General features: G+C 57.9%; 49 protein-coding genes (1 of these 49 running past the window's edge). 23 read left to right on the top strand and 26 right to left on the bottom strand.

Annotated features, from left to right (window positions below; all coding sequences use genetic code 11):
* From VGK48_01350 to VGK48_01325, 6 genes are all read right to left on the bottom strand, one after another.
* A protein-coding gene (locus VGK48_01350) for a c-type cytochrome (GenBank protein HEY2379802.1) crosses the window boundary here: on the bottom strand, positions 1-2,033 show its 5' portion. Its footprint begins 955 nt before the window's first position; 2,033 of the gene's 2,988 nt are visible here — the first part of the coding sequence; its start codon is at positions 2,031-2,033; its stop codon lies off the left edge, out of view.
* 11 nt (positions 2,034-2,044) lie between these two features.
* Positions 2,045-3,124, bottom strand: a complete 1,080-nt coding sequence (locus tag VGK48_01345) for a hypothetical protein (protein HEY2379801.1) — start codon at positions 3,122-3,124, stop codon at positions 2,045-2,047.
* A 55-nt stretch (positions 3,125-3,179) separates the two neighbouring features.
* Positions 3,180-4,004 carry a cytochrome b N-terminal domain-containing protein gene (locus tag VGK48_01340; GenBank protein HEY2379800.1) on the bottom strand — a complete coding sequence of 275 codons (825 nt, stop codon included), beginning with the start codon at positions 4,002-4,004 and terminating at the stop codon, positions 3,180-3,182.
* A 4-nt stretch (positions 4,005-4,008) separates the two neighbouring features.
* Entirely contained in the window at positions 4,009-4,602 is a 594-nt protein-coding gene (locus VGK48_01335; protein HEY2379799.1) for a ubiquinol-cytochrome c reductase iron-sulfur subunit, read from the bottom strand.
* Positions 4,603-4,625: 23 nt separating this feature from the next.
* On the bottom strand, positions 4,626-5,504 hold the full coding sequence (locus VGK48_01330; protein HEY2379798.1) for a HEAT repeat domain-containing protein: 879 nt from the start codon (positions 5,502-5,504) through the stop codon (positions 4,626-4,628).
* Between the two features lie 80 nt (positions 5,505-5,584).
* Positions 5,585-6,781, bottom strand: coding sequence for a CoA transferase (locus VGK48_01325; protein ID HEY2379797.1), 1,197 nt, complete (start codon positions 6,779-6,781; stop codon positions 5,585-5,587).
* 309 nt (positions 6,782-7,090) lie between these two features.
* On the opposite strand from VGK48_01325, the gene VGK48_01320 reads away from it, so the two are divergent.
* Positions 7,091-8,080, top strand: a complete 990-nt coding sequence (locus tag VGK48_01320) for a hypothetical protein (protein HEY2379796.1) — start codon at positions 7,091-7,093, stop codon at positions 8,078-8,080.
* Here the strand turns inward: VGK48_01320 and dtd are convergent.
* Genes dtd through VGK48_01305 form a run of 3 tightly spaced genes read right to left on the bottom strand, consistent with a single transcriptional unit; the run spans position 8,035 to position 10,904 of the window.
* Positions 8,035-8,484 (bottom strand): D-aminoacyl-tRNA deacylase, encoded by a 450-nt coding sequence (gene dtd, locus VGK48_01315; GenBank protein HEY2379795.1) that lies wholly within the window; start codon positions 8,482-8,484, stop codon positions 8,035-8,037. The two genes, VGK48_01320 and dtd, sit on opposite strands and share 46 nt — an antisense overlap.
* Positions 8,481-9,770, bottom strand: a complete 1,290-nt coding sequence (locus VGK48_01310; protein HEY2379794.1) for a DHH family phosphoesterase — start codon at positions 9,768-9,770, stop codon at positions 8,481-8,483. The genes dtd and VGK48_01310 overlap by 4 nt, the downstream gene beginning before the upstream one ends.
* Positions 9,771-9,794: 24 nt before the next feature.
* Entirely contained in the window at positions 9,795-10,904 is a 1,110-nt protein-coding gene (locus tag VGK48_01305) for a M20 family metallopeptidase (GenBank protein ID HEY2379793.1), read from the bottom strand.
* 332 nt (positions 10,905-11,236) lie between these two features.
* On the opposite strand from VGK48_01305, the gene VGK48_01300 reads away from it, so the two are divergent.
* The 4 genes from VGK48_01300 to VGK48_01285 are packed head-to-tail and all read left to right on the top strand — an operon-like array spanning position 11,237 to position 14,992.
* A complete protein-coding gene (locus VGK48_01300) occupies positions 11,237-12,331 on the top strand; it encodes a DUF1972 domain-containing protein (GenBank protein HEY2379792.1) in 1,095 nt (364 codons plus the stop codon).
* Positions 12,332-12,363: 32 nt separating this feature from the next.
* Positions 12,364-13,230: a class I SAM-dependent methyltransferase gene (locus VGK48_01295; protein ID HEY2379791.1), complete on the top strand. Its 867-nt coding sequence runs from the start codon at positions 12,364-12,366 to the stop codon at positions 13,228-13,230.
* Complete coding sequence (locus tag VGK48_01290; protein ID HEY2379790.1) at positions 13,227-14,063, top strand: glycosyltransferase family 2 protein; 837 nt, start codon at positions 13,227-13,229, stop codon at positions 14,061-14,063. The genes VGK48_01295 and VGK48_01290 overlap by 4 nt, the downstream gene beginning before the upstream one ends.
* Entirely contained in the window at positions 14,057-14,992 is a 936-nt protein-coding gene (locus tag VGK48_01285; GenBank protein HEY2379789.1) for a glycosyltransferase family 2 protein, read from the top strand. The genes VGK48_01290 and VGK48_01285 overlap by 7 nt, the downstream gene beginning before the upstream one ends.
* 179 nt (positions 14,993-15,171) lie before the next feature.
* Here VGK48_01285 and VGK48_01280 read toward each other — a convergent pair whose 3' ends face one another.
* The 3 genes from VGK48_01280 to VGK48_01270 all read right to left on the bottom strand — a co-directional run bounded on the left by VGK48_01280 (position 15,172) and on the right by VGK48_01270 (position 21,089).
* Positions 15,172-15,813, bottom strand: a complete 642-nt coding sequence (locus VGK48_01280; protein ID HEY2379788.1) for a fibronectin type III domain-containing protein — start codon at positions 15,811-15,813, stop codon at positions 15,172-15,174.
* A 704-nt stretch (positions 15,814-16,517) separates the two neighbouring features.
* Positions 16,518-16,850 (bottom strand): hypothetical protein, encoded by a 333-nt coding sequence (locus VGK48_01275; GenBank protein HEY2379787.1) that lies wholly within the window; start codon positions 16,848-16,850, stop codon positions 16,518-16,520.
* A 198-nt stretch (positions 16,851-17,048) separates the two neighbouring features.
* The gene (locus VGK48_01270) at positions 17,049-21,089 is read right to left on the bottom strand and encodes a carboxypeptidase regulatory-like domain-containing protein (protein HEY2379786.1); all 4,041 of its coding nucleotides are present in this window, start codon (positions 21,087-21,089) and stop codon (positions 17,049-17,051) included.
* Between the two features lie 292 nt (positions 21,090-21,381).
* Between VGK48_01270 and VGK48_01265 the strand changes: the two genes are divergently transcribed.
* From VGK48_01265 to VGK48_01250, 4 genes are read left to right on the top strand one after another with little or no spacing between them, the layout of a single operon-like run.
* Positions 21,382-22,683, top strand: coding sequence for a DUF1552 domain-containing protein (locus VGK48_01265; GenBank protein HEY2379785.1), 1,302 nt, complete (start codon positions 21,382-21,384; stop codon positions 22,681-22,683).
* 26 nt (positions 22,684-22,709) lie between these two features.
* On the top strand, positions 22,710-23,543 hold the full coding sequence (locus tag VGK48_01260) for a formylglycine-generating enzyme family protein (protein HEY2379784.1): 834 nt from the start codon (positions 22,710-22,712) through the stop codon (positions 23,541-23,543).
* Between the two features lie 5 nt (positions 23,544-23,548).
* Entirely contained in the window at positions 23,549-24,001 is a 453-nt protein-coding gene (locus VGK48_01255; protein ID HEY2379783.1) for a hypothetical protein, read from the top strand.
* The gene (locus VGK48_01250) at positions 23,998-24,693 is read left to right on the top strand and encodes a hypothetical protein (GenBank protein HEY2379782.1); all 696 of its coding nucleotides are present in this window, start codon (positions 23,998-24,000) and stop codon (positions 24,691-24,693) included. Before VGK48_01255 ends, VGK48_01250 begins: the two co-directional genes overlap by 4 nt.
* 9 nt (positions 24,694-24,702) lie before the next feature.
* Here VGK48_01250 and VGK48_01245 read toward each other — a convergent pair whose 3' ends face one another.
* The 4 genes from VGK48_01245 to VGK48_01230 form a co-directional block, all read right to left on the bottom strand.
* Positions 24,703-25,635 (bottom strand): glycosyltransferase family 4 protein, encoded by a 933-nt coding sequence (locus tag VGK48_01245; protein HEY2379781.1) that lies wholly within the window; start codon positions 25,633-25,635, stop codon positions 24,703-24,705.
* On the bottom strand, positions 25,616-26,608 hold the full coding sequence (gene rfaE1 / locus VGK48_01240) for a D-glycero-beta-D-manno-heptose-7-phosphate kinase (GenBank protein ID HEY2379780.1): 993 nt from the start codon (positions 26,606-26,608) through the stop codon (positions 25,616-25,618). Before rfaE1 ends, VGK48_01245 begins: the two co-directional genes overlap by 20 nt.
* 81 nt (positions 26,609-26,689) lie before the next feature.
* Complete coding sequence (locus VGK48_01235; protein ID HEY2379779.1) at positions 26,690-27,691, bottom strand: glycosyltransferase family 9 protein; 1,002 nt, start codon at positions 27,689-27,691, stop codon at positions 26,690-26,692.
* Positions 27,681-27,851: a Trm112 family protein gene (locus tag VGK48_01230; protein HEY2379778.1), complete on the bottom strand. Its 171-nt coding sequence runs from the start codon at positions 27,849-27,851 to the stop codon at positions 27,681-27,683. The genes VGK48_01235 and VGK48_01230 overlap by 11 nt, the downstream gene beginning before the upstream one ends.
* A 139-nt stretch (positions 27,852-27,990) precedes the next feature.
* Between VGK48_01230 and VGK48_01225 the strand changes: the two genes are divergently transcribed.
* Together VGK48_01225 and VGK48_01220 are read left to right on the top strand one after the other, a co-directional pair.
* Positions 27,991-28,491, top strand: a complete 501-nt coding sequence (locus VGK48_01225; protein ID HEY2379777.1) for a hypothetical protein — start codon at positions 27,991-27,993, stop codon at positions 28,489-28,491.
* Position 28,492: 1 nt separating this feature from the next.
* On the top strand, positions 28,493-32,470 hold the full coding sequence (locus VGK48_01220) for an IPT/TIG domain-containing protein (protein ID HEY2379776.1): 3,978 nt from the start codon (positions 28,493-28,495) through the stop codon (positions 32,468-32,470).
* A 3-nt stretch (positions 32,471-32,473) separates the two neighbouring features.
* Here the strand turns inward: VGK48_01220 and fusA are convergent, their stop codons facing one another.
* The gene (gene fusA / locus VGK48_01215) at positions 32,474-34,573 is read right to left on the bottom strand and encodes an elongation factor G (GenBank protein HEY2379775.1); all 2,100 of its coding nucleotides are present in this window, start codon (positions 34,571-34,573) and stop codon (positions 32,474-32,476) included.
* A gap of 86 nt (positions 34,574-34,659) precedes the next feature.
* On the opposite strand from fusA, the gene VGK48_01210 reads away from it, so the two are divergent.
* The 4 genes from VGK48_01210 (at position 34,660) to VGK48_01195 (ending at position 41,205) form a co-directional block, all read left to right on the top strand.
* Positions 34,660-36,480: a hypothetical protein gene (locus VGK48_01210; protein ID HEY2379774.1), complete on the top strand. Its 1,821-nt coding sequence runs from the start codon at positions 34,660-34,662 to the stop codon at positions 36,478-36,480.
* Between the two features lie 6 nt (positions 36,481-36,486).
* Positions 36,487-38,454 (top strand): hydantoinase/oxoprolinase family protein, encoded by a 1,968-nt coding sequence (locus VGK48_01205; GenBank protein HEY2379773.1) that lies wholly within the window; start codon positions 36,487-36,489, stop codon positions 38,452-38,454.
* Positions 38,455-38,459: 5 nt separating this feature from the next.
* Positions 38,460-40,028, top strand: a complete 1,569-nt coding sequence (locus VGK48_01200; protein ID HEY2379772.1) for a hydantoinase B/oxoprolinase family protein — start codon at positions 38,460-38,462, stop codon at positions 40,026-40,028.
* A 70-nt stretch (positions 40,029-40,098) separates the two neighbouring features.
* Positions 40,099-41,205, top strand: a complete 1,107-nt coding sequence (locus VGK48_01195) for a M48 family metallopeptidase (protein ID HEY2379771.1) — start codon at positions 40,099-40,101, stop codon at positions 41,203-41,205.
* A 91-nt stretch (positions 41,206-41,296) separates the two neighbouring features.
* On the opposite strand, the gene VGK48_01190 is transcribed toward VGK48_01195, so the two are convergent.
* A complete protein-coding gene (locus VGK48_01190) occupies positions 41,297-41,731 on the bottom strand; it encodes a CBS domain-containing protein (protein ID HEY2379770.1) in 435 nt (144 codons plus the stop codon).
* Positions 41,732-41,812: 81 nt separating this feature from the next.
* On the opposite strand from VGK48_01190, the gene VGK48_01185 reads away from it, so the two are divergent.
* On the top strand, positions 41,813-42,487 hold the full coding sequence (locus VGK48_01185) for an SUMF1/EgtB/PvdO family nonheme iron enzyme (protein ID HEY2379769.1): 675 nt from the start codon (positions 41,813-41,815) through the stop codon (positions 42,485-42,487).
* Between the two features lie 10 nt (positions 42,488-42,497).
* Here VGK48_01185 and VGK48_01180 read toward each other — a convergent pair whose 3' ends face one another.
* Complete coding sequence (locus VGK48_01180) at positions 42,498-43,460, bottom strand: VWA domain-containing protein (protein ID HEY2379768.1); 963 nt, start codon at positions 43,458-43,460, stop codon at positions 42,498-42,500.
* 66 nt (positions 43,461-43,526) lie between these two features.
* Between VGK48_01180 and VGK48_01175 the strand changes: the two genes are divergently transcribed.
* On the top strand, positions 43,527-43,970 hold the full coding sequence (locus VGK48_01175; GenBank protein ID HEY2379767.1) for a flavin reductase family protein: 444 nt from the start codon (positions 43,527-43,529) through the stop codon (positions 43,968-43,970).
* Between the two features lie 14 nt (positions 43,971-43,984).
* Here the strand turns inward: VGK48_01175 and alr are convergent, their stop codons facing one another.
* A complete protein-coding gene (gene alr / locus VGK48_01170; GenBank protein HEY2379766.1) occupies positions 43,985-45,112 on the bottom strand; it encodes an alanine racemase in 1,128 nt (375 codons plus the stop codon).
* Between the two features lie 120 nt (positions 45,113-45,232).
* Here alr and VGK48_01165 point away from each other — a divergent pair, with 120 nt between their 5' ends.
* Both VGK48_01165 and VGK48_01160 read left to right on the top strand, forming a co-directional pair.
* Positions 45,233-45,964, top strand: coding sequence for an ATP-binding cassette domain-containing protein (locus VGK48_01165; protein ID HEY2379765.1), 732 nt, complete (start codon positions 45,233-45,235; stop codon positions 45,962-45,964).
* Positions 45,961-47,442: a glycine betaine ABC transporter substrate-binding protein gene (locus VGK48_01160; protein ID HEY2379764.1), complete on the top strand. Its 1,482-nt coding sequence runs from the start codon at positions 45,961-45,963 to the stop codon at positions 47,440-47,442. Before VGK48_01165 ends, VGK48_01160 begins: the two co-directional genes overlap by 4 nt.
* On the opposite strand, the gene VGK48_01155 is transcribed toward VGK48_01160, so the two are convergent.
* From VGK48_01155 to VGK48_01130, 6 genes are read right to left on the bottom strand one after another with little or no spacing between them, the layout of a single operon-like run.
* A complete protein-coding gene (locus VGK48_01155; protein ID HEY2379763.1) occupies positions 47,439-47,927 on the bottom strand; it encodes a GNAT family N-acetyltransferase in 489 nt (162 codons plus the stop codon). The genes VGK48_01160 and VGK48_01155 overlap by 4 nt on opposite strands.
* Entirely contained in the window at positions 47,924-48,244 is a 321-nt protein-coding gene (locus VGK48_01150; protein HEY2379762.1) for a DMT family protein, read from the bottom strand. The genes VGK48_01155 and VGK48_01150 overlap by 4 nt, the downstream gene beginning before the upstream one ends.
* Before the next feature lie 50 nt (positions 48,245-48,294).
* On the bottom strand, positions 48,295-49,824 hold the full coding sequence (locus VGK48_01145) for a pilus assembly PilX N-terminal domain-containing protein (GenBank protein ID HEY2379761.1): 1,530 nt from the start codon (positions 49,822-49,824) through the stop codon (positions 48,295-48,297).
* 16 nt (positions 49,825-49,840) lie between these two features.
* Positions 49,841-50,761, bottom strand: a complete 921-nt coding sequence (locus VGK48_01140; protein HEY2379760.1) for a type II secretion system protein — start codon at positions 50,759-50,761, stop codon at positions 49,841-49,843.
* Between the two features lie 6 nt (positions 50,762-50,767).
* Complete coding sequence (locus tag VGK48_01135) at positions 50,768-51,364, bottom strand: hypothetical protein (GenBank protein ID HEY2379759.1); 597 nt, start codon at positions 51,362-51,364, stop codon at positions 50,768-50,770.
* A gap of 10 nt (positions 51,365-51,374) precedes the next feature.
* Positions 51,375-52,019 carry a hypothetical protein gene (locus VGK48_01130; GenBank protein ID HEY2379758.1) on the bottom strand — a complete coding sequence of 215 codons (645 nt, stop codon included), beginning with the start codon at positions 52,017-52,019 and terminating at the stop codon, positions 51,375-51,377.
* 257 nt (positions 52,020-52,276) lie between these two features.
* Here VGK48_01130 and VGK48_01125 point away from each other — a divergent pair, with 257 nt between their 5' ends.
* From VGK48_01125 to VGK48_01110, 4 genes are all read left to right on the top strand, one after another.
* The gene (locus tag VGK48_01125; protein ID HEY2379757.1) at positions 52,277-54,973 is read left to right on the top strand and encodes an AMP-binding protein; all 2,697 of its coding nucleotides are present in this window, start codon (positions 52,277-52,279) and stop codon (positions 54,971-54,973) included.
* Between the two features lie 76 nt (positions 54,974-55,049).
* Entirely contained in the window at positions 55,050-55,532 is a 483-nt protein-coding gene (locus VGK48_01120) for a hypothetical protein (protein ID HEY2379756.1), read from the top strand.
* 27 nt (positions 55,533-55,559) lie between these two features.
* Complete coding sequence (locus tag VGK48_01115; GenBank protein HEY2379755.1) at positions 55,560-57,089, top strand: NYN domain-containing protein; 1,530 nt, start codon at positions 55,560-55,562, stop codon at positions 57,087-57,089.
* Between the two features lie 157 nt (positions 57,090-57,246).
* The coding region (locus tag VGK48_01110; GenBank protein ID HEY2379754.1) for a hypothetical protein at positions 57,247-57,671 on the top strand (425 nt) is incomplete at its 3' end.

Raw genomic sequence — 57,671 nt, 5'->3', positions numbered from 1 at the left:
CTCTCGGTGATCTTGCTGCCGGCTTCGGTCAGCTCGGTGCCGATGGGCTGCGCGTTTTCGAATTTGGGAATGTTATGGCATCCGAAACATCCATACCGGCTGATGAGGCCTTGCCCGGCATAGAGGTTCTTCTGATCCAGAGTCATGTCCTTCAACTTCGCGCGCGCTTCGATATCGGTCGAATTGGTCCGCAACAACTCGAGTGCGACGTCGTCGAGAGCCGCCGGGTCGACTTGAGGAAGAGGTTTCTGTTCCCAATCCGGGGTCTTCAGCGAGGTCAGGTAAGCGGCGACATCGGCCGCTTCCTCATCGCTCAGCCGCAGGCTGGGCATCTTGGTTTCCGGCCAGACCTGCGCCGGATCTTTTACCCAGTTGTAAAGCCACGACTGGCTGACCTTGCTGCCTTCGTTTTCCAGGTTGTAGCCGTGGCGCCGCCGGATCTGGCTCTGATTGGCCACTTCCTGGATTGCGCCGATCGCGTGGCAGCCGAAGCATCCGACCGTTTCAACGATCTGCTTTCCAGCCGCCGCGTTCCCGTTTGTCTTGCCCGCAGGCAGCTCCTTGGGCTTGGAATTTGCGAAGAGATACTCCGTAATCGCGTTCATCTCCGCTGCATTCCGTTTGTCCCAATCGACTCCATTCGTTTTGCCGCTGTTGTTGTCGTTTCCCCAGAACTGCGGCATCCGGGCCTGCGATTTGAATTCCTTTGGATTTGCGAGCCATTTGCGAACCCAGTCCTTCGTCAGTTTGCCGGAGACGGTCGAGAGATCCGGCCCGATTTTGCGAACACCCTCGTAGCCGGGGAGCTTATGGCATCCGAAGCATCCGTAGATCCGGATCAGGTCACGGCCGGAGTTGAGGGCCGCGGCTTTCGGGACTTCCGTGCTGGCGCTGTGGCATTTGTAACAGCCGGCTTCGATGTTGTTCATCGGCAGCATCGGCGTTTCGATATCGGGGTCGACACGCCAGTTGTATTTCTTTTCCCACGCTACTCGCTGTTCCTCGCTGCGCGGCATGTGCGCCGCGTTCTGGAAGCTGGTAGCACGATCGAGTCCGGCGTGGCAGCTGGTGCAGCCGAAGTTTTCCATCGGATGGGGCGAACCCGAGCTGATGTACATGTCGAGATTCGGATGCGTCTTGAACGGCTGCGGCGCGTCCGCAAAGGCTTTGTTGTCGATGCCCAGATGGCACGTGGTGCAACGGTCGACGCGCGGGATCGCCTTGAAAGGCTGATCGTTATAAAGATTGCTCAGAATGATCTGTTGGATCCGCTCCGAAGGATTCATGAAATCGAACACCGGCGCATTGCGGAACGACACGATGACAGCTCCGGGATTCAGCGTATTCAGCCGCCCGTTCAACCGCGTGTAATCCGCCGTCATCTGTTCCCGGGCCTTCTGCAGGTCAGCCCGCTTGCCTATGTACTTGTTCAGATCGTCAGTCGCGCCGCGCAAGTCGAGAGTGGTCTGGTCCAACGCGGCTTTGTAGTCATCCATCTTCTTCCGTTGCGTTGCCAGCTTGTCGCCGAGCTTTTGCGCATTGGATGCGTTATGGGCGACTCCATCTTCGTAGTCGTACTTGATGCTGTCGTACTCCGCTTTCGCGAAACGGTAATTCTCATCGATCCCATACTGTTTCGCGTTGAGGTCGTTGATCTGCTTTTGAAGTTTGTCGATCTGTGCCTCATTCTGCTGCTCGGAGGCCTGCGTCTGCTTCAACTGCTGATCGAGTTGCCCCAGCTTCGTCCGGTCCAGACCCTGCAGGAACTGCTGCTCGTCTTTCTGCGTACGCTGGACCTGCAGATGAACAAACTCTCGCTGGTATTTCTTCCATTCGCGCGAATAGTCCACGAGCACCATGAAGATGGTGATGACGAAAAGCAGAATGCTCGAGATCGCAAACCACTTATGAAGGGAATCCCCTCCATACAGACGGTCGCCGCGCTTTTCGATGTTCAAAGCCGGAATTTTTTTCGCGGGCGTAGGTATGGGCGGCTTTTTGTGTCCGCCCTCGTTGGGAGTTTCGCTGCTCACTTATGTCTCCGCTAAATATTGAAGAAGTATTCAGGAATTCCGATGATGTACTTCAAATTAAACAGCCACCGCAGCACCATCTTGATCGGAAGCGACGCCATCGCCAGGAGAAGAAATGTCATCACGTGAAACCGGATCGGTCCCAGCGTCTGATAGAAACCCTTGAACCACTTCCTGGCAAGCAGCGGCGGAATCAACAGGAAATATCCGAGTACGATGATGAATCCGAACATCTCGCGAATGAGCGGGTTTTTCGGCAGGCCCGTACCCAGGCCTTTCACCCAGATATACTCCGACAGGTTCACATTCACCAGGGCTTCGAGTTTGTGTATATCCCAGAACTCATATGGCCCGAAGAAATTCCAGTTTGGACCTCTCAAAAACGTCCCGAGGATGACGAGCAGTATCCATAGAATCAGAAATCCAAAGAGAAACGTCGTGATTTCCCAGCGGCGCTCCTTCAGCGTGTAATAGCCGTTGCCTTTCGGATTCGTGTCGATATATGGAATCGCCATCAGCCCGACGATGATGAGGCCGGGAAACACCACGCCCGCAAGCCAGGGGTCGAAATAGACAAGCATTTCCTGGAGGCCAAGGAAGTACCAGGGCGCTTTCGACGGATTTGGCGAACTGGATGGATTTGCCGGCGCCTCGAGAGGGGCCTGCAACGACATGGACCACCCGATGAGGACTACGGTCAGGATGACCATGCAGATGAGTTCGGTATAAACCAGGTCGGGCCACGTCAGAACCTTTTCCGCCGTCTCTTCCTGTTCGATGAGAGGTTTGCCCTCTTCGATGCGCTTATCGTTGCGAACGGCCTCGCGCATTGAGAACCACGTGAAGAACGGCACGAGGAAAAGCATGCCGACGATCGGCACATTGTCCGGCTTGGTCACGACCTTCCGGAAGTTCTCATCGAGAATCGCGCTCAAGATCAGGAAAAGGAACATGGCCGGAAAGAGAATCTTCGCAACTCTGTTGCTGTAAAACTTTGCCGGATACTTGAGTGAAAGCAGCAGCAGGATCGCAGCTGCGGTAATGAGGTAGTACGGCGCAGCGAATGCATTGATGACTTCTTTTATGAACATGTATTCCTCTTTGGAAGCGGGGAAATTGGTGATGCCCCCAGTTTCCCCCTCCTGTCTACAGTGGACCCGATATGCCGCCGTCGCGACGGATACGCCAGAAGTGGATCGCCATCAGGAAACCCGCCACCAGGGGCAATCCGACGCAGTGGAGCACGTAGAACCGGAGCAGGGCGCTTTCTCCGACAAACCTTCCGCCGAGCAGCGCGAACCGCGCGTCGCTCTGATTGTTGATCAGAGGTATATCGCCGAGCTTGAGCAGGGCGGCCCCCGGTCCCTCATTTCCCGCGAAAGGTGTGGCCCTCGCCATATTACTGCCTACGGTGATAGCCCAGATTGCCAGCTGGTCCCAGGGCAGCAGATAACCCGTGAAGCTCAGGAGCAGCGTCAGCACGAGAAGAATGACGCCGACGTTCCAGTTGAACTCTCGAGGCGGTTTATAGGAGCCGGTCATGAACACGCGATACATATGCAGCCACACCGCGATGACCATCGCGTGCGCGCCCCAGCGATGTATTTCGCGCATGATGCCCAGCGGCACCTGTTCGCGCAGATCGCGAATGTCGACGTAGGCATATTCCAGCGTCGGCCGGTAATAGAACATCAGCAGCAGGCCCGTGAACGTCAGCACCAGAAAGAGGAAGAATGTGATTCCGCCCATGCACCAGGTGTAGCGCATGCGAATGCCGGATTTCCGGACCTTCACAGGATGCAGATGAAGAAACACGCTGCCGAGCATGACCAGCATGCGTTTCCGGTCCGAATCGGGAACGCCGACGCGGAAAACGGATCGATAAATCTGGCTGTCCTGGATGTACTCGCCGATCTTGTCCGGCGAGAGAGCCTTGAAGAACTCTTTCAGTCGATCAGTTAGGTTGGCCATATTATTAGAGTTTTAAAAACGCAGCGGGATTGATCCATTCGCCTTTTTCTTCCTGGAACTTCCTGCTCTTATCCACAAGAATCTGCCCATCGTCAGCGAGACTGATGGCGTACCGCTCCAGAGGCCGGGGCGTCGGGCCTTCGAAGTTCACGCCAGTGATGTAGTAACCGCTGCCGTGGCAGGGGCATTTGAATTTCTGTTCGGCCTGCAGCCAGTTCGGCGTGCAGCCCAGGTGCGTACAGACCGTCGAAAGCGCGTAAATACCGCTGGAATTCGCCCACTTGTCGTACGCGGTGCGAACGAGCCAGACGGCGAATTTCTGCTTGAAGCGCTCGTCGACCTGTCCGACCTGATATTCATTAGGGAAGCCGGCTTTGAAGGTTGGAGGTGGTTCGAAGAGTACGTTCGGAAACATGAAGCGGCCGGTTGCAGTAGCTGCAGCGAGCATCGACGCGGTGAACGCGGTCCACGCCAACGTCATCCAGGAAAGGAAGGATCGGCGCGGCATCGAAGCTTTAGCTGCGGGTCCTGCCGGCTTAACGGTTGGTGCCGGTTTTGGCGCCGGCTTCGAGGGAGCGGGTGAGTCTTCTTTACTCATTGGAGCCTCCCGTTAGTTAATAATTACGAAAATTGTTTCAGCGCTTCCAATGAAGCGTTCCTTACAGCCAGGTCAGGATCGCTCTGGCTAAGCGCCAGTATTCTATCCTTTGCAGGCTCAAATTTCAGTATCCCCAGACATTTAACGGCATTAATTAATAATTGGCTTCGCTGGTCCGGCGTGTAGCCGTCCAGCTTGTCTACATAGCCATGGTCGATCAGCTTCATCAAGACATCGGTTCCCGACGCGTCGTTGACCTGAGCCAGCGCGATCGCCGCATACCACCGCACTTCGTCGTTCGTATCGTTGAGCGCCACCTTCAGATTACCTGCCGCTGCCGGATCCTTCAGCGCCGTCAGAACAAACGCCGCCATCTTCCGGATCGCGGGATCATTGCTCGCCAGCCGTTGAACCACCGCCGGCGTTGCCGACTTGTCGCCGATCAAACCGAGAGCCAGCAGTGTGTTCATCTGATTGTCGGTGTCCGCGTCATTGAGTCCTTCTATCAGAGCAGGAACCGCCCGGGGATCGCCCAGATGGCCCATGGTCAATGCCAAGTAGCGGTGAACGCGAGGATCGTCGTCGTGTGCTTTGTAGACCTTGATCAGATCGTTGACAAAATCGGTATTTCGAAGCTTGTCTTTCTGAGTGGAAATGACGTTCGACAGTTCATAAGCCGACTGCCATCGCAGCGTCGAACCGGTCCGGACGTCACTGAGATATTCCTGCGCCGTTTCCTGCTGATACGTGAGATAGCCGAAAAGAAGAAAAATTCCGATGCAAATCGCGATGATGATGAGCGGGAATAAGAAGAATTGAGCGATCAGTAGTGAAGTGGGCTTTTTAACCTCGATCAGTTCGTCGGAATCGGGAATCGGCACACTGGTGCTTTTTGTTTCCATACACAGAACCCTGAAGAATAATTCAGAAAGCGCGCGGGGCACAAGAGGAGACATCGCGGGGAATCTCCAATACGTTTTCCTTATGTGCCTCTTGTGGCTATTCCCTCTTTTTCAAGCTTCTCAATCTCGGAGTCGCTGTATCCCAATCCGCGAAGCACCTGAAGGTTATGTTCCCCGAATTTCGGCGGCGCCTTTTCGGCGGCCCCCGGCGTATCGGACAGCTTGATCGGAATGCCAAGCATCTTCAGGGGACCGTATTCCGGATGGGTCAACTCCACGACCATTTCGCGGGCGCGGATATGCGGATCTTCGAGGATTTCAGCCACCGTATTGATCGGGCCTGCAGGAATGCCGACTTTCGACATGGCTTCCATCACCTCGCTCCGCGTCATCTTCGATACGACGCGATTGATCATCGGCCGCAATTCGCCGTAATTGGCGAGCCGCGCTTTCATCGATTCGAATCGGGCGTCATGGGCCATTTCCGGAAAACCGAGCACTTCGCAGAAGTTTTCCCACTGCTTCTGGTTCGTAACGGCGATATTCACGAAGCCGTCTGTCACCTTGAAGGACTCGTACGGGACGATTGAAGGATGCCGCGTGCCCGCCCGCCTGGGAGAGCGTCCGGTCGACAGGTAAATCAGGGCATGATAGGCAAGGGTGGATACCATACCGTCAAGTAAACTGACATCAACGCGCTGTCCCTTGCCGGTTTTATGACGCGCGAGCAGCGCCAGGCAGATCCCATTAAATGCATACAGGCCTGCGACGATATCGGCCAGCGATGCGCCAAGTTTGGCCGGCGGGCCGTCCGGAAATCCCGTAAGGTCCATCATTCCAGACTCACCCTGGGCGATCACGTCATAGCCCGGCCGCTCGCGATACGGTCCGGTCTGGCCGAAGCCTGAAATCGAACAATAAACGGTCCTGGGGTTGGCCTTCGCGACGGCCTCGTATCCGAAACCCAGCTTGTCGAGGACGCCGGGCCGGAAATTCTCGACGATGACGTCGGCCCGCTCGATGAGTTTCCATAAAATTCGCCGGCCGGCTTCCGCCTTCAGGTTCAGGCCCAGACTCTTCTTATTCCGATTAACTGCTAGAAAATACGTGCTGATACCGCCGATGAACGGCGGTCCCCACTGGCGGCTGTCGTCGCCCAGAGGCGGCGGCTCTATCTTTATTACTTCAGCGCCCATATCGGCCATGAGCATCGTGCACACCGGACCCGACAGGATTCGCGACAGGTCTACAACAAAGAGGTCTTCGAGAGGTTTCATCCTGCGCCAGCCTATCAACTTTCTAGACCGTCCACAGCGGCGTTTTGCGAAATGCGGTACCGGCTTGCCGAAAGCGTTACGAAAAGTTTCGTTTCCGGGGAAGCCTTCGCCAGAATGCCCGTCATTCCTCGAAATTCGGCGTTGGCCGATGAATTGCTCAACACTGGCGCGGGATTTATGCTAATAGGCGGCTACAAACAAGATCAGGCCTGGAAAACGACGTCGTACCCCGTTCCAGTGCCCACCAGGAGCGGGTTCCGTTGGAGGGCCTCCGCGCTTCGCGGACTCCACCGATGGTCCAGCCGCCCATTGGCCGGACATCCTGCCACCGTCGTGGTTCCGGCTCTCTATAATCTCATGCCCGCCGAGAACCTGGCCCTGGGCTGGCTCAACGAAATCGATGCTCTTGCGACGATCCGGCAGCGGATGATCTGCGCCGCCAAAATCACCGGCTGGGATGTTTTCACGTTCCACACGCTGCACAACGCCGATCACTACTTCGACACAACGATCGGCGCGGTCCGCGACACGTGGATAAAGGAAGGCAACCTTTCGCCTGCAGCGCATTACGAAACCAAACGGCGGTTTGGAAAGCCGTACGACTATCACCGGATTCATGCGCGCCTGATCGAGAATCTCGTTTTTCAGTCCGCGTTGCTGGATTGGGTCGGCCACCGTGCTGCAAAAGTGCCCCTGCGTTTTCACGTGATCGGAACCGCGCTGTTGTCCGCGCTCGTGTCGGCTGGTTCGATTTCGTTCGCGAGCGCCGTGAATTCCGCTCTGAAATTCGGCGCGCGCTGGGACGAAACACTCCGGAATTCCGGAAGCGCGCGAACGGAAGATGAAGCCGGATGGGCAGGGTTCCAGCAGATTCGCCAGCTGATCGAAGGCCATTCGTCGTTGTCGCTTGCGGCCGCCCGGGAAGACCTGCCGTCGCCGGATGCTCCATCGCGTCCGTTCTCGTATTCCGCGACAGCAACGGACGAACCTGTATTGATCAGCACCGCGGCCGACGCCGCGGCGGCTCTCCGGACGTTGAATCTGTCGTCGTGGGCGTTTACTTCGAAACCGGCCCAGACTGCGAACGAAAGGGCCCGGGGCTGGCTCATCAGTCCGCTGCATCCGATGGCGGCGCAGTGCAAGTGGAGCGTTTCGAATTATCTTCTGGCCACGCCTGCATCCGTCGAGTTGTTTCTCGACCACGTCGCGCCGATCGGGGTGGCGCCTGCGCTGCAGCTCTCAGTCGAGCCGATTCAAAAGCGTTTCCGGCTGTCGAGAATGAAGGTTACCGGTCCCTGATTGGTCAGCTCGATTTCCATCATTGCCTGAAACACTCCTGTCGCCACCGGGATCCCAGACGTCTCAACTTCTTTCACGAACAGCTCGTATAGCGGCTTAGCCATGTCCGGCGGCGCCGCCGGATCAAATGACGGCCGCCGCCCGCGCCGGCAATCGCCGAGCAACGTGAATTGGGATACAGCGAGAATCTGCCCGCCCGTTTCGGCGATCGACCGATTCATCTTTCCCGCCTCGTCCTCGAAAATCCTCAACTCCACAATCCGCCGCGCCAGCGCCGTGGCGTCTTCCGCCGTGTCTTCCTTCTCGACGCCGAGCAGGACAAGAATGCCCGCGTCGATGCGAGAGTGCTCCGCACCGCCAATCACGACCCTGGCGTTCGATACGCGTTGAATGACAGCTCTCATTTCCCCGCGTGCAGCGCTTTCAGGAATCTATCCTGGACCATTCGATCCATCTGACGGATCGGCTTCGAACCCAGCGGGATAATGGCTTTGGCCATCGATGCGTGTCCGCCGGCAGAGCCGATTCCCCCGAACGCTTCCTTCAGGACGCGCCCCGCCGACCGGACATACCCGACGTTGCGAACGGAGATGATGTAGTTCGAGTCGAACACGCCGCTGACGAACGCCCACTCGATGCCTTCGAACGACAGACTGAAATCCGCCATCTGCGGAATCAGGTCGTCGCGCTCGACGCGGCCGAGATTCACAAATGCCACGCGATCAATCACGCGGCGGTTTTTCAACGCCACACTCAAGGCATCGAGCGCAGCCGGCGGCAGCTCGGGCCGCTCGATGCGCCGCATCAGATTTTGATTGGCAAGCTGGTACAAATATGAAAACGCGAGCACATCCCATTCGTTGACTTCGCGCGAGAGGGCGAAGGTGTCGCTCTTGATCCCGTACAGCATCGCGGTGCCGAGCCGGGTTCCGATGCTGCTGTTCGAGCAGAGAAGATATTCGAGCAGAATGGTCGACGTCGCCCCGTAATTCGGCCGGATGTCCTTCAAATGGCTCTGATAGTTGAACTGTTCGGGATGATGATCGATCACCAGATCGATCTCGTCGGGAGGGTTCGAAAGATGCGGCGGCTGAAGGTCCACCACCGCGATATGGTTGAAGTCCTTGATCGTATCCTTCGTGATTTTCTCGATCTCGATCTCGAGCAGCTTCACCATGGCGATGTTTTCGGGCCGCGTTACGCGGCCGAATGAGCCGAGCGGCGCGGTCTGCTTGTTGCGGCCGAGCACCTGCCGGAGCGCGAGACCGCTGGCTATGGCATCGGGATCCGGATCGTCCTGAAGCAGAATCAGGACGGATTCGGCGCCTTCGAACTGTGCCTTGACCTCCTCCACAATGCGCGTCGTGCGGGCCAGCCGGATGTGCCACCGGAAATTCGATTCGAGCAGCTCGGGCACCCCCACAAAATGCGCAAAACTTTTGTATTTTTCGGGGATACGCTCAGGTTGGGATGTGATGACAAGGGTAGGGACTTTTCGCGGTTCGCGGCCGACAGCTTCCAGGATTCTCGTAAGCGTTTCAGCATCTTCGGACTGCGCCACAACAAAATCGGCAGAATCCGTGTCGATGTGATCCGGCTTTAGAAAGACTGCGCTGTTACCCGTCCCGTTAAAATACTGCTTAAAAAGAGTCGCGACAAACTCGTCCTCGACGTAAAAGACCGATTTCAAGGGAGGCTACCCCAAGAAATGATTCTACATTAGTTCGCCTATCAATCCCGCGACGATCGCTGCCCGGGCCGGCAGCGACTCGATCTCCACCCACTCATCGGCAGCGTGCGCCCCGCCGCCAATCGCGCCCAGGCCGTCGAGTGTTGGAATGCCCAGCGCGGCCGTGAAATTCCCGTCCGAAGCCCCGCCTGTGGAGTCTTCTTTCAAATCGATTCCGATCTGCGCGGCAAGCGTCCGCGCCAGGTTGAACAGCTTCGCGGTGTCGGTGGTGCGCTCCATCGGCGGCCGGTTCATCGCGCCGTGGATTTCCAGCCGCGCTTCCGGCAGGTGCGGTGTGAGACTCCTGATCGCTGCGACGAGCCTTTCCGCTTCCTCCATCGATGTCACGCGCACATCGATTTCGGCGGCCGCTTCAGCCGGTACGACATTGGATCGGGTTCCGCCCTGCACGACACCGACGGTCACCGTGGTACCGCACCGAATGTCGGTCATCTTCTGCAGCTTCAGGATCTGATGCGAAAGCTCCTCGATCGCGTTCACGCCTTTCTGCGGATCGATGCCGGCGTGCGCCGCCCGTCCGATGGCTTTAAGCGTGAATCTTCCGGAACCCTTGCGCGCCGTCTTCAACGCGCCGCCCGGAAGCGCCGGCTCGAGCACCAGCACGGCCGCGCACTGGATGGCCTCGCTTTCGATCAACGCGCGCGACGATGGACTGCCGGCTTCCTCGTCGCTTGTAAGCAGAATGGTCACGGGGCTGTCTTTCAATACGGCAAGCGCCATTCGCATCAGAACAATCCCCGATTTCATATCGAACACCCCGGGGCCGAGAGCCTGCCCACCTTCGATCTTGAACGGCCGTCTGGCCAGTTCTCCCGCGGGCCAGACGGTATCGGTGTGTCCGAGCAGGAGCACCCGATTTCGGGACGCACCCGGAAATTTCAGGCGCAGGTGATTGCCGAATTTTTCTGCCGGGATGATGGTGACGTCGCCTCCGGTAAATTGTTCACTGACAAATTGAACAAATTTATCGGTGAGTGCTTTGTCGAGACTCGGCGATTCCATCGAAACCATCCGCTCAAGCAGAAGCACGGCTTCCGGGAGCTGCTGGCGGCATCTGGCGAGGAGGTCTTGCATAGGAAAAGAATAGCTGCTTTCCGATTAAAAAGAGCGCTGCGCGAGCATCTATGAAGTTCGCGACGCTTCCATTCCCCTCCTTTTCAAGGAAGGGTGGCGCAAAGCGCCGGGGTGGTTAGTTACGAACCGCGAAGCGCACCTTGTTTGTTGATGGAAGTTACCAACCACCCCGTCTGCGCCTGCCAAAGAACGGACCATTTTATTGACGGCGCAGCCACCCCGCCTTGGAAGGGCGGGGAATGTTGCGCTCCTCCCATAGCTCACTTCCTAAAAGTGGCGCAGCCACCTTACAGATTTCCGCGCAGCGCTCCGAATGGTATCGTTCCAATGCAATGAGACTGGCCATCCTGGGAACCCGCGGCATCCCGGCCAATTACGGCGGGTTCGAAACCTTCGCCGAAGAACTCGCCACCCGTCTGGCCGCTCGTGGCCACGACGTGACGGTCTACTGCCGCTCGAACAACATCCGCTATCCGGACAAGACCTATAAAGGCGTACGCCTCACCATTCTTCCCACGATCGGCACAAAACACCTCGACACCGTCGCGCATACCTTCCTCTCCGTGCTTCACGCGCTGCCCCGGCGGTTCGATTGCATTCTCATGTGCAATGCGGCGAACGCGATCTTTTGCGTCATTTCGCGGCTCGGCGGAACATCCGTGGCATTGAATGTCGACGGTATCGAACGGCTTCGAAAAAAGTGGGGTCCGGCCGGCCGCGCCTATTACCGCCTCTCGGAGCGGCTGGCGACGCTGATTCCGAATGTCGTCGTCACCGATGCCAACGTCATTCGCGATTATTATCTGAAAGAGTACCGCACGCCGTCCGTCATGATCGCGTATGGAGCGCAGTGCGAGCGAGTTGAAACCACGGCTGTGCTCGACCGCCTGGGCGTGAAGCCCCGCGAATACTTCCTCTATGTCAGCCGCCTCGAGCCGGAGAACAACGCGCACATCGTGACCGAAACATTCGAGAATGTTCGGACGAACATGCCGCTTCTCATCGTCGGCGACGCGCCATACGCGCACGACTATATCGAGCGCCTGAAAAGCACACGCGATCCACGCATCCTGTTTCCGGGCGCGATTTATGGAACGGGATACCGCGAGCTCCAGTCGCACGCTTACGCGTATATTCAAGCGACCGAAGTGGGCGGCACGCACCCCGCGTTGATCGAAGCCATGGGCGCCGGCAATTGCGTCATCGCCAAAGACACTCCTGAAAATAACGAAGTGCTCGGCGACGCCGGGCTGTTCTTCGATGATGCCGCCACGCTTCGCCCGCAACTTGAACTGACTTTGTCTGACCCGGCGCTCGTGGAGAGGCTGCGCGCGGCCGCCCGGTCCCGCGCCAAAGCTCGCTATTCCTGGGACGCCGTGACGGACGCGTACGAAAACTTATTCAGAGAGCTTGTCGTTTCTGGTTAAATTGACCGCATATCAGATAACAATAGTGCTGTATGCCCGCAAATTCTGAGGAACAGGCGGCGGATTGCGATCTCTGCGGCACCAAGAACCCGCGCTTCGTCCTGAACTCGCCGGGCCTCGACGGGCCGCTCGTCGAGTGCGTGAGCTGCGGTTTCCGCTACGTCGGATTGCGGCGGTCTAATCTTGTATTCGGAGCCGATTCCGGTTCCGTAACCACGCAAAGAGTTATCCAGGCTAATGAAAGTTTCCGGCAGTTGTCCGGAACTGAGGAGCACCGGCTCGGACGTTTGAACGCGCAGTGGCGGCTCGACCTCATGCAGCAGTTCAAGTCCGGCGGCAAACTGCTGGAGGTCGGCTGCGCGCGGGGCGATTTCCTGGACGTCGCGAGCAAGTCATTCAATGTTTTCGGCGTCGAGCCGAATCCGGATCTGGCGGCGGATTCGCGCCGCATTGCGCCGCTCTTTGAAGGCGTGATCGAACGCGTCCCGTGGAAGGACTTCGACGTGGCTGCCAGCTTTCATGTCATCGAACACGTCGATTCGCCGCGCCGTTTCATCCAGGCGATGGCGGAACGGCTGAAACCGGGCGGCCTGCTCGTGATCGAAACACCGAACATCGCGTCGCTTCCATTCACGCTCCTGAAGTCGCGCTGGCGCCAGTTCATTCCCGAGCACTATTTCTTCTTCGATCCGAAAACCATTTCGCGGCTTTTTAAAGATCATGGCCTTGAAGTGCGCCGCGTGAAAAACATCGGGAAGCACGCCAGCGCCGGGCTGGTCCTCAACCGGCTGTCGCGATATTGCCGTTGGCTTCCACAGACAAACGGCTCCTCAAGTCTGACATTCCGCATCAATCCAATGGACATCATGCTGGTTTTTGCGACGAAGAAGCCCGCATGAAGACGACGGCTGGTATTGTGAACTGGAATTCCGGACGCCACCTCCAGGCCTGCGTAGAATCGCTGCTCGGCGAGCCGGATCTGAAGATTCTCGTTTTTGATAACGCGTCGCAAGACGATTCGCTGGATTTTGCCGGCCGGGAATCCAGCAGGGCTCAGGTTGTCCGCAGCAGCGAAAATCGCGGGTTTGCCGGCGGCGTCAATGAGATCCTCCAGCGGGCAGAAACGCCATATGTCCTCATTTTGAATCCAGACGTGCAGGCCGCCCCAGGTTCGATTCGGTTGATGGAACAGTTCATGGACACTCATCCCCGCGCTGCGGCCATCGGCGGCTATGCCGGAGAGAAATATCTTCCCCGTCTTCTCCCCACGATGTGGACTCTCCTCCGTGAAAATCTCGGCCTGCCTGTAGGCGCGGTCTATGACCGCGCAGGGGATTTCATTCAAGTCGAGCAGGTCGCGGCCGCCGCCATTATGATCCGGCGCGAGATCTCCAAAGGAACTCTAATATTCGATCCCGGCTTCTATCCCGCCTGGTACGAAGACGTGGACTTCTGCCGCCGTCTCCAGCGCGACAACTGGGAAGTCTACTTCGCGCCGGAGGCCAGGTTCGCCCACGCCGGCGGCTACAGCGCGAAGGCGATGGGGAGCGGCCGGTTTGTGGATGCGTACTACCGGAACCAGGTCCGGTATGCGCAGAAATGGTTCAGATGGCATGAAGTCCTTGCTGTCCGGGCATCTGTTGCTGCCGGTGTGATCGGCCGGATGATCGCGCGGCCTTCGAATCTTCCCGGCTATAGCAAGGTTCTGTTCGGAGCGCTGATCGGATGGTGAAGGTCGCCGTCAACATCGTCACGTTCAACAGCGCCGGCGATATCGCCGCTTGCCTCGAGAGCCTGCGCTTGCAAACGTTCACGGACGTCGCCGTTCACATTTTCGATAATGCCTCCAGCGACGACACGCTGAAGACCGTTGAGCCGTTCGACGTTCAATATCTCATGCGCTCGCCCGTCAATACGGGTTTCTGCAAGGCGCACAACGAACTGATCGGGCGCTTTGAGTCCGAATACGTTTTGATTCTCAACCCCGACACCGTCCTGGCCCCATCATTCATCGAGGAACTGGTACGCGCCCTGGATGTGCGGCCCGATGCCGCGTCGGCGAGCGGCAAGCTGCTGCGCATGGATGGAAAGATGATCGATTCCACCGGCATCATCATGTTCCGCGAGCAGCGGCATCTCGATCGCGGCGCCGATCAGCCGGATTCGGGGCAGTTCGATCAACCCGAAGACATCTTCGGCCCGAGTGGCGCCGCGGCCATGTACCGGAGGGCTGCACTCGATGCGGTTGTGATATCCGGCCAGTATTTCGACGAAGACTTTTTTGCCTATCGTGAAGATGCCGACCTGGCCTGGCGTTGCCGCCTTCTCGGCTGGACTTCGATTTATGTTCCGTCCGCCGCCGCCCGGCATCGCCGCCGCGTCACCCCGGAACGCCGCAGCCAATTACCGAAACTGATCAACTACCACTCAGTTAAAAACCGGTTTCTGCTGCGCTTGAATAACATCAGCGGCCGCCTGTACCGGCGCGATTTCTGGCCGATCACGAAGCGCGATCTCGCCGTCATCGGCTTTGTGTTTTTAAGGGAGTGGTCCTCGATCCCCGCATTCTTCTACCTCCTTCGCCATCTCCCACGCCTGCTCCAAAAGCGGAAATCTATTCAGCGGCGTGTGAAGGCCGATCCTTCGGAATGGTTTCGATAAGGCATTGCATGAAAACCGGCTGAGATGGACATACCGTCCCTGCTTCCGATATTTTGATCGCCGCTTGTGCGCAGTTTCACGGAGCAAACTCTACGAGAAGTAGCCGCAGATGACGCGGATGACACAGATGGGCGCCCATCCGTGCCATTCGCGTCACCTGCGGCCCAGCGGTTATCCGGTTATGTGCACATGAATGTCACCGGATCACTCCAGTCGGTGTAGCCACCGGCTTTCGCCAGCGACCGCGTCTGGAATGCGTACGCCGTTCCCGGTGTCAGACCACTGAGCGTGACGGGCGTTCTCACACCCGTCAACGTCAATGTCGTCCATGCCGGAGCGGCGCCGTTGTTGCTTTCAGCGGCATAATGCAATTCGTAGCTGACGGCTTTGGGAACCGCCACCAGTCGAATGACAATCTGCCCGCTGTGGGCGCCGTGATTGATGCTGCGGATGTACTGAGTCAGTGCCGGCGATTTCGTCCTGCTCGTTGACGCAGGCCGGAAACCGCTGGACTGGAAAATCGCCATATCGTCTTTACATGTCACTTCGACATAGCGTCCCAGCAGCCGCAACTCTTTCACAACAACTTCCCGCTGTTTGGCTTTCTCGGCGATGACCTTCTTACTTCCATCTCGAGCTTCGGCCATAAGCGCCGATAGCGTCGCGATATCCGTCTTCAGGGTCGCCAAGTCGACCGGCAGATTCGAGTAATTCGAATTCCCGGTCAAAGCGGTCTGAACGGCCGTGGCAGTCGTGACGATGGTACCGTCCGGCTCCGTGCCGTACGCTTCGTACGGTTTGATCGTTTTGGTTTGCGACATAGGCTCTCACCCCCCTTCGTTGTCAAAATTTGAGGCCGGATTATTTGGCCCCATACTATGTAAATCGCCGGCAAACGCAAAAAGTACTAAACTGCCTGGCATCTTTTTACGCATCGGCCGCGGAATTTTACAAATGCCCGCGGAAAGCGAACGTGATGGAGGGTCTAAGCCTGAATCTGGATTTCGAAGCCTGCATCCGTCGCATGCAGACCTGAATCTGAAATTCCAAGCCTGTATCCGTCGTATTCAGGCCTGAATCTGAAATTCCAAGCCTGCATCCGCCGTATTCAGGCCTGAATCCGGAATTCCAAGCCTGCATCCGTCGCATCCAGGCCTGAATCTGGAATTCCAAGCCTGTATCCGTCGCATTCAGGCTCGAATCTGAAATTCCAGGCCTGTATCCGTCGTATTCAGACCTGAATCTGAAATTCCAAGCCTGTATCCGTCGCATTCAGGCTTGAATCTGAAATTCCAGGCCTGCATCCGTCGCATTCAGGCCTGAATCCGGAATTCGAAGCCTGCATGCGCCGCATTCAAGCCTGAATCTGGAAATCCAAGCCTGCATGCGTCGCATCCAAGCTTGAATCTGGAAATTCAAGCCTGGATGTGCCACATGCAGGCCTGGATTTCAAAGTCCAAGCTTGCATCTCGCAGATCCATGCTTGGAGTCGAAAATCGAAGGCTGGATGCGTCCGCACCTTTATTTAGTGTTCTGCGGGCGGAAGCTTGTCAAGAATGCGGTTCAGCAGGCGCAGCGCTTCTTTCTGGAAGGCTCTGGCGTCCTGATGCAGTTGGTCGCGTTCATCGAGCCGCCGCGACTCGATCGCGAATACATCGGCGGCCCAGGACTGAAATTGGGCGGTCGACTTCGTTACTTCCATCAAGAATTCGTGATCGCGCTCCTGGCGTCTGGCAAAGTCCTGCTGCCGGTTGCCCAATTCTTCCAGCCGCAGCCTCAATTCCTCCATATGGACGGAAAAATTAGCGGAATGCTGAATGAGGAATTCAATCGTGTTGTGGATTTCTTCAGGTGTCATTCGTGTCTCCCGGAGCCGCGGGGCAGTGACAATATAGCGCGGCCGACAGGAATGGCCCAGGTGAAAAAAATCGGAAGTTTGCTTTGCTCGGTGAATCGGAGCCAAGGGTGTCGGAAGAGTGCGGGAAATAAAAAAATCCCCTGCGGTTGCCCGCAGGGGATTGAGGTTCGAGCGGCGGGCCGCAGCCCGCTGCCATTGTTAGAAGTTGAAACGTGTGTTCAGAATGAAGCTTCGCATGCCACCGTTGCCGCCGGTGTTCAAGCCGCTGCGTAGCGACGTGATGTTGCCGAAGCTGGTGGATTCGATGCTCGCCGTCGGATCGGAGAAGTTCGGATGGTTCAGAACGTTCACGATGTCGACGCGAAGTTCGATGTTTTTGCTTTCAGCAACCCGGATGCTCTTCTTCATGTTCATATCGAGGTAAAGCGCGCCCGGTCCACGGAGGCTATTCTGCTGGACGTTCCCTTTTGTTCCAGGAGCAGGGTTGACCATCAAAACGTTTCCGTTTGGATCGACCACAGCCCTGTTGCTTAACCCGGCGACCAGGCCATTGCAAGCTGTTGTGGCTACGCAGCCGGGTGTAACCTGAGCGAAGGTCGGGTCCGGAATCGTCGAATAGCCGTTGAAGTATGTCACGCCTGAAGCGATCTTCTTGAGACTGCCAGCCGGGTTGGCACCGACGAGAACCGGGCGGCCCGCCTCATTGCTGCTGAAGGGGTCCACCGAAGTCGTGAATGACACGGGGCCGCCGGTGACATAGTTGCCAATGCCGCCGACTTGCCAATCGCTGACAATTCTCTGCGCCCAGCCGGGAGCGTTGCCCAAAAGGGCTTTGCCCGTGCCGAAAGGCAGTATGTAGGTTCCGCTGCTGCTCAGCTGGCCCGCGTGGTCAACAGTCTGCAGGGTCTTCCAGTCCGAGCGTTGCGCGGGATCCACAAAATTGCCTGCGCCCATCGCTTTACTCCAGATGAACGAGGTTGTATTGGTGAAACCCTGAGTCAGGCGGCGGGTAACCTGCAGGTTCAGGGAGTGATAGGTTGAGTTCTGATCATTCTCCTGGAAATTCACCGACGAGTATTGCGGGTTTGGCACCAGATAGTTGTCCGGGAAACCGGCATGGCGGAGGATCTGTCCGGAACTGGTTGTGCCGCTTCCTGTATACGCCAGACTGGTGTTGATCGAATTGATCAAAGCACCGTAGCTGCCATTCGCAAGGAACGGCCGGGTCGTCGTATTGGTCCGAAGAATCTGTGCGCCCGTGCACGTCGTTCCATTTACGACGCACGTGCCGGTGAGGCCGACGCCATTGAACAACTGATTCAAGAGCGGCGAATCGCCGCCGGCGCGCGCTGCGTCAAAGGCGCTGAACAGACCAAAAGCATTGGCTCTCTCATACAGCGCGTAGTCGTTGTTGTTCACCGTGGCCCAAAGCTTCGTGCCTTTGGTTCCTACGTAGCGAATTTCAACGGTTGTGTTTTTCGCAACTTCGCGCTGGACTTCAATGTTCCAGTTTTGAGTGTACGGATTGGTGTAGTTGTAGGTTGTGATTCCCAGGGTTCGTGCCGTCGGCGTCACCGGGAACGGAGATGTGGTCGGCGTGCCGGCCGGGAACGGAATCGGCAGCTGAAGGTTGGCGAGCGTCGTGTTCGGAGTGCCCGCACCCGCCGCAGGAGCGTTCCAGGTTATTCCGGAGCCGCCGTTGATGAGGTTGATGCCGGGAACGGTATTGATAACGCCGTCCACCGTGATGAAGTTGCGGAGAGCGCCTTCATACGCAATGGCATATCCGGCCCGCAGAACCGTCTTGCCTTTCCCGAACCACGGCAGGTCATACGCAAAACCTAAGGCCGGTGCAAAGCTGTGGTAATCATTTCCCTTGAGATTCACGCCGACGTCGGGATGTGTCGAGTTCTTTCCGACAAACTGCACCTGAGCCAGATTGGTGCAGCTTGTGTCGCCCGGTCCGGGAGCCGGAATATCAGCGATCGGAGTGCCGGGGGTGCTGGCGCAGTTCACGTTGAAGAACGCGTTCTGATCGCCGACGACGCGCGCCGCGAGGCCGTTATGCTCGTAGGGCTGGCCGTAATATTCCCAGTGAACGCCCAGGTTGACGGTCAGAGCCGGACGCAATTTCCAGTCGTCCTTGAAATACGCGCTCATTTCGTTCTGATAATTCCAGTGGCGGTTGTTGGGAACAATCGGCGTCGGCTGAAGCGCTGTGTTGGTTGCGCTGAGGATGCCGAAAGCTTCATTGATGGTATTGATCTGGCCGGCCGTGTCATAGATAAAATTTTTGGCCAGAGTCGCGTTGTTGGTCGAGAGTCCGGTGAATCCGCCGCCCGCAGCCGAACTGTCCAGGGTGAGCGGGTTGTTGCCGCCGCCCAGGGCTGCGACAGGAGTGATGTTGGGGTCGTTGAATCCGTTCGATTCCGTGCGGCGCCATTCCATACCGCCCTTGAACGCGTGCTTTCCTCTGGTCCAGCTCAGATCATCTCCAATGGACCATCGGGGGTTGATACCTTCACGCCATCGGCCGAATCCGCCCTTGCTGGCAAAAGGCGAAATACCAGTGGCGAACATCGCATTATCACCACCGATCGGGATGCCGTTCGCGTAGTAAAGCAACGACCGGACCTGCGCGCCGAGCGGTGTGCTCTGGTCCGCGGCGCCCCACTGCCAATTGTCGGACCCGCTTTTGCCGAGGCGGAGTTGGTTCAACATGGTCGACGAAAGCGTCGAACTCATCTGAATCGTGTAGACCACCGGCCGCTTCACCGCCAGGCCGCTGAATGCCAGAGGCCAGGCGCTCAATCCTGCCTGAGAAGCCGTGCCCCAGGTGTGTTCGTTGGTGGCGATCAAACTCAACTTGTGGTTCGAATTGAAGTTGTGATCGATGCGCGCATTGTACTGATCGCGGTTCACCTCGTCGCTGTTTCCGTTCGTCTGATCGAAACCATCTTGACGGCGAACGAAGTTGATAATAGCGGTGTTGAGACCGTCACCTGTCAGGGTTCCAGCCGAAGTGAACTGGTTGGGGGACGGCATGCGGCTGAATTCCTGTTGCATGAACGCAACTGTCGATGGAGTGAGCGGATTGCTGTACGGTTTGCAGTTCGCTACGGGTGCCCCGTTAAAATTGCAGGAACCAAACAGGCCGATTGCCGCGAGCGGGCCCGTGGCGCCGCCAGGCATGATTGGGTTTCCGGAAATATCAACACCTGGCTTGGCGTTCGACGCATTGGTGTTATCAACGCCGGGCCAATACCGGAAAATCCCGGCCTTTGCCATATCGGTCCATGTCAGACCGGTCGCCGCGACTTTTTTAAAGTCGCGCTGACCATCGAACAAGAGGAAGAAGAACGTCTTATTCTTGAAGATGGGACCAGCGAGGCGAGCCGTATAAAGGTTGCGGTTGTCATAGCCCTTGGCAACGCCGTTGCGGTTGTTGAACCAATCGTTGGCGTCGAGCGACGAATTGTGGTTGCTCCAGGAGAGGCTGCCTCTGTATGCATTTGTTCCGGAGCGCGTGATCATCTGCACCTGGCCGTTACCGCGCGACGTTTCAGCGTCCACAGGCGCCACGACAACCTTGACTTCTTCAACGAGATCGGGACTCGTATACACCGTGGACCAGGCGCCGTTTTCATAGCGGCCATCGTTCACGTTGACGCCGTTCAGTGTGGCGTTGACGTCGCCGAGACGTCCGCCCGCCATATATCCGAACGTGCCGCCCGAATCGCGTTGTACGCCGGGAACGTTCTCAACCACGTTGAGCACGTTGCCGGTCAGAGCAGGTAGTTCTTTGAGTTTGTAGTCCGGAAGGACGGTGCCGATCGAGTTTGACGTGGTGGCCATAACCGTGTCCGCGGCTACCGTCACTTCGACCTGCTGTCCAGCCGCGGCAGCGACCTGCAGTGTGAAATTGAGCGTAATCTGTTGCGCTCCACCGAGTGTGACGCCGGTGAACGTCTGGGTTTGGAACCCGGGGAGTTCCGCGCTGACCTTGTAAGTTCCCGGCTGCAATGCAGGGAACTGATATGCCCCGGACTCATTGGTTACCGTCGTTGATGCAATACCGGTTCCCGTATTCGTTGCAGTAACTGTCACGCCGGGAATCAATGCTTTCGACGCGTCGGACACGGAGCCGCCTACTACGGCATTAATACCTTGTCCGAACGTGTATGCAGAAAGCACGCACAGCACAAACGTGGCTAGTGCGTACGTAAACTTTTTCGACATCTACCATCCCTCCATTTGCTTCTTGCTGGAGCCGCGAACCTATATATGTGCCAAACCGGTGGGTCAAAGAAATCGAGGCCCTGAATTGTCTCCAGCTTGTCATTTTTTTTTAAAGCCTGTTCACACTTTTGAAACACTCAAAAGTGTGAAAACTCTATACCAGCGATATTCGATCGTCAAGCCTGAGAGCCACGACTGACGTGGATTCCAGGCGATCGTTCCTTATGTTTTATTTACGCTACCGTATTGCATTTATAATTACGGATTGAGTAAGCTGGTCACGCATTAAGCCATGTTCGTCACGAAGAAATACCTTTCCCGCCGCACCTTCCTGCGGGCTACCGGCGCCGCTTTGGGTCTGCCTTTCCTGGACTGCATGGTCCCGGCACTGACCGCTCAGGATAAGACCGCGCTGAACGCCGCTCCACGAATGTCGTTCGTCTACATGCCCCATGGCGCGATCATGGACCAATGGACGCCGAAGAAGGAGGGCGCGTCCTTTGAATTGACGCCTATTCTTCAACCGCTCAAAGCCTTCCGGGATCGGATGATCGTCGTTTCAGGCCTCGCGCATGCCGCGGCCGACACCTCGGCGGTCCATTCCTTGAGCCCGACAACCTGGCTGAGCGGAGTGCGGCCGAAACCGACGCAGGGAACCGACGCCCTGGCCGGCGTCACCGCCGATCAAATCCTCGCCCGGCGCATTGGAAACTCGACCCTGCTGCCGTCCGTCGAGCTCGGGACCGAAGACCGCTCCGGGATGGTGGGTTCCTGCGATCGCGATTACGGCTGCATCTATATGAACGCAATGTCGTGGCGCACCCCGACGACGCCGCTTCCCATTGAGATCAATCCGCGGCGGGCGTTCGACCGGATGTTCGGACAAACCGGACGCAGCAAGGAAGACAGCAGCATCCTCGACGCGTTCAAGGACCAGGTGGCCGACCTTCAGAAGAACGTCGGGGCCAGGGACCGGGCCGCCGTCGGCGACTATCTCGACAGCGTGCGGGAGATCGAACGGCGGATACAGAAAGTCGGGACCGAACAGGCTGTGATCGCCGATCCGGCTTTGTCCGCGCCTCCGGCCGGCATTCCTTACTCCTACGAAGAACACGTGAAGACCATGTATGACCTGCTGGTCCTGGCCTATCGCGCCAACGTCACCCGCGTTTCGACCTACATGGTCGCGCGTGAAACCAGCAACCGCGCGCTTCCGCAGATCGGTGTCCCGGATGCCTGGCACGAGATATCGCATCATGACGACCTGCCCGAGGCGATCAAGAAGAACGTCAAGATCCAGATCTACCAGGCCGGGTTGTTCGCGCAGTTCCTCGAAAAGTTGCGGTCCACTCCCGACGGCGACGGTTCACTGCTCGACCATACAATCGTTCTGTTCGGCAGCAACATGAGCAACAGCAATGTCCATGATCACTTCCCGCTGCCGAACCTGGTCTTCGGCGGCGGTTTCAAGGGCGGCCGGCATATCAAATTCCCCGATCGTACGCCGATGACGAACCTGCTCCTGACTTTGATGGACAAGGCCGGGGCTACTATAGATAAGCTTGGTGACAGTAGCGGCCAATTGGAACTTTAATACTATTGGAGATTGGAGATTGGAGATTGGAAATTGGAAATTGGAAATCCGATCGCCAATCTCGAATTTCGAATCTCCAATTTCCGATAGGTCTTCTCCTATCTTTCTTCCTCGCAGGCTCCCTGTTCGCCGCGCCGCCCGAGACCCGCAAGAATTCCAAGGATCACCAGACCTACGTTCACATTCCTGCCGGCGCGTTCCGGATGGGCTGCTCCGACGGCGATAAAGAATGCTACGAAGATGAAAAGCCGCCGCACATGGTTCAAATCAGCCATGACTTCTGGATCGGCCAGACCGAAGTGACGGTCGCCGCTTTCCAGATTTTCGGGAGCACGAACGCCGTCCGGCTGGCCGGCGAGCAGACGAATCCGAAATTCCCGGCGATGTCGATGACCTGGGAAGAGGCCGACCGATATTGCAAGTGGGCTGGCGGCCGCCTGCCCACTGAAGCGGAATGGGAATACGCCGCCCGCGGCGGCACGGCCACTGTTCGTTACGGCGAACTGGACGCGATCGCCTGGACCAGCGTCAACAGCATGCACGCCGTGCACGAATCCGCGCAGAAGAAGCCCAACGCCTACGGCCTCTACGACATGCTCGGCAACGTCTGGGAATGGACCAACGACTGGTACGGATCCAAATACTACGAGAACAGCCCGGCGGTCGATCCCATGGGGCCGCCGGCAGGCGACACACTCGCCTTTCAAGGCCAGACTCTGCCCACCAGAGTTCTGCGCGGCGGCGCCTGGATCGGGAAACCGGGTGTGGCCCGGGCGTCGTATCGCTATTGGTTTATTCCAACCTTTCGGGTGGCGAATATCGGGTTCAGATGCGTGTTGGAGAATTCGCGGCTAGAATAGATCCTATGGCCGAGAAGATCATCGGTAGCCTTCTCTACGACAACCACCCGATCCCCAAAAAATCGCGGGCTCTGAAGGAACGGCTGAAGGTTCCTTTCTGGATCGCACTGGTTTTGATATTCATCAGCGGCATGCTTTACAAGTTCGCCAACTTTCGGGAGGAGCGCGCGGTGCGCCAGTTCATGGCACAGGTCGAGGGCGGAAACCTCGACGGCGCGTATCAGTTGTGGGACGCCAGTGGCCGTTACTCCATGAAAGACTTTGATCAGGATTGGGGCAAGGACGGTTACTACACGAAAGGGATGCACGACGCGCGCGTGGTGGACTCGAACAGCAAGGGCACTTCGGTGGTAGTGTATCTCGGGATCGACTCGCTGAAGAGTCCGCTCGCGTTGCTCGTCGATAAAGACACACTTAAAATTTCGTTTTCACCTGTCAGCAAATATCCGTCGCCATGATCGTTCTGTCGCTCGCTCTATTTTTGCTGCTGGGGAATGTCGACGTTGATGTGGTGACGATGCCGCTAACCAATGACGTCAAGGTGGTGCTGGCGCCTTCAGGCCGGGTCGAACTGAAACGCGAAGGAACCGTGTCGCATGTCCGCGTGGACATCGATCGCGTCGGCCCGCCCGCCAACGCGGCTCCTGCGATGAACACATACGTGGTGTGGGCTGTATCTCCGGAAGGAGCCTTCGACAACCTCGGCGAGCTGGATGCGGGCGGAGGGAAAGGCCAGTTCAGCGGAACGACGCGGCTGACCGAATTCGGCCTGCTGATTACCGCCGAACCTCATTACATGGTCGATCGTCCGAGCGCGACCGTCGTCTTCCGCACTCAGAATTCCCTGGATCCCCGCCGCAAGACCACCTCGATTCCTGTCGGCGCTTATGATTACTCCATGCTGAAACCGATCAGCGGAGCCGGTGTCCACGCCTCGGTGACCCAGGCCCGCACCGCGTTCCAGATTGCGCAGCTCCTGGGAGCCGATCAACTCGCGCCCCAGGAATTCCGGAACGCTCAGGTCGCCATGGGTTCGCTGCAGGAACTCCTGATGCGCGCAGCGCCGCTCGACATTATCTGGCCGACGGCGAACGAAGCGATTCGATGGTCGGAGAAGGCGGCGGAAGTCGCGAGGGGGAAGAAAAATTAGGGCCAATAGTTATCTGCTCCTGATTATTCCCGCATAAAACTCCTCAATCTTCGGAATAACTTTCCGGACATCGAAATTTCGCTCCACATGCTCGCGTGCTTCCGCGTCCAACTTGCACGTCCGAATCGCATGCGCGAGTGCATGGGAATTGCGCGGCGGGATGAACGTTCCCCTTAACACATCCGCCGGTCCCGTCCCTACCACCGGCACACCGGCCGACATCGCTTCGAGCGTTACAATACCGAACGGCTCCTGCCATGACGGAACGATCAGGATATCGATCGCGGCGAAATAATCCGGCAGCGTGACGAATCCCGCAAAGGCGACAGGCAGGCCGCTCGATTGGCGTTTGAGCTTCTTGATGTAAGAGGCCTCGCCTTCCCCGGCAATGATCAGCTGAAACTCACCGCCGAGTTCGCGCATGGCTTCGACGGCGTCGTCGTGTCCCTTGTGCGGCGAGATCTGTCCGATGAGCCCGATCCTCACGGGCTTGTGAGACGGGTGCGGCCGGTAAGCGAACTTCTGAGTGTCGACCCAGTTGGGAATGACCACCGAACGCTTCGGCTTCAACGGTTTCAGGGTTTCGAGAATTTCGGCTGTCGGCGCGATCCAGCCGTCGACGCGCTTGTACAGAATGCTGCGCCGCACCGGGTACAACAGATGACGCGTGAAGATAACCTTCACGCCCCGGATCCCCAGGGCGGCTGCCGCGACCAGCGGATAATCTCGCGCGGCATGAGCATGGACGATGTCGATGTCTTCGTGCTTGAGGATTGAACGGAGTTTCAGCGGCGTCAGCGGAATGTCCGGATTCAGCGGGCCGCCGCGGCGTCCAGCCAGAAAAACTTCGTGACCACGGCCGCGGAGCGCGCGCGTCAATTGGAGGACATGGGTTTCTCCGCCGCCGAGGCTTCGCGCCGAATTAACCTGCAAAATGCGCATCGCGGGCTTCGAAGTCCGACACGAGTTCGGCGCGAGTGACCGTCGCCGTGCCGACTTTTCCAACAACGATGCCGGCGGCATGATTGGCGAGAATTGCGGCTTCTTCCATCGCCGCGCCGCCGGCTCGAGCGAGAGCCAGGGCGGCAATGACGGTGTCGCCCGCACCCGTCACATCGAACACTTCGCGGGCGAATGTCGGCAGGTGATGCGAGCTTGCATTGCTGAAAAGCGACATGCCTTCCTCGCCCCGCGTAATCAGCGCATATTCGCAAGCGAATTTCTGCAGGAGTTTGCGTCCGGCCTCTTCGAGGCGCGGCTCGCTGTCGATCGCCATGCCGGTGAGAAGCTCCGCTTCGCGATGGTTCGGTGTGATCAGCGTAATCGGGCGATAGTAATCGGCGTGATGGACTTTCGGATCGAGAAAGACGGGGATTCCCTCGCTGCGGGCCATCGGCAAAATTGCGGCCATCAGATCCGGATTGACGACGCCTTTGTCATAGTCCGAAACGATGACGGCGGCGGCTTCCGGCAGAAATTGCGTGAACAGCATTGCCAGGTCGGCATTCAATTCGGCGGAAAGAGGTTTCCTGCTTTCCCGATCGGCCCGGACAACCTGCTGGCTGTGAGCCAGGATGCGCGTCTTCAGCGTCGTCGGCCGGTCGGCGCGGACCAGCCCATGGGTTTCGATCCCGGCTTTTTCGAGCAGCTCGCCAATGCGATCTGAGGCGGCATCGCGGCCCACGATTCCGATAGGAATAGCCTTTCCATCGAGCTCCTGAATGTTCGCGGCGACGTTGCCCGATCCGCCCAGGCGATATGTTTCATCCACCACCTCGACGACTGGCACCGGCGCTTCCGGCGAAATACGGCGCACCTTGCCCCAGATGAATTCGTCCAGCATGACGTCTCCGACGATCAGGATGGTCTGACCGGAGAAGCGATTCAGGATTTCTTCAACGCGGGTGCGATTCATATCAGTTCTTAGCCGCAGATGACGCGGATGACACAGATGGGAGCGTTAAAATTTAATGCGCTCCCCTCTGCGTCATCCGCGTCATCTGCGGCTCATCAATTCCTCTGCAGCTTCAGTCACCTGCTCGGCGGTCACCGATTCGATGCACAGCGGCGACTCCGCAACCAGGCAACGATAGCCCGGACACGGATTGCACTCAAAGGGATTCTGGACCACGCGATGATCCACGGCCCATGGGCGCCAGCGGCGGGAATCCGAAGAGCCCCACGGCACGACGACGGGCGTGCCCACCGCTGCAGCGAGATGCATCGGGCCGGAATCGTTTCCCACATACAGCTTTGCGCTGCGGATCAGTTCGCCAAGTTGGGGAATGGAGAGGCTCAATAGAATCACGCTGCCATCGATCTGCCGCGCAACTTCGCTGGCGAAAGACTCCTCGCCCGGTCCGGCAGTGACGACGATCGTCAGGCCGCGGGTCATCAATGTGCGTGCCACGGCGGCAAAGCGTCCTGGATCCCAGCGTTTGGTGGCCATCACACTGCCGGGATGAATGACGGCGTACGGGCGGCCTCGCAACGTTTTTTCGATTTGGCCGGCTTCGCCTTCGTGTTTTTCAAATCGCAGAGCCGGCGCGGTCTCCTGTTTCACTCCAAGCCAGCGGAACCCCGCCATTGTGGTCTCGACGGTGTGGGCGGAGGAATCGGGAGGCGGCAGCAGGCCGTGGTAGAGAAACGAAAGGCGATAATGCTCGACGCCCACGCGTTTGCCGTGCGCGAGAAGAGAGTATGTCAGGCTCGTCGGGCCGCCATGCAGATTGACGATCACATGGAATCGCCGGAAGAACAGCCGCACGGCCGTGCGGTACTTTCCCTTCGCAATGAGGACCTCGTGGAAATCGGGATTGCCGGAGAAACATGCAGCGAACCGTTTTTCCACAAGCACGGAAATACGGAGGCCGGGGAATTCCTCTTTGAGAGCACGGACGGGTCCCGTCAGCAGGAGGCAATCGCCCATCGAGCGGAGCCGGATTAGAAGAATGCGGGCGTTTTCTGGAAGACGATGGAGGAGATCTTTAGTCTTCAACTTTCGCTTCGCTGATCAGCATCACCGGGATGTCGTCGCGAATCGGATATACGCGGCGGCACTGGCTGCACTTCAGTCCTTGCCCATTCTCGGTCAGCTGGACCGGAGCTTTGCACAGTGGACATACCAGAATCTTCAGGAGCTCAGGATTGACGGCCATTTCGAAATAATATTCTATTGGACCATTGCATCATTAGAGGTTTCTGCATTTCAAATCTGAAATGCAGAAACCTCTAATGATGCAATGGTCCAATAGATCCTCCCCCTTCCGCATTCTGCCCCCATGATAGACTCGCCTGATGCGGGCCCGGATTTTTTTCGCAATCCTGCTTTTTACCGGTTCGCTGTATGCCACGACAGTCCAGCGTCTCAGCCTGGAAGACCTTGTCAGACGGGCACATACGATCGTTGCCGGCCGAGTCGTGAATTCACGGACCTATTGGAGCACGAACCGAAGACTCATCTACACGAACTACACCATCCAGGTGGACGAAACCATCAAGGGGCAGTCGTCCCGCAGCATCGAAGTGACAACGATTGGCGGAAAGATCGGTGATGTCGAATTGCATGTCGCCGGGATGCCGTCTTTTCAGAGCGGGGAGACCGCCGTCGTTTTCGTCGAGCAGAGTGCCGGGTTTCAAACGGTGCTGGGCCTTGGCCAGGGCAAGTTCACGGTGACGAATGGCGAAGTGACCAACAGCGTCGGCGATCTTTCATTCCCGGACGGTCGTCCCGGCGCCCTCACCAGGATGCCGGTTCAGAATTTCAAAGACCAGATTCGAAAGCTCCTTAGCCGTTAGTATGCGGTTCGTCTGCATCTTCGCGGCAATCGGGCTTCTCTGTGCGAGCGCGGCCGCGTACACGCGCCTGACCGATTCATTGGGCGAGATGGCGAAGTGGCAAACGATGCCGGTCTCCTATGCGATCAGTGCGTCAGGTTCACCCCAGATCTCGAATGGCAGCGACTTCGCCGCGATTCGCGCGGCGTTCCAGACCTGGCAGAGCATTCCCGCCACGAATATCCAGTTCACTGATACAGGAACGACGCCTGTCAGCCATGTCGGCTTTGACGGGATTAATCTCGTGACATTTACGGACTCGTCTGCACCGCTGGGGTCGGCGACGATTGCAGCGACGTTCTTGTTTTACGGCAGTGTGCCCGGCAGCGGCGGTACGACCGGGTACGGCACGGAGGAAGCGGATATCGCCTTCAACCCCGGGCTCCTTTTTTCGACCAGCGGGGAGCCGGCCAGGTACGACATTCAAAACATCGCCACCCACGAGATCGGGCACTTCCTCGGTCTCGATCATGCCGCGATGATTTCGTCCGTGATGTCGCCGTACTTTTTGCCCGGTCAACTGGATCAGCGGACCCTGTCTTACGACGATATTGCGGGCGTCATGGAGATTTATCCGAAGAATCTTCCGGCGACTGGAAAAATCCAGGGAACGATCGCGTCCGCTACAGGCCCGATTTTCGGCGCGAACGTCGTCGCCGTTGATTCGACTGGAACCTCGATCGTTTCGACGCTCTCCCAACCCGACGGAACGTACACTCTTCGATTCGTCCCGCCTGGAACGTATCGAGTCTATGCGGAACCGCTCGACAACCCGGTTACAGCGGCCAATATTGCAGCTTTTTACCAGGCGGCTCAGACAAACTTCGGAACCACCTTCTTCGGCAACGTTGCAACATTAATAGGAGCGCGGACGGTCACCGTTGCCGCGAACGCGGTGGCAACAGCCAACATTCAGACCTTGCCTCAAAGCGCAACAGGTTTGAACCTGACGCGGCCCGCTACCGGAGTGCGTCTTGGACGCGGAATCAGTGGAATCCTGACTCTGGGCGGATACGACATCACCGCCGGTGTTCTGTTCAACTCTTCGGCTCCGGAAATCGCCCTCGGTGTGCCTGCGGGCGGCTGCGGCATCAGCGTCATGACAAACTGTTTCGGCGGACAGATCTCGGTCGTGGGACCGACAAGTGCAAAGATGAATGTTGCGATCGACCCGTCCACGACGCTGGGTCCGAAGTTTATCGAGGTGAGCCGCAACAGCGATACCTCCATACTTTCGGGCGCGCTTGTCATTACGGATCCCGCCCCGGCCTGTGTCGCCATCACTCCGGCTTCGGGTTCGGTGATTGGCGGAACCCTGGTTACGATAACAGGCTCGAATTTCCGCAGCGGCGCGCAGGTGTATTTCGGCGGTCTCGCCGCGCTATCGGTCACGGTTGTCGATTCCGGGACGATCCAGGCCATGACCCCTTCGAATATGCCGGGTTTTACGAATATCGTTGTCATGAATGCGGACGGCACCTGGGGCGTTGCGGGACTTTTCGGCTTTGTTCTGGCGCCTCCGGTGATCGACTCCGCGTCGCCACTTTCCGGTCCGCCGGGAACGGTGGTGACGATTCAAGGCAACAATTTCGGCGCCATCCCGCAGAACCTTCAGGTCACGATCGGTGGCGCCGCCGCGCGCGTTATTTCTCTAACCAACAACGCGATTCAGACGGTCGTTCCGAACGGAGCCGTTTCCGGTCCTGTGACCATTACGGTGGTCGGCCAGTCCGCAACCGGCCCGGCGTTCACCGTCACGAGTGTCGCGCCGAGTACCAACGTGGCGTCGAATGTGTACAGCTTCCAGGACGCATCGGTCAGCGCGGGCGGTACGCCCGTCGCATTCCCCACTTCGGACGATGCTGTTGCATCCGTATCGATACCGTTCACGTTCAGTCTCTTCAATGACATTTTTCCCGCTGGCGGGGCCATATCCATTTCGACGAATGGCTGGATCAGCCTGGCGGGAGCAACGGATCCGGCCTCTCAAAATTCAACGCTGCCTGCCGCGACGGTAACTCTGCCTTCAGGCGGCACAGGCGTCGTTCCGCCGTCATTGATTGCGCCGTTCTGGAGCTATCTGATTCTCCCGCCGGAAATCAGCAGCGCAGGCGTTCGTGTGACAGGCAGTGCGCCGAACCGGCAATTCATCGTGGAATGGTCGAACGCAAGCATCATCGGCGCCTCGGGAGCGAACCCGCAGACCAGCGTCACGTTTGAAATTGTTTTGTACGAGGGCAGCAACGACATTCAGTTCGTTTACGGCGACATGAGCGGTCCCGGCTCCGCCGGTTCGAGTGCGACCGTCGGCATGCAGGACCTGAGCCGAACCACTGCAGTGCTGACGGGTTTCGATCAGCCGGTTGTGAACAGCCAGTCGTTGATCACCTACCATTATCAAAACGGCAGCTATACCACTGTCGCCGGCTCGATGGATATGACGCCGCCTGGAAAGCCTGTCGTCAGCGATGAAGGCAAGTTGACGGCGAACCAGATGCAACTTGCCGCATCGTGGACTGCGGCGGCGCCGCCCTCGGGAATTGCCTCATTCCAGTACGGCATTGGTACGACGCCGGGCGGTACCGACGTGTTGGCCTTCACGCCGGCCACGCAAAATTCTGCTGTCGTGAGCGGGCTGCATCTTCAGGCGAACGCCACGTACTATTTCGTGGTGAAAGCGATCAGCGGCGGCGGTGTCGTGAGCGATGCCGGCGTCTCCGGCGGTGTTCGTTATGATCCGTCGTTTCAGCCGCAGGTGAGAATCATTCCGTGGAGCCCGCAGAGCAGCACCGGGTTCAGCGGTATTGCATTGCTTGCGCCGCAAGGAAGTGCGGAAAGTGTTGTGTTGCGCGCGTTCGATTCAAGTGGGGCCTATATTCTGGGGCCGGGGATTCTCAATCCGATCACGGTTTCGCTGACTGCGGGTCAGCAGTCCGCAAAGCTTATTTCGGAGTTGTTCGGTTTGCAGACGTTTGATGGATGGATACAGGTCGAAGCGTCCGTCCCCGGACTCGGCGTGTTCACAGCGACCGGCGCGTCCGATTTGTCGGCCATGGACGGAAGCAATGCTCAGGATACGTCGGCGGACTTTGTGTTATTCCATGCCGGCGCGTCCGCGATTATGGTGAATCCATCGGCGGGAACGGCGAACGTTCAGATTACGAATCTCGCCACGGGCGCAGTGCAAATGCTGACGATGCCTCCAACGAGCCGGCTCGTGACGACGATCGCTGCGGCCTCGCGAGTAAAATCGTCGGTGCCACTGGCTGCTGTCGAGGAGGTCTCCGCGCCCGGCAGGCTCACGATCAATCCGGCGGTTCCGGCGTCGAGCGCGCAGTCGAATCTCGTTTTTCCGCAAGCTGTGGCCGGAAGCGGATATGCATCAACGCTGACGTTGGTGAATGTTAGTGGCGCCGCGCAGAATGCTTTGATTTCGTTCGGCAACGCCTCTTATGCGGAGACGATTGGCCCCAATGCGGCAGTGCATCTTTCATTGCAGGCAGGTTACTTTGGGGTCGGTGCAGTAACTGTGACGGTTCCGCCTCCGCTATTCGGTTCGGCCGCGCAAGCAATCGTCGGAGTTGTTGATATCGACAACGGCGCCGATCCCGTCACCATCGGCGCACCCCAGGCCTCGACGGATTTCTGGTTCCCCCAGGTTGCGAATGGGGATGGCTTGTTTACCGGCCTGGCCCTCACCAACGGAGGGAATCCCGCGAACATCACCGTCGAGGTCTATGGCTCCAACGGCGGCACGCCGCAATCCGGGACCCTCGCCTTGGGCGCCAACCAGCAAACGGCGCAGCTGCTCAGCCAGATTGTGCCAAGCGTTATAAGCCAGGTAGGCGGATACATCCACGTCCATTCGGACCAGCCGATCTGGGCCTGGGAAATCTACGGCTCCGACAGGATTCAGGCCTCCGGGCCCCCGCTGAAATAGGATCTACGCTTCCTCTTCTTCCTCGCCGGTGGTTCCCGCCTTCGCATTCGCGATGACCTTATCCGCAAGGTGCGCGGGCACTTCATCGTAATGGCTGAACTCCATCGAGTAGCTGCCGCGGGCCCCGGTTTTCGACGTCAGGTCGGAGGCGTAGCTCAGCATTTCGGCCAGCGGCACTTGCGCTTTGATGACCGTCGTGTGGCCGCGAACCTCCATGCCCTGAACGCGGCCGCGGCGGCTGTTGAGATCGCCCATCAGGTCTCCGGCGAATTCTTCCGGGCCGTGGACTTCGACGTTCATGACCGGTTCGAGCAGAATCGGTCTTGCTTCCCGGATTCCCTTCTTGAAGGCGAGTGAACCGGCGATCTTGAACGCCATTTCGGACGAGTCGACGTCGTGGTACGAACCGTCGTAGAGCACCACGCGGAAATCTACAGTAGGGAATCCCGCGAGCACGCCTTTCAGCCGCGCTTCCTGGATTCCTTTTTCGACGGCGGGAATGAAATTTCTCGGAATCGAGCCGCCGAAGATCTCGTTGACGAATTCGAAATCGCCGCCGCGCGGAAGGGGTTCCATGCGGATCTTGCAGTCGCCGTATTGACCATGGCCGCCGCTCTGTTTCTTGTGCTTGCCCTGGACGTCGGCTTTGCCCTTGATCGTCTCGCGATAGGGAACCTTGGGGGGATGGAGAAGTACCTCGACGCCGAATCGTTTCTTCAGCCGCGCAACGGCCATTTCCACGTGCATCTGGCCCTGCCCTGACAGCAGGAATTCCTTGGTCTGCGGCTCGCGCGAGTATCGGATTCCGAGATCCTCGTCCATCAGCTTGTGAATGGCGGTGCTGATCTTGTCTTCGTCGCCGCGCGACTTCGGTTCGATGGCGAACGAAATGACGGGTTCCACCCACTTTACCGGGGAATATGTGATCGTGTGCGCTTTATCGCAGAGCGTATCGCCGGTCTGTGTTTCTTTCAGTTTGGCGACGGCGGCGATGTCGCCGGCGTGAAGTTTGGGAACGCTCACCTGCGTCTTGCCCTGAAGCAGCGCGAGCGCGCCGAATCTTTCCACCACGCCCTTGTTGACGTTGTACGGCTGGACTTCCGTCGTCAGTGTTCCGGAGTAAATGCGGTAAAGCGATATGCGGCCGGTGAAGGGATCGGAAAATGTTTTGAACACGAAGGCGGAAAAGGGCTCACTGTCGGCGATCTTTCTCTCGACATCCTTGCCGTGGGCATCCTTGCCCTCAACCGTTCCGCGCGCGACGGCATCCGGCAGCAGATTCAAAATCGCATTCATCAAAGGTTGCACGCCGATGTTGCCCGTCGCCGAGGTGTAGAGGATCGGATAGAGCTTTCCTTCCGAAACCTGTTTTTTGAGGCCGCTGATGATTTCGTCATCCGAAAGCGTGCCGCTGTCGAAGAACTTTTCCATCAGCTTTTCGTCGCTCTCCGCGACAGATTCGATTAATTTGTCGCGGTATTCCTGAGCGCGCGCGGCAACGTCGGCGGGAATCGCCGATTCGCTGAATTTGCCGGAGCCGTCGGTCTGATATACGAAGGCCTTCATCTGGACGAGGTCCGCAACGCCTTTGAATCCCTTTTCTGCGCCAAGAGGGATTTGAATGGGCACGCACAGCCGGCCGAGCGTCTGCTGAATCGACTCGAGCGATCGTTCGAAGCTCGCTGTATCACGGTCCATGCGGTTGACGACGATCAGGCGGGGCAGTTGAAATTCCTCGGCATAGGCCCAGGATTTTTCCGTCTGCACCATGACGCCGGATACGGCGTCGACCACAACGATCGCCGCGTCCGCAACGCGCAGTGCGCCGCGGGCTTCCTGGATGAAGTTGCCGAAGCCGGGTGTATCGAGAACGTTGATCTTGTTTTTGTTCCACTCGCAGAATGCGAGCTTCGTCGAGATGGTGATTTTGCGCTCGATTTCATCTTCGTCGTAATCCGTCGGGGCATTCCCGTCGTCTACGCGACCAAGGCGATTGGTGGCACCGGTATCGAATAGCATCGCGGAAACCAGCGAGGTCTTGCCACTTCCTCCGTGTCCCACGATGCCCACATTGCGAATGTTTTTGCCTTCGTAGACGTTCACGAATATCTCCTTGTTGTAGGGATCAAGCTTCGAAATCTAGCATATTCATCCTTGTAAACGCATCCGGCAAAAGTTAGTCTCATTAAGTGTTTCCGCCCATTTCCGCCGTCCTTGGCTTACTGTTTTTCGCCTCGGCACTGCCGAACGGGATCCGGATCGACAGCCTTCCAGCGGGCTCCGATGCGGTCGAGATCGTTGCCGGATACGCTTCGGGAGGCCTCGCAGATTTTTCCTCGACCGGTGCTGCAAAAGCCCTTCTGGTTGATGCGTATGCAGTCGGCGGCGACATTCAGTTCCTGAATGAAATCGATCGCACGGCGGTGCGGATCGTGGCCCCATCCTGGTCGGCGCCGGTGTTGTTTGAACACTTGCCGGGGCTCTTCAAAGATGTCCCCTCCGAGGACGCCGGAAATTCTCCAGTTACCGCTGCGGATTTTCGCGCCAGGGTCGAAGAAGAAATCCGCGATGCCTTGCTTGGAGCGAATGTGTCCGAGCCCGAGTACGCCACCGGCGATGCCTTCGTCCTGAGTTCCGTCCCGGCGCCAAAATCATTGCTTGATGCGCTCGCTGCGATTCCGCGGCGCGGATCGGCGAACCGGCCGCAGGAGCCGGCGCCGCGTCTTGCAGCAGAACGCACGCTGCGATTCAAGTCGGACCTTGCGTCCGGCGCCGTCATTTTTGCCGCTCCCGCTCCGGCGGTGTTCTACAAGGAGTGGTACCTGCTTCTGCTGCTGGATAAATTGATCCATCGGGTGGTGACCCTGCCAGTGCAGACGTTATTGCCTCTCAACGTCCGTCCCTACTACTACCGCATCGAACTGCCGCTGAGCGCCGGACAGTTCCCGGAGCCGGCGGAAGCCAATCTGCTTCAGGAACTGGAGCGGCTGCAGTTCACCCGGGCGAGCCTCGGGGACCTGAACGCGGCAAGGCAGGACGCATTCGAATATCTCGACAGCAAGGACGTACAGGAATGGTTTGCCAGCCATGGTATCGCCGATCGCCGCGATGAAGGCGTGCAGTGGCTCCAGGGAATGACGCCGGACGACCTGCGCGCCGCGGCGCGGGATCTGCTCCTGATGAATCGCGTGGTCGCAACCTGGGCGCCCACGCCGAAATCGACAACAGTCTCGGTCGAGCCGCTGGCGAGCGCGTCCCCGGCTCCGCCCGCGAAGCCCGAGCCCGATAGGGCGAAGGATCAAGAGCAGTCACGCGAGCCTGATAGCGCGAAGCCGAAACCGGACCTCGAGATCGCGATTGCGGCATTTCCCGTACACACCGACGCTTCGACAGCGACACCCGTTGCAGAACGTCTTTCGTCGGGCGTGTCTCTGGTTCGCAGCAATACGAATGCAGTCTTCGTTGCCGGCGGTTCGATGACGCGCTTCGATCACGAGCCTGCTGCCGCCGATCTGAAAACATTCTCGGGCTTTCGCGCAGAACGTATTCTGGTTCTGGCTCCGCCGGCGTCTCTCGAAAACGCGCGGCAGCTATGGAGCAACTTCAAAGGCAGCACCAGCGGTCCGACGGGCGTGCCGAAGGGCAAAGTATCCTCCGGCGATCTTCCGGCGCTGTTTATCCTGAAAACGATGCTCGACCTGAAACTGATCGATGCCGGATGGTGGAAGGAGGCGAAGCTCCGCATCGATGCGACGGAAGGCTCCACGCTTCAAATCACGGCCGACAGCGGCAAACGCGCGCAGATTCTGGACTGGATCAAAATGGCCGGAACGACTCCCCCAGCGGAAAAATACTTCAGCTGGGCCCGCGAAGTCGCCGTTCACCGTTTCCGGCTTGCAATGCCTGATATGCAGGCCTTGATTTGGGAGCGGGATCCGCAGGGAACCGTGCCCGATCTTTCATCCGTCAATCGTGACCTCATCCAGGATGTGGCCCGCATCTACTTCTGAGGCGATTTGCTGAGAATCGGCGTCGATACAGGTGGAACATTCACCGACTTTGTCGTCATCCGCGGCGGCAGAATCGAAATGTTCAAAGAACTCTCCACGCCGCAGGAGCCCGACGCCGCGATCATGAAGGGGCTTGCTCGTCTCGAGCAGGACGCGGTTCAGGAAGTCATTCACGGCTCGACCGTCGCGACCAATGCGCTACTGGAGCGCAAAGGCGCGCGCACAGCGCTTCTGACGACGGAAGGCTTCGAGGACATCCTGGTGATCGGCCGCCAGACCCGGCGGGAACTCTACAATATTTTCGTCACGCGTCCCGCTCCGCTGGTGCCCGACGGGCTGCGTTTCGGAATCCGGGAACGCACGCTGTATGACGGCTCCATTCAAAAGCCGCTCGACCACCGGCATCTTCAGAATCTCAGCGAATATCTCCAGCAACAGAATGTTGAATCGATTGCAGTCTCGCTCTTGTACTCCTTTGCCAATGACGAACACGAGAATGCGATCCTTCGCGCCATGGAGCCCATGGGACTTCCGATTTCACTCTCGTCAAAGATTCTTCCGGAGTATCGGGAATACGAACGCACCTCCACGACGGTGATCAATGCCTATCTCGCTCCGTTGATGAGCCGGTATCTGAACCGTTTGCAGGCGGGTCTGACGAAATCTCCATTGCGCGTGATGCAGTCCAACGGCGGAGCGGTCCAATCGGTAACGGCGGCGGATGAACCGGTGCGAACGATCCTCTCCGGCCCGGCGGGCGGTGTCGTGGGCGCCTTTCACGTCGCGCAGGTTTCAGGCTATCCGAAGATCGTCACGTTTGATATGGGCGGCACCTCCACGGATGTATCGCTTTGCGAGGGTGAAATCAAAGTCACGCACGAGAGCGAAGTCGACGGCCTTCCCGTCGGTATTGCGATGATGGATATCCATACCGTCGGCGCGGGTGGGGGATCCATTGCGGAACTGGATCCTGGAGGCGCGCTCAAGGTCGGACCGGAAAGCGCCGGCGCCGAGCCGGGTCCGATCTGCTACGGCAAAGGCGAGCGCCTCACGGTGACCGATGCCAACGTGATTCTGGGCCGCCTGCTTCCTGAATTTTTTCTCGGTGGAGCGATGACGCTGGCGACGGACCGGATCGTCCCGGTTTTGAAGAAGCTTTCCTGGACCCGCCGCTGGAAAAATCCGGAAGAACTCGCGCAGGGCGTGATCGACGTCGTGAATAACAGCATGATTCAGGCGATCCGGCTGGTTTCCGTCGAACGCGGCTACGATCCTCGTGACTTCACGTTGTTTTGCTTTGGCGGCGCCGGCGGATTGCACGCCGCACATCTGGCCCGCGGCCTGGGGATGAAACGTGTGGTGGTTCCGCGTTTCCCGGGCGCGCTGTCCGCATTGGGATTGCTTCTTGCGGATGTGCGGAAGGACTACTCGCGGACGCTCCTCATCGAAGCGAACGGCTCCGCAGGGAAGTTGAAGAGCGCTTTCCGCGAACTGCATAAAAAGGGACACGAGGAAATGGCCCGGGAAGGTTTCAAAAAAAGCGAAATTCAGTCAGATGATTTTGTGGATTTGAGGTACCGCGGCCAAGCCTACGAGCTGACGATACCGCTGGGCCCAGGTTTTGTCGATCAATTCCATAGAGTTCACGAACGCCGGTATGGGTATTCGAGTCCGGGAAAGGATGTGGAACTCGTCAACGTGAGAGCCGTGTTCGCCGGACGCAGGCCGAAGCCGAAGTTCGAGAAGGTGGCGAAAGCGCGTGGCAAGGCGCGCGCGATGGACACGCGTTGGGTTTGGATGGAAAGCAAGCAGGTGAAGGCGGGAATCTATGATCGGGAGGCTCTGGGGTATGGCCACGTTATTGATGGCCCGGCAGTCATCGGGGAATACAGCTCGACGACGCTGGTGCCGACGGGGTGCCGGTGTCGAGTGGATGCTCACTCGAATCTGGTGCTGGAATGGCGCGGGCTGTGAGGAAAATGGCGACGTTACTTAATCCTGTTCAGCTTGAAATCTTCAAAAGCCTCTTCCATGCCATTGCGGAAGAAATGGGAGCCACGCTCAAGCGCACGGCCTTCTCACCCAACATCAAGGAGCGCCGCGATTATTCGTGCGCCATCTTCGACGCCCGCGGCGACATGGTTGCGCAGGGCGATCACATGCCGGTGCATCTCGGCTCGATGCCGCTTTCCGTCAAAGCGGCGATCGTGAATCGCGAGATCCGGCCCGGCGGCATGATCATCCTCAACGATCCGTACAAAGGCGGGACGCATCTGCCGGACGTGACTATCGTCTCCGGGGTTTTTGTGAAAGAGAGACTCCTGTTCTATGTCGCGTCGCGTGCCCACCAGTCGGATATCGGAGGCATGTCTGCGGGATCCATGCCGCTGGCGGAGGAAATCTATCAGGAGGGTCTGCGCATCCCTCCCGTCACTTTGATGTCCGGAGGTGTGATCAATCGCGATGTCTGGGACATCGTTCTTGCCAATGTACGGACTCCGGACGAGCGGGAAGGCGACCTGGCCGCCATGATCGGCGCGAATCGAACCGGCGAACGGCGTCTTGCTGAAATCGTGGACAAATACGGGTGGCCGGAAGTCCGGCGTTATGTCGCCGAAATCCTGAACTACAGCGAGCGTATGACGCGGCACGCGATCTCGTTGATTCCGGACGGCACTTACGAAGCCGAGGATTTTCTCGATAACGACGGCATCACCGACCGGGAGATCGCGATCCGTGTGAAGATCCGTATCAAAGGAAATCGCGCGTCGATCGATTTTTCGAATTCAGGGCCGCAGGCGGAAGGAAGCGTCAACGCGGTATATGCGATCACTGCCTCTGCAGTCTTCTATGTGTTCCGGACGCTGGTCGCGGTTTCAATCCCGTCGAATGCGGGCGGCATGCGTCCGCTCGAGATCATCGCGCCGGAAGGCACGATCGTGAATGCGCGTCCTCCGGCTGCTGTTTGCGGCGGAAACGTGGAGACGTCACAGCGTATTGTCGATGTTCTATATAAATGTCTCGCGGAAGCGATGCCCGATCGGATTCCTGCGGCGAGCCAGGGCACGATGAATAACTTTACGTTCGGCGCCGTCGACCCGCGCACGAATCAGCCGGTTGCCTACTACGAAACTGTCTCCGGCGGCATGGGGGCCCGGCCGGGAATGGACGGGCTTTCCGGTGTTCATACGCACATGACGAATTCGTTGAATACGCCGATCGAGGCCCTGGAACATGCCTGCCCGATCCGCGTGGTCAGCTATGGTCTCCGCCGTGAATCGGGTGGACGCGGCAAATGGTGCGGTGGCGACGGAGTGATTCGTGAAGTGCAATTCCTGGCCAGGGCTCAGGTAACGCTTTTATGTGACCGGCGTCAATTTTCTCCTTATGGATTGAATGGTGGTCTTCCAGGAGCCCCGGGCAGAAACGTTCTCACGCGGGTTGGTGGCAGAACGGAAGAATTGCCGTCCAAGGTCACTGTGTGGTGCGAGCCCGGCGATATCCTTTCCATCCAGACACCGGGCGGCGGAGGGTGGGGCGCAAGCTGACAAGAATTAGCAAAGACACCGATTGAAATTAAAAAGCTCGTTGCGTATATCTTGAATAGCGAGTGTTCTTATGGACGAGCCGCAACGATACGAATCACAGAAGCGTTTTGCGAGCGTCACCGGGTTCATTCTCGATGTCGCCATTCTGGTCTATCTCGTCAGCTCGGGCCTGAGCATTCGCCTGCGCGAGTTTGCCGAAGGTATCTCCACTTCCCCGTGGCTCAGCATTGCGATTTATTTCATTGGCCTCGGCGTGATCTTTAACGTCTTCAATCTGGCCCTGAGTTTCTACTCCGGTTACATCCTGGAGCATCGCTTCGGATTGTCACGCCAGTCGCTCGCGGACTGGGTGAAGGATCAGTTGAAAGGGATTGCCCTGAGCATTCCGCTCGGAATCGCCGGTGTCGAGATCGTCTATGGCTTCCTCCGAATCTCCCCGGCGAACTGGTGGGTATATGCAAGCGTGGTATTCATCATGTTCGTCGTGGTGATGACGAATCTGGCACCGGTGCTTCTCCTACCGTTGTTCTTTAAATTTCGGCCGGTCGAAAATCAGGATCTCCAGAAGCGCGTCGATCGTGTCGCCCGCCGCACCAATACGGCGGTCTGCGGAATTTTCGAGTGGGCGCTGGGCGAGAAAACGCGAAAGGCGAACGCGGCCGTCGTCGGCTGGGGAAACACGCGCCGGATCATTGTTTCAGACACATTGATCGAGAACTTTTCGGGCGAAGAAATCGAAGTGATTATGGCCCACGAGCTGTGCCACCACGTCAAGAACCACATCTGGCAAAGCCTCGCACTGCAATCGGCGCTGACCTTCGGCGGGTTTTATGTGGCGCACCGGCTCATGCCCGCGCTCTCCCTGCATTTCGGGTTTCGAAGCATAGCGGACGCCGCCAATTTCCCGTTGTTGGCCCTGGTAATGTCGGGCGTGTCCCTGCTGATCCTTCCGCTCGTCAATTCCTTCTCCCGGCGGCTCGAAACCGAAGCGGACCTCTATGCGCTCGATATTACGGGCGATGCGCTCGCATTCGTTTCAAGCATGGAGAAGCTGGCGGAGATCAATCTCGCGAACAAGACGCCGAATAAGATTATCGAGTTTATCTTCTACAGCCATCCCTGCGTGGAAGATCGCATACAGTTGGCTGCGAATCGCGTTGGACAGAACGTCAGTTAAGTCTATTGCACCATTGCATCATTCGAGGTTTCTGCATTTCAAATTTAGAACTGCAAAAACTTCCAATGATGCGATGGTGCAATGGACTTAACTAACCGCCGACTCCATCAGCGGTGAAGTACGCTTCCAGTGAATCGAGCTGATCGGTAAGCTCTGCGATCTTGTCGTGCAGAAGGCTTCTCATCGAAATCATTCCTGCGAGCTTGCCGTCGCGGTCGACGATCGGCAGATGGCGGATGTGCTTTTCGAGCATGAGTTTCAGAGCTTCATCTGCCGTTGAATCGCGATGAATGGTTTCGACCGGCGAGGTCATGACGTCTTGAATTAGAATTCGCGCGGGCTCTTGTCGTTCGGATACTACGCGCAGCATCAAGTCGCGCTCGCTGAACATACCGATAAGGCGGCCGTCTTGAGTCACAGCGACGGCGCCGATCCTTTCCGTGTCCATGATCCGAACCGCTTCCATAACGGTTGTATTGGGGTTCACCGTCACGAGGGGCGTACGAGCAATTCTCAGAAGACCCATAAGACTCCTCCGGGCTGTTTTTGTTTCCAGGTGGGGCAATACTAACTTAAGCGGAGACTGATTGCACTACGATTCAAATATATGGTTTTGATTCCTCAAGGTTGGTTCTGGATGGGTTCGGACAACCGTTATTCCTGGGAGAGTCCCCGGCACCGCGTCTGGCTGGATGCATTCGAAATCGCGGAAACCGCTGCCACCCGCCGCGAGTATGAATGCTTCTTATCGGATACCGGCTACGCCGAACCTTCCGGCTGGTCCAGTTCCGTTTTTGCCGATCCCGGCCAACCCGTGGTTGGTGTGAGTTGGTTTGCCGCAGTTGCCTATTGCGAGTGGTTTTCGAGAAGGAAAGGGCAGGAATACCGGCTTCCAACAGAAGCGGAATGGGAAAAGGCATGCCGGGGAGGGCGCGAGGACAGCGAGTATGCCTGGGGGAATGAAACGCCCGACACCATCGAATACTTTAACGCCCATACCTGGAAGGGGCCGCGCCGTGTTGCGGAATGGCATCCCAATGGATACGGCCTGTTCAATATCGGGGACAATGTTCATGAATGGTGTACGGACTGGTACTCCGCGGAGTATTACGCGTCCTCGCCCGAGCGGAATCCAACCGGTCCGGAAGCAGGAACGCGGCGCGTTTCGCGAGGCGGCTCGTGGCGCCACCAGATCAAGGCTTCGCGCGCTGCGCATCGCAGCAGTCTGCCGCCGCAGTTTGCCTACACGGATTACGGGTTTCGTGTTGTGAAGAACCTGTAGGCGCGCAGGGTTACGACGCCGTCGCGATGTATCCGCGCCGCGCGCGGACCTGATCGCCGGTGCGGACTCTAACGTGGAGCTGATGATAGCGTCCGTCGTCCGGCCGGGCAGGATAGAAGCCGAGCGTGTATTGGCTGCGCAGTTCGTCCGCGATGACATCGAGAACCTTTTCGATTTGAGCTCCGCGGCCGCTGAAGCTTTCGGCGAGCAGGAACGGGCGTCCGCCGCTGCTTTCGGCAAGGGTTCGAAGCACATTCAAGTCGACATCGTCCCTTCGGCTCTCCGAAGTCTTTTTTGTAAACATCAGCGCTGAGACCGCCTTAATTGACGGCGGCGAACTGTTCCCGGCATACGTCAGGGAGGAAATTCCAATCGGATAAACCAGCACCTCCGAAGCGCGAATCGCTTGCACAGCATGTTCGAGCTTCGACACGCTGGCGGTGTCCTGGCCGTCAGTGATCACCAGCAACGCCCGCTTGCTGTGGTGCGCCGATCGCAGCTTGGTGAGACCTTCATTCAATGCATCGTACAGAGCGGTGCCGCCGGTCGGCGTGATGTGGCGCAATGCCTGCGAGAGTTTGTCGCGATTATCGGTGAAGTCCTGACGTAAAACCGCCTGGCCCGAAAACGTGATCAGGAATATTTCGTCGTCCTGGCGGATCCTGTGGATGAAACGATCGACGGAATCGACGGCCGTCCGGATTTTCCGGTCCATGCTGCCGCTTGTATCGAGAAGGACGCCCACGCTGACGGGCACTTCCTGATCCTGGCTGAAGTGTGAAATTGCCTGAACGTTACCGTCTTCTTCGAGAGTGAAGTCGTTCGCGGCAAGGTTGGATACGTATCTCCCGTGCGTGTCCGTGACGGTGGCAATGACATTGACGAGCCGGACGTCGACCCGCACTTGAGCCCTGATAACCGTTGCGGCCGTTACCGCTGCGAAGACTGCCAATACGTAAAACCGGCGTCTCATGTGATTCTCGCTGGCGGATGTTATCATACGGCCCCTATGGTTGGTTCAGATCAATTTCGACAAGTAATGGGCAACTTCGCGACGGGCATCACGGTCGTGACGACCCGCGATCAGGACGGCAAACCGTATGGCTTGACCGTCAATTCATTTACCTCCGTTTCTCTGAATCCGGTGCTCGTTCTGGTTTGCCTGGATCACAAATTAAGCGGTCTCCAATGGTTCAGGGATTCGAAACACTTCGGCATCAGCATCCTGTCCGAACATCAGGAAGACGTCTCACGGATATTCGCTAAAAAGGATGCGGAGCGGCCGCCGGCGGTTTACTTCGATGGGCCATTGGGAATGCCTCTGATCAAGAGCTCTCTCGCTGCCATGGAATGCAAGGTCATGCAGGTTTATGAGGGAGGCGATCACCTGATATTCCTGGGTGAGGTGGATAATGCGGAATTATTGCAGCCCGATCATCCGTTGCTGTACTTTCGCGGGAAATATCACTGGCTGAAGGCTTAAGGAATAAATGGTTTCTAACCGGTTTTAATCCGCGGTATCAGCGGATTGATCCGCGTGACGACTTCGTAGGGAATCGAGCCGATTTTCTCCGCCAATTCTTCGGCTCGGATTTCCGAATTGCCTTGCCGGCCCAGCAGGACGACTTCATCGTCGAGTTGAGCGCCGATATCGGTGACATCCAGCATCGTCATATTCATCGCAACGCGTCCGATGATCGGAGCCGGCTGTCCATGGATCAGCGCGCGCCCGGAGTTGGACAATTTGCGATCGTAGCCGTCGTAATAGCCTATCGGAAGAACCACCAGTTTCATCGGACGGCTTGCGCGAAACGTCAGGCCGTATCCCACATACTCGCCGGTCTCGACCTGCTTTACCTGAGCGACACGCGTCTTCCACGTAAGCACGGGCAAAAGTGCGAGCCGCTTGCCCCGCTCGCGCGCGGCCAGCTGGGTTTCGCGCGACGGCCAGATGCCGTATATTCCGATGCCAACGCGCACCATCGTGAATGCCATGTCGGGATAAAGCAACGTACCGGCCGTCGCGGACGCGTGGATCTGTTGCGGACGGACGCCCGCGCTTTCCAGAATGGTCAAAGCATCCCTGAACTTTCGGGTCTGGGATTCTGCGAACGACGGGTCGAGCGTGTCTTCGATATTGGCGAAATGGGTGTATACACCTTCAATTTCAATGCCGGGCAGTTTTGCAACTTCGGCGATAAAGCCTGGAAGGTCGTTCAGTCCGACGCCTTGCCGGTTTGTGCCGGTTTCGATTTTGAGGTGAACGCGCGCCATGGTTCCAAGTTTCTGGGCAGAATCCGACAACGCCTTGGCAACGTCCAGCCGATAAAGAACCTGGCGGTAACCGTTCCGCGCCACTGCTTCGAGTTGATCGAGCGGTGTGTGTCCCAGAATAGCCACGGGCTTCCGGATACCGGCTTCCGTGATGGTGAGCGCCTCGTCGATGGAGTTGACGCCAAGCCAGTCCGCCCGTTCGGCCGCAATCGGAGCCGTTACGCCGAGACCGTGACCATATGCGTTTGCCTTGACGACGGCCATGATCGACGTACCCGTCGGAGTGGCGCTCCGGAATGCGTCGATGTTGCTGCGAAGCCGCGACGCGTCGATTTCAACCCAGGACAACATGAATTCGATTATACGGGTTTCAACATGGTGTGTGAGCGACCCCCTGCCGCCCGCGAAGCGGGCGGCAGGGGGTCGCTCACGACGACTCTTTGTGCGACTCCGTTTGATACACTCCACCACATGGCGTCTCCAGTCGTGGAGTTCCGCAATGTAGGCTATGCGCTCGGCGGCCGGGCCCTGGTCGAGGGCGTTTCATTCAAGGTCGAGGCCGGCGAAACCGTGGTTCTGCTGGGCAGAAGCGGATCCGGTAAAACGACAACCCTGAAGCTGGTGAACCGGCTTCTGGAGCCCACTGCCGGCGAGGTTCTGATCGAAGGACGCAAGACGACGGATTGGGAACCGATTCGTCTGCGCCGCCGCATCGGTTATGTCATCCAGGAAATCGGCCTGTTTCCTCACTTTACCGTGGCGCGCAATGTTGCCCTGGTGCCGTCGCTGGAGGCCTGGCCGGCTGAAAAAATAACTTCGCGGGTCGATGAAATGCTCTCGCTTGTCGGACTGGAGCCCGCTCGTTTCGCCGCCCGGCTGCCGCGCGAGCTTTCCGGCGGTCAACGCCAGCGGGTCGGCGTTGCGCGTGCACTCGCGGCAGATCCGTCTATCCTGCTTCTCGATGAACCGTTTGGAGCGTTGGATCCCATTACGCGGTCGGAAATCCAGAAAGAATTCCGGGCACTGCAGAAGCGTCTCGGCAAAACCATGCTGTTCGTGACTCACGACGTGCGTGAAGCTTTTATCCTCGGAGACCGGATCGGCCTGATGAAAGACGGCAGTCTGGTCGCGCTCGTGCCGGCAGGCGAATTTCACCACCTCGATCATCCCGAGGCCCGGGCCTTCGCGGAGGCATACGCATGAACGTTCTCGATTTCATGTGGACGCACCGGGCCGAGATGTTCCAGCTCACTCTCGAACATCTCGTGATGGTTGGCGTCTCAATTGCGATCGCAACCGGAATTGGATTGCCGCTTGGAATCATAATGACGCGGCATACCAGGCTCAGCCGCCCGATCATGACCGTCGCCAACGTCGTTCAGACGGTGCCCAGTCTGGCGCTTTTTGGATTTCTGATTCCACTGCCCTTTATCGGCGGGATCGGAGCGCGGACGGCGATCGTCGCGTTGGTGCTGTATTCTTTGCTTCCCATTATCCGGAACACATTCATCGGTATCTCGGGCGTCGATCCGGCGATACGCGAGGCTGGACGCGGGATGGGAATGACGGACGCGCAACTTCTATGGAAGGTGGAAATCCCACTCTCGCTCGGTGTCATTTTTGCGGGCATCCGCGTCGCGACAGTCATCGCGGTTGGCGTGGCGACAATCGCGGCGGCTATAGGAGCGGGCGGCCTCGGCATGTATATCTTCCGCGGCGTTTCGATGGTGGATAGCCGGGTGATTCTTGCCGGTGCAATTCCGGCTGCGGGCCTGGCATTGATCGCCGATTTCGGACTCGGGGCGGTCGAGCGGAGGTTTTCAAAATTATTGTGCGTCGTGTTGCTGTGTGTTTCGCTGGTGTCCTGTTCGCACCCCGACCGCATTGTTGTAGGATCGAAGAATTTCACCGAGCAGGTCATCCTTGGCGAACTCGTTGCTCAACAGATCGAACGTAAGACACACCTGCCGGTCGACCGGCGCCTGAATCTGGGCGGCACCCTTGTGTGTCATGACGCGCTGATTGCAGGCCAGATCGATACATACGTCGAATATACCGGGACGGCGTTGACGGCCATCCTGAAGCTCCCTCCGTCTACCGATTCTCGCAATGTTTATGAAGCTGTGGGGAGCGCATATCAGTCTCGATTCGCCCTCGAGTGGACGGAACAGCTCGGCTTCAATGACACATTCGCGATCATTGTTCGCAAGGATGACGCTCAGCGCCTGGGGCTAAAAACGATTTCGGATGCCGCTCCCCACACATCGAAGTGGGTTGCCGGATTCGGATATGAATTCATGGAGCGGGAAGACGGGTACCCCGGGCTTGCGAAGATCTACAACCTGCGCTTTCCGGCGGCGCCGCGAGTCATGGATCTCGGCTTGACCTACAAGGCGGCTGCAGAACACCAGGTGGACTTCATTGCAGGTAACTCCACCGACGGACTGATCAACGCGTTGGGCTTGACCGTCCTTGAGGACGATAAGCACTACTTTGCGCCGTACGACGCCGCCCCCGTCATACGCGACGCCGTCGTGATGAAACATCCTGAAGTTCGCGAGGCCTTAAGGCAACTGGGCGGGAAGATTTCCGACGAGCAGATGCGGAAAATGAACTACGCGGTCGACGGCGAACACCGTGATGTTAAAGATGTTGTCCGGGATTTTCTCGACAAGAATTAGCTTTTAGAACTGAGTTCAAGCTCGAAGTATGCGGCGTTCGGTATGGGATTGTCGTAATACGGCGGGATCTGCCTGAATCCCAGTCTGCGGTAGAGCGCGATGGCAGCCGCCATTTTGCCGGCGATGGTATCGAGCCGCATGGCGGAGTAGCCGATCTGTCTGGCTTCTTCGATGATCTTCGATGCAAGCTTGAGCGCGATCCCTTTTCCCCGAAACTCGGGCCGCACGAACAGGCGTTTCATTTCACAGAATCCGTCTGGCAGCGGCTTCAAAGCGATGCACCCTGCGGAGGTTCCGGCGGCGCGGCATAAAATCAGCCGGCCGCGCGGGGGAGCGTATTGACCGGGCAGATCGAGCAATTCCTGATCGAAGCTTTGAAAACAGAGATCGAAATCCAGGGATCTCGCGTATTCGACAAACAGGGCGCGTATGTTCGCGATGTCGGAAGCGCGCTCGGCAGGAATCAGCTCGACAGCGTCATTCATAAAACATGAAAAAGACCGCGCCGATGAATGAACGCGAAGGCGGCCACATGATTACAGCGGAATTGAGCGCCAAGATAAGTCACCGAAAAGATCGAGAAGACGATCAACGTGATGACTTCCTGGATGGTCTTTAACTGCGCTGGTGAAAATTCATAGGAGCCGACGCGGTTGGCGGGCTGAAAACAATATTCCGCGAACGCGATCAACCAGCTGACCAAGATCGCCATCCATAATGACGATTCCCGGAAACGCAGATGGCCGTACCATGCAAATGTCATGAAAACGCTGGATATAGCCAGAAGCAATATCGTCTTCATGACACAATTCTACTCGGGATATCGGCTTGTACCCCGCGGCTGGGAAAATTTCAGAATCTGGACCAGCTGAACGAGTTCATCATGAAATTGCCGACAGTTGCTATGGGCGAGCCAGCGCCGGGGTTGCCCAATTCGCGGTCATAGTAAATGGCTGTTCCACCCGAGTCGCTTATCGTCGCGCCGGAGATGCTTCCATACCACCGCGCCCCTCCCGATAGACTGATCGCCGCGTTTGGAGCGTATACCGTGCCAGCCGTTTGCGTGCCGCCCGATAGACTAAGCGTGCCGGTTCCGGCGTAAAGAAATTGCAGTTTGGTCGGCGTAGGGACGTTGCTGGCGTTGACGTTTGTAATGCCTCCGCCGCTGAAGCTGAGAGGAGTGGTTTTACTCTGGCCCGCGATAGTGACGATCGCCGGCGTACTACCCGTGGCATTGACCGTCAGGGCAGCACCTCCGGAGACGCTGATGCTGTTGATTGTATACGCTCCGCCGCTGATCGTGAGTTTCGCTCCTCCCGAAAGGCTGATATTGCCATAGGATCCTGGAGCGAAAACCAGGTTTCCGGCCGTTCCGGTGCAGCCGCTGATGCCCAGTGACGTACACGTCGTAGTGCTCGTGATGCTCAGGTTTGTGGTTGGAGGCTCCGGGTTCGGCGTTGACGGAGCAGCCAAACTGACAGCCTGGGACAGGTGGACGAGGCCACCTGAGACGCAGGACGTAGCAGAGGTACTGCAGCCTGTGACCGTAGCGCCGCCACTGTCGCTCCATGCGTCCACGCCCCCGCTTGAACAATTGCCGACGCCTGAACGCGGGGTGGACATGGTTCCGTGGACGGTGGCGCCGCCGCTTTCGTTCAAGTTTCCATTCGATCCGATATCGCCACCATAGGTATCCGGAACGACAGCTCCGCCACTTATGGTCGCGTGCGCGGAGTCATAACTGCCAATCGTAACCCCGCCGGACATAGTTAGAGAGCCGCATCCGTTGGCGGTGGCGAACATGGCGTAATTCTCGCCTGCGGCCTGTGCCCAAGTCACCTGGCGCTCGACGATGCTGCTCACCTCTTCCTGGGCGCTTCGCCCTCCGCTGATCGTGCCATCCGCCGTGATGCTCCATGTTTGCACTGTGGTCGGACCGGCTGCCGTCGTTACCTGGCTCATCGCGACCAGCGTTGCCGTGGCTGTATAGTTCATTGTGGTCTGTCCCGCGACAACAGTGCCTTGCGCGGCGTTCGAAAATGCCGTCTTGACAGACGCGACGGGGTAGTTCGAGCTGGTGGATGCCGACAAAACGACTGCCACGCCGTTGTACTGAACAGGCGACTTCGTCATGTCATAGTTGGCGATGTCATCCGCTCCGCCCGATATCGGCGCTGTATAAGTATTCACCAGGTAATTGGCCGCCGTGTTGAGGCCGGATTCGGCTCCGTAGCGCGCCTGCGTCATCATCTCGTAATTCAGGCTCGACAGCGTTTCAGTCTGGGAAAGAAACATAACGGACGCGCCCATCACGGACACGACCAGCGTCAGGATCAAGGCGAGAACCAGGGCGAATCCGGTTTCAGGCGATCGATAGTGCATATCCAAAACCTCCATGTTATGGCAACAGCGCCGTCACGCTCGCCGGCATCGGCTGTATGCGTTGCAGCGAACCCGCATTGTCCAATTCCCAGGCTTCAAAGATGTTCCGCGGCGATACGTTCAAAAGCGCCTTTGTTTCCTGCTGGAATTGGTGCGTCTTGGGATCCTGCAGCTGACTCTGCACCGTCAAGGTGACGCCGACATCAACGATATATGTGTTGCCCGACAAGCCCGTGGCCGTTTGATACGAGAAACACGGCACACTGTTCGGATTCGGTAGAAGGTTATTCATCAGTACGATACTCGAGCTCGTCGCGGGCTTTGAGGCTGCCGTGAACGATATCTCGTTGCGGTATAAATATCCGGGAGACGACGTTGTTCCCGGAGAGCACGTATACTCCACGTATAAAACCTTCCCGTCTTTGTTAACGTCGCCGTACAGCTTTAAAACCGAGTCTGTGGAACCATGCGAATAGCTCGATGGCGCTGCGGCCGGCGGAACCATCCCGGTTCCGAAGGATCCCGACACCAGCACCTGGGTGCCGTTGCTGTGAGCGAAAGTGAATGTGGCGGCAAAGCCGTTGGCGCTGATGCCCGTGGCCTGCACCGTTTCGAAGCTGGCGCCGGTATCGACATCCAGATACATATTGGCGAACATTCCGGAGGTGGAGCTCACAGCCGCGGTCGCCGCGCCGGCTGCCGTAGCGGCTGTCGTTGTGACCGCGGCGGGCAGGGCGATCCTTCCGGCCTGTCCGATCTCCTGTTGCAGCAACTCCGTCGCGTTACGCACGTCCGCATGCATCTCGGTTCTGTTCTTCACAGTGCCTTGCATGCTCATCAACTGATTCATACCTGTCATCATGGCGGCAAAGATGATGAGCAGGATCACCATGCTGGCCATACTTTCAAGCAGTGAAAAACCTTTGTTCGTCAACACTGGCCTCTAAAAGGGATAAGTCTTGATTACGGACACGGTGGCCTGCGGCGGGCTTCCCTGAGCGCCGCCGACCTGTGTTTTCACCCGTGTTGTCACCGTAATCTTCTTCGTTTGCGTTATGCCGGCCGGTCCCGCCGCGAGTTGCCAGACACGTTTGTAAAACCAGGTTGCCGGAGCCGCGCCGTTGACACCGGTGACAAGCGTTCCGGTACTGTCGAGGTAATCGACGTAACCCGTCGCTGGATTACTGGGATCCGAACTGCCTCCAATGCCGCTTGTCCCGGTAGCCGGGTTCTGCAGCGGAACGGGGCAACCTGCCAGTCCTGTTCCGCCAGTGGCCGCTGCGGTCAGCTGCGTCGTGTCGGTCTGCGAATCACAATAGGCCAATGCCAGAAGCTGCTCGACTTTGTCCTGGGAATACTCGACAGTGCGGGCGAGCAGATGTCCCTGATTTTCTGTCGTCGAGAAACTCGAACTCACCATGTTCAACCCTCCCACCGCGCAGATCAGTAAAATGCAGCAGGCAATCGCCGTTTCGAGCAAGGTCGAGCCGGCTTGCGGCGAACGGGCGGAAAAAGCTGAGAAATTTCTGCAGGACTTCATATCTTGAACCTCACCGTTGCTGCCAGCTGCTCTGAGCCGTCTGGGCGGTCCAGCTTTGAACCGATCCGGAAGTGAGCACCGTCACTCCGTAAATCGCCGTGCCGTTCGTTATATAAAATGCGCCGGTTGCATCGGCTTTTCCGCTGGTGACCGGATTTGACGGAACGCCGCGTGAATTGAACTCAATGCATGCGGTGTTGGCGACAGTGGTCGTGTTGCCTGCCTGTCCTGCGTATCCGGTGTAACAAAGAGGAGCTTGACTGAGCGTGGGCTGGGTATTCGATGGAGCGCTCGAAATCGCGCCGTAGCCGAAGCTCACACCCGAAGAAAGGTTCTGGACCGGACTGGCAGCCACGGTGCACGTATTCTTGTCTCCGTCGGTTTGCCAGCAGGAACTGGTTTTGTTCCAGATTTCCAGGTGATATGTCTTGGCCGTCAGGTCCGCATATACCCTTGCATGTGAGAAGGAAGCAGAGGCACGGAGCTTTGCCTCCGAAATCAAACCGGCAACACTGCTGGCGTCTCCGTTGATTCTTCCGAACTTCTGCATACTTGTCAGGTTGGGGAGCGCCACCCGTGCAAGCACAAATATGACAAACAGTGCGATCATTGCTTCGAGCAATGAGAATCCCTTTTCCGTCCCTGGACTGGGCATGTGAAATCCTTCTGGCACACATTCACTATCGGCCAAAGGCGGATTGTAGATTAGGGGCATAACGCCGCAACCCGAAAGTTTCCCGGATCCAGTTCAGGCCGTACACCTAATATAAAGTCATAAGACTCATCATGACAATGAGTTGGCGGGAAATGTGCAGCAATAAATATGTGTCAAATAAAAGTGTCCGCGGGATAATGCCGCATGCCGGCGTGCGCGTTATTCTAAAATAACGCGGGCCTAGGCCCGCCTTACATATGTCCTTTCTCACTGCCACTACGGGACCACCGCTCAGCGAGCCTCTGCCATCGCTGTGGATGTTCGAGCAGATCGAAGCCTGGGCGAAGCGCGCGCCGGAACGTTTCGCATTCGTGCTGGATCACCAGGACAAGCTGGAGCAATACCGCTACAGCGATGTGCTCGACCAGGCGGCCTTAATGGCGTCCCATCTGACCCGGCAGGGAATCCAGCGCGGCGACCGGATCGGCATTCTGATGGAGAACACGCCGCAATGGGTGTTCGTGCTGCTGGGCGCGATGCAGATCGGTGCGGTCACTGTGCCGCTGGCCACAACGCTTCCGGAAGATGCCATCGAGCGAATTGTGACTCATGCCGGCTGCAGGATCATTTTTGCGGACGAAGGGAATTGGACGAAGGGATCGAATGTCGCGAAAACGGTAGGCGCGGTCTGTGACCGCGCAGTATCCGGGAATCCCGACAAGGGCGGAGCGACCCTGCAGAAGCCGGACCCGGCCGACACGGCGATCTTGATTTACACGTCCGGGACAACGGGCAATCCCAAGGGTGTCGAACTCACTTTCGACAATATCAATCATGAAATCCGCGGCACAAGCGAGGGTCTGCATCTCCATGCCGAACATCGCATCCTTTCGGTGCTGCCCTTCTCGCACGTGCTTCCGCTCATCGCGAATGGTCTGGGTCCGCTATGCATCGGCGCGACGGTGGTGTTTCTCTCGTCCATTTCCCCCCAGCGCATCATCGACGCTTTTCACCGGCATCGCATTACCCTGTTTATTTGCGTGCCTCAATTCTTCTACATCCTGCACCGGCGAATTATCTCTCAGGCCGAATCACAGCCGTTCTTCACACGCACGGCATTTCGATTCATGCGGCGCATGGCACGGCGTACGAAGGACCTGCGCCTCCGCCGCAGGCTGTTTGCGAAAGTTCATCGCGCCATCGGCCCTGACCTGGAAATGCTCGCGAGCGGCGGCTCCCGATTCGATCCTGAGATCGCTCGCGACCTCAGCGAACTCGGCTATTGGATAGCGCAGGCGTACGGCTTGACGGAAACCTCGGCTGCCGCGACGGCTACACCGCCGGAGCAGGATTCCATCGGCACCGTCGGCCGTCCGGTCCGCGGAGTCTCCGTCCAGATCGATTCCCCGAATGACCAGGGAATCGGCGAAGTGTGGATTCGCGGGCCGATTGTGATGAAGGGTTATTACAAATCGCCCTCCCAGACAGCCGAAGCCATCAAAGATGGCTGGTTTCGCACGGGCGATCTTGGTGTCATCGACGTGAACGGGTACCTGTCCATCACAGGCCGATGCAAGGATGTGATCGTCCTTGCAAATGGCGAGAACGTTTATCCCGAAGAACTCGAGACGCACTATTCGCGCTCGCCCTTCATCAAGGACATTTGCATCCTGGGTGTTTCGCAGAATGGCGCCGGCCCCGGAGACGAAGTTCTCCACGCGATTATCGTTCCGGATATGGACGAGTTTCGAAAGCGCGGCCAGACGGCCATCATGGAGAGCATCCGCTTCGAAATCGAAAATCTGTCGAAGCAGGTTCCTTCCTATTACCGGCTTCATTCTTTGTCTGTCCGCAACGATCCACTACCCCGCACCGTTACGCGGAAATTGAAACGCTTCGAGATTCAGCAGGAGGAGAACGAGCGGATCAAGGCTCGGGACAGCCGTGGCACGCCGGTCCGCGAACCCGAACCGGACCACGCGCAGCTCCGGGAAGGGGCCGGCGTGGTTCTGGCGGAATTGATCCGGCAAGCCAGGCCGGATGCCGGCGTGCTGAGCCCATCGATGAACGTCGAGCTGGATCTCGGTTTTGACTCGCTTGGACGCGTCGAACTGCTTGGCCTGGCGGAAGCGCGCCTGGGCGTGCATATCGACGAACAGGAAATGGCCCGCATCTTCACGCTGGGAGAATTGATCGAGGCTTTCGAGAAGGCGAAGGGGGCGAAGGGGGCGACAGCCGCCGGCGGGACCGCCGGCGGCAACCGTTCCTGGAAGGAGATTCTCAGCTCTGTTCCGGACAATGTTTCGGAAACGCACCACATTTTCAAGGCGCGCAAACTGCTCAATCCGCTTTCATTTTCGATCATACGGATGATTGGAATTTTCGCGGGCATATCCTTGCCGCTGCGGCATTACGGGATGGAAAAGTTGCCGCGGACGACGCCGTTCCTGCTATGTCCGAATCACGAGTCGTTTCTGGATGGCCCTCTCCTGGTATCGATCCTGCCCAGGCGGGTCGTTTATAAGATCCTCATCATCGGCTACAGCGACTACTGGAAGAACGCTTTCTCGCGTTTTCTGGCTCAGGTTTGCCAGATTGTCGCGATCGACTCCGATGTGAATCTGGTTCGCGCCATGCAAGTCGGAGCCATGGGACTGAAGCGCGGTCATGTGATGCTCATTTTCCCGGAAGGTACGCGGTCCATCGACGGACGGATCGCTGAATTCAAGAAGGGGTCCGCCATTCTGGCATACGAACTCGGAGTGCCTATCGTTCCGGTGGGCATCCACGGAACGTTCGAGGCATGGCCCCGGGAGGGCGGCTTCCGCTTCCGTCCGGTGGAGTTTCATTTCGGAGACCCGATTGATCCGCGGGCGTTTGCCACGGCGGCGGACCCCTATACGGCCATCACCGAGCAATTGCAAAAGGATGTAAAGAGACTCTCAGGCCAATAGGCGTGTAACCTTATAGATATGGCTGCCGTATTGTCGATTGAAAACCCGGCGACCATGTGTCTCCAGGACCCTATCTATGGAACGAAAATACGGCCAACGCGGTTATCACGATAATAACGACCGCGAACGTGGCGCAAGGGAACCCGAAAAGCCGCGAGAAAAACCCAAGGGCGGACCGCGTGGGTCCAAAGCCAGGGAAGCTCCCCGCCCGATGCACATGCCTGGCTTCCAGGAAGTTTTACGCTGTTCGTTATGCGGCACGATTGTTCCGACCACCGCCGAAATCAATTACGAAAGCCAGTGCCCGAAATGCAAGGCCGATCTGCACGCCTGCAAGAACTGCCGCCACTTCGACACAGCGGCGCAATTCCAATGCACCCAGCCGATTCCGGAACGCATCACGAAGAAGGATCTTCGCAATCATTGTGATCTTTTCATGGCCCGGACATCCATTGAACGGGAAACCCGGGATTCCGGCGGCGGCAACCCTCAGGGCCATGTATCCCCGGTCAAGCCGTCCGATGCCCGCAGCGCGTTCGATAACCTATTCAAGAAATAGGCCCCTATTTTCTGCTAATCTAAGTGGATGGTAGAGGATAGGTTAAAGATCGCTGTATTCATCGACTTCGATAATATCGAGATTGGAGTCAAAAGCACTCTCAATCGCCACTTCGACATCGGCGCAGTTCTCGAGGCCATAAAGGAACGCGGAGAAGTCGTTACCAAGATCGCCTACGGCGACTGGAAGCGGGCCGGCGAACACAGCCGGAGCATGACGCAGCACGCCATACAAATGGTGCAGCGGAATCTCACGCCCGGGGGCGACAAGAACGGCGCCGACATCAACCTGGCGCTGGACGCACTCGAGATGGCTTTCACGCGCAACCACATCAATGCCTTTGTTATTGTCGGCGGCGACAGCGATTTCATTGCCCTGGTCGAAAAACTCAAACAGTACGACAAGAAAGTTCTGGTGGTCGGCGGCCGTAATTTTACCAGTGCCATTCTCCAGAAGAACTGCCATGAATTCATCGCCTACGAAAATCTGATTTCTGCGCCGTCCATCCCGCGGCGGCCAGCCGCCGAACGCACGCGCACAGCTGTCGCGGATCCCAATCTCGCAAAAGCGTTTCCGCTCGTTCGCCGCGCCTTGAAGGTCCTGACGGATCGCGAGGTGTCGCCGCAGCTCGGTCTTTTGAAGAGTACGCTGCTGCAGTTGGATTCGACCTTTACCGAGCGGGACTACGGTGCCAGCACTTTCCGTGATTTCATCGAAAAGATGGCGGCCGCCGGATACGTTAACCTGAAACAGGTCGATCGCAGCCTTCTTGTTGAACTCAAAGATCAATCTCTGGTTGAAGGCGAAGAGGAAGCGCCGGCAATTCCTGTCCCGGCAGTGGTCCCCTCCAATGGCCAGGCGCTTGAAGCTGCGCCTGCCGGAGCCCCCGTTCCGAGCCTGCCCGCTCCGAATCTGCCCGCTCCGAATGTGACGACACCGATGCCGACACCAATGCAGGCGGAAGAGGGCGTGCGGGCAATGCAGGAAGCGTTTCAGAATTCCCACATTACGCCGCACTGGCCGATGTATCTGCGGAACGTCAAGCAGTTCATCAAGAACACTCTGCCGACATTTGACGAGCATCGTTACGGGTTTCACAGCTTTCTGGAAGCGGTTCGATCCGGCCAGCGTGCAGGGTTGTTCCGTCTGGAGCGGAATCGGCAGGGGATTCTCAGAGTCTATCCTGGAAATCAGATGGCGCAGGGGCAGCGTTCGGGCGGCCGCAGCGACGAACAGGCGGCACCGTCGCCGGCGATCTACGACGTTGAAAATGATCCGACTCTCCAGCATCTGCACCAGCCGCCTTCGGTTATTTCCGATTCTGAGGACAGCGCGGAAGCGCAGTCCGAATCCGAACCTGAGACCGACGTGGAAGAAGCCGAACAGCCTCTGGCCGCCGAAGCTGCCGAGCCCTTGGCCGAAGAAAAGCCGGCCAGGAAACGGCGGGTCAGTACCGGCATCAAACGAAAGGCGGTCGCGCCCCGAAAGACCGCCGTCGCGCCGGCCAAGCGGACGAGGAAGAAGACCTCGCCGCCTGAAGAGGGTTCGGTCAACTAGGCGCAGCCGCCCCAGATTACCGTTTCGGAACCTATTGGAAATTCGAGACTAGAAATTACAAATTCGAAATCGGATTTCCAATTTCCAACTTCCAGTTTCGAATTTCCAATAATTTTTTATTCATTTCTGCCGATAAGCACAAGGAAGAGGTTTGGATGTGAGCGCGAAGGCACAATTCGGAAGTCTTCCGGTGCAGGCACGCACGGCCGTGGTGTTGTTCGGCCTGGTGGGAGCGGGCGGCCTGCTTCAGGCTTTGCTGCACGCCGGAACTGTCGACTTCCCCTACTTCTCGCTGCTGATTTTCCTGGCGATTGTGGGCGGACATGCGAAGGTCCGGCTGGTCGGCGGTTCTTCTCTTTCGCTCATTACGACGGTAGTGCTGGTTGCGCTGATGATGCTCGGCACCCAGCCGGCAATTCTGGTCGGATCGTGCGGCGTTGTTGCGCAGTGCGCTTTCCCGCCGAAGAAGTTCATTCCGCACCACCTTGTTTTCAATCTGGGAATGATCGTCCTGGCGATCTCCATGGCGAGTGCCGGATATTACGGCATCGTTCGTGGTACGCATGCCGGTCCAGTCGACCA

The organism is Terriglobia bacterium, assembly GCA_036496425.1.
Taxonomy (GTDB): domain Bacteria; phylum Acidobacteriota; class Terriglobia; order 20CM-2-55-15; family 20CM-2-55-15; genus 20CM-2-55-15.
The sequence above is the reverse complement of the archived record's forward strand: the minus strand, read 5'-3'. Positions and strand labels throughout refer to the sequence as shown.

Bases quoted from the DNA above. Each gene is read 5' to 3' on its own strand.
- dtd (HEY2379795.1), bottom strand. From the start codon at position 8,484: ATGAGAGCTGTCATTCAACGCGTATCGAACGCCAGGGTCGTGATTGGC.
- VGK48_01280 (HEY2379788.1), bottom strand. From the start codon at position 15,813: ATGTCGCAAACCAAAACGATCAAACCGTACGAAGCGTACGGCACGGAG.
- VGK48_01190 (HEY2379770.1), bottom strand. From the start codon at position 41,731: ATGGGTCTTCTGAGAATTGCTCGTACGCCCCTCGTGACGGTGAACCCC.
- VGK48_01120 (HEY2379756.1), top strand. From the start codon at position 55,050: ATGGAACGAAAATACGGCCAACGCGGTTATCACGATAATAACGACCGC.
- VGK48_01335 (HEY2379799.1), bottom strand. From the start codon at position 4,602: ATGAGTAAAGAAGACTCACCCGCTCCCTCGAAGCCGGCGCCAAAACCG.
- VGK48_01230 (HEY2379778.1), bottom strand. From the start codon at position 27,851: ATGGCCGTCAATCCTGAGCTCCTGAAGATTCTGGTATGTCCACTGTGC.
- VGK48_01195 (HEY2379771.1), top strand. From the start codon at position 40,099: ATGGACGAGCCGCAACGATACGAATCACAGAAGCGTTTTGCGAGCGTC.
- VGK48_01245 (HEY2379781.1), bottom strand. From the start codon at position 25,635: ATGCGCATTTTGCAGGTTAATTCGGCGCGAAGCCTCGGCGGCGGAGAA.
- VGK48_01340 (HEY2379800.1), bottom strand. From the start codon at position 4,004: ATGGCCAACCTAACTGATCGACTGAAAGAGTTCTTCAAGGCTCTCTCG.
- VGK48_01185 (HEY2379769.1), top strand. From the start codon at position 41,813: ATGGTTTTGATTCCTCAAGGTTGGTTCTGGATGGGTTCGGACAACCGT.
- VGK48_01165 (HEY2379765.1), top strand. From the start codon at position 45,233: ATGGCGTCTCCAGTCGTGGAGTTCCGCAATGTAGGCTATGCGCTCGGC.
- VGK48_01160 (HEY2379764.1), top strand. From the start codon at position 45,961: ATGAACGTTCTCGATTTCATGTGGACGCACCGGGCCGAGATGTTCCAG.
- VGK48_01225 (HEY2379777.1), top strand. From the start codon at position 27,991: ATGCGGGCCCGGATTTTTTTCGCAATCCTGCTTTTTACCGGTTCGCTG.
- VGK48_01155 (HEY2379763.1), bottom strand. From the start codon at position 47,927: ATGAATGACGCTGTCGAGCTGATTCCTGCCGAGCGCGCTTCCGACATC.
- VGK48_01220 (HEY2379776.1), top strand. From the start codon at position 28,493: ATGCGGTTCGTCTGCATCTTCGCGGCAATCGGGCTTCTCTGTGCGAGC.
- VGK48_01275 (HEY2379787.1), bottom strand. From the start codon at position 16,850: ATGACACCTGAAGAAATCCACAACACGATTGAATTCCTCATTCAGCAT.
- alr (HEY2379766.1), bottom strand. From the start codon at position 45,112: ATGTTGTCCTGGGTTGAAATCGACGCGTCGCGGCTTCGCAGCAACATC.
- VGK48_01200 (HEY2379772.1), top strand. From the start codon at position 38,460: ATGGCGACGTTACTTAATCCTGTTCAGCTTGAAATCTTCAAAAGCCTC.
- VGK48_01300 (HEY2379792.1), top strand. From the start codon at position 11,237: ATGAGACTGGCCATCCTGGGAACCCGCGGCATCCCGGCCAATTACGGC.
- VGK48_01115 (HEY2379755.1), top strand. From the start codon at position 55,560: ATGGTAGAGGATAGGTTAAAGATCGCTGTATTCATCGACTTCGATAAT.
- VGK48_01130 (HEY2379758.1), bottom strand. From the start codon at position 52,019: ATGCCCAGTCCAGGGACGGAAAAGGGATTCTCATTGCTCGAAGCAATG.
- VGK48_01255 (HEY2379783.1), top strand. From the start codon at position 23,549: ATGGCCGAGAAGATCATCGGTAGCCTTCTCTACGACAACCACCCGATC.
- VGK48_01180 (HEY2379768.1), bottom strand. From the start codon at position 43,460: ATGAGACGCCGGTTTTACGTATTGGCAGTCTTCGCAGCGGTAACGGCC.
- rfaE1 (HEY2379780.1), bottom strand. From the start codon at position 26,608: ATGAATCGCACCCGCGTTGAAGAAATCCTGAATCGCTTCTCCGGTCAG.
- VGK48_01250 (HEY2379782.1), top strand. From the start codon at position 23,998: ATGATCGTTCTGTCGCTCGCTCTATTTTTGCTGCTGGGGAATGTCGAC.
- VGK48_01295 (HEY2379791.1), top strand. From the start codon at position 12,364: ATGCCCGCAAATTCTGAGGAACAGGCGGCGGATTGCGATCTCTGCGGC.
- VGK48_01145 (HEY2379761.1), bottom strand. From the start codon at position 49,824: ATGCACTATCGATCGCCTGAAACCGGATTCGCCCTGGTTCTCGCCTTG.
- VGK48_01150 (HEY2379762.1), bottom strand. From the start codon at position 48,244: ATGAAGACGATATTGCTTCTGGCTATATCCAGCGTTTTCATGACATTT.
- VGK48_01175 (HEY2379767.1), top strand. From the start codon at position 43,527: ATGGGCAACTTCGCGACGGGCATCACGGTCGTGACGACCCGCGATCAG.
- VGK48_01125 (HEY2379757.1), top strand. From the start codon at position 52,277: ATGTCCTTTCTCACTGCCACTACGGGACCACCGCTCAGCGAGCCTCTG.
- VGK48_01330 (HEY2379798.1), bottom strand. From the start codon at position 5,504: ATGGAAACAAAAAGCACCAGTGTGCCGATTCCCGATTCCGACGAACTG.
- VGK48_01290 (HEY2379790.1), top strand. From the start codon at position 13,227: ATGAAGACGACGGCTGGTATTGTGAACTGGAATTCCGGACGCCACCTC.
- VGK48_01325 (HEY2379797.1), bottom strand. From the start codon at position 6,781: ATGAAACCTCTCGAAGACCTCTTTGTTGTAGACCTGTCGCGAATCCTG.
- VGK48_01305 (HEY2379793.1), bottom strand. From the start codon at position 10,904: ATGCAAGACCTCCTCGCCAGATGCCGCCAGCAGCTCCCGGAAGCCGTG.
- VGK48_01265 (HEY2379785.1), top strand. From the start codon at position 21,382: ATGTTCGTCACGAAGAAATACCTTTCCCGCCGCACCTTCCTGCGGGCT.
- VGK48_01135 (HEY2379759.1), bottom strand. From the start codon at position 51,364: ATGAAGTCCTGCAGAAATTTCTCAGCTTTTTCCGCCCGTTCGCCGCAA.
- VGK48_01345 (HEY2379801.1), bottom strand. From the start codon at position 3,124: ATGTTCATAAAAGAAGTCATCAATGCATTCGCTGCGCCGTACTACCTC.
- VGK48_01285 (HEY2379789.1), top strand. From the start codon at position 14,057: ATGGTGAAGGTCGCCGTCAACATCGTCACGTTCAACAGCGCCGGCGAT.
- VGK48_01270 (HEY2379786.1), bottom strand. From the start codon at position 21,089: ATGTCGAAAAAGTTTACGTACGCACTAGCCACGTTTGTGCTGTGCGTG.